General features: G+C 63.4%; 50 protein-coding genes and 2 pseudogenes. 36 read left to right on the top strand and 16 right to left on the bottom strand.

Features of this window, described 5'->3' with window-relative positions; translation table 11 throughout:
- Positions 1-100 precede the first annotated feature (100 nt).
- The 11 genes from ffh to IFT75_RS09805 all read left to right on the top strand — a co-directional run bounded on the left by ffh (position 101) and on the right by IFT75_RS09805 (position 12794).
- Positions 101-1483 (top strand): signal recognition particle protein, encoded by a 1383-nt coding sequence (gene ffh / locus IFT75_RS09855; RefSeq protein WP_185795055.1) that lies wholly within the window; start codon positions 101-103, stop codon positions 1481-1483.
- A 257-nt stretch (positions 1484-1740) separates the two neighbouring features.
- On the top strand, positions 1741-1992 hold the full coding sequence (rpsP, locus tag IFT75_RS09850; RefSeq protein WP_043193034.1) for a 30S ribosomal protein S16: 252 nt from the start codon (positions 1741-1743) through the stop codon (positions 1990-1992).
- A 5-nt stretch (positions 1993-1997) separates the two neighbouring features.
- Entirely contained in the window at positions 1998-2534 is a 537-nt protein-coding gene (gene rimM, locus IFT75_RS09845; RefSeq protein WP_122475093.1) for a ribosome maturation factor RimM, read from the top strand.
- Between the two features lie 3 nt (positions 2535-2537).
- On the top strand, positions 2538-3290 hold the full coding sequence (gene trmD / locus IFT75_RS09840) for a tRNA (guanosine(37)-N1)-methyltransferase TrmD (RefSeq protein ID WP_122475091.1): 753 nt from the start codon (positions 2538-2540) through the stop codon (positions 3288-3290).
- 42 nt (positions 3291-3332) lie between these two features.
- Positions 3333-3683 (top strand): 50S ribosomal protein L19, encoded by a 351-nt coding sequence (gene rplS / locus IFT75_RS09835; protein ID WP_043193039.1) that lies wholly within the window; start codon positions 3333-3335, stop codon positions 3681-3683.
- 197 nt (positions 3684-3880) lie between these two features.
- On the top strand, positions 3881-4777 hold the full coding sequence (gene xerD / locus IFT75_RS09830) for a site-specific tyrosine recombinase XerD (RefSeq protein ID WP_192054614.1): 897 nt from the start codon (positions 3881-3883) through the stop codon (positions 4775-4777).
- Between the two features lie 142 nt (positions 4778-4919).
- Positions 4920-5654: a DsbC family protein gene (locus tag IFT75_RS09825; RefSeq protein WP_122475087.1), complete on the top strand. Its 735-nt coding sequence runs from the start codon at positions 4920-4922 to the stop codon at positions 5652-5654.
- Between the two features lie 93 nt (positions 5655-5747).
- Positions 5748-7052 (top strand): homoserine dehydrogenase, encoded by a 1305-nt coding sequence (locus tag IFT75_RS09820; RefSeq protein WP_122475085.1) that lies wholly within the window; start codon positions 5748-5750, stop codon positions 7050-7052.
- Positions 7053-7077: 25 nt separating this feature from the next.
- Complete coding sequence (gene thrC / locus IFT75_RS09815) at positions 7078-8487, top strand: threonine synthase (RefSeq protein ID WP_192054612.1); 1410 nt, start codon at positions 7078-7080, stop codon at positions 8485-8487.
- 134 nt (positions 8488-8621) lie between these two features.
- Positions 8622-12221, top strand: a complete 3600-nt coding sequence (locus IFT75_RS09810; protein WP_244652741.1) for an ATP-binding protein — start codon at positions 8622-8624, stop codon at positions 12219-12221.
- A gap of 105 nt (positions 12222-12326) precedes the next feature.
- The gene (locus IFT75_RS09805; RefSeq protein ID WP_163007386.1) at positions 12327-12794 is read left to right on the top strand and encodes a response regulator; all 468 of its coding nucleotides are present in this window, start codon (positions 12327-12329) and stop codon (positions 12792-12794) included.
- A 40-nt stretch (positions 12795-12834) separates the two neighbouring features.
- Here the strand turns inward: IFT75_RS09805 and IFT75_RS09800 are convergent, their stop codons facing one another.
- Entirely contained in the window at positions 12835-13473 is a 639-nt protein-coding gene (locus IFT75_RS09800) for a response regulator (protein ID WP_244647082.1), read from the bottom strand.
- A gap of 275 nt (positions 13474-13748) precedes the next feature.
- Here IFT75_RS09800 and IFT75_RS09795 point away from each other — a divergent pair, with 275 nt between their 5' ends.
- A complete protein-coding gene (locus IFT75_RS09795) occupies positions 13749-14039 on the top strand; it encodes a DUF3509 domain-containing protein (RefSeq protein WP_122475077.1) in 291 nt (96 codons plus the stop codon).
- Between the two features lie 36 nt (positions 14040-14075).
- On the opposite strand, the gene IFT75_RS09790 is transcribed toward IFT75_RS09795, so the two are convergent.
- Positions 14076-14987: a TIGR02285 family protein gene (locus tag IFT75_RS09790; protein WP_244652740.1), complete on the bottom strand. Its 912-nt coding sequence runs from the start codon at positions 14985-14987 to the stop codon at positions 14076-14078.
- Between the two features lie 180 nt (positions 14988-15167).
- On the opposite strand from IFT75_RS09790, the gene IFT75_RS09785 reads away from it, so the two are divergent.
- The 3 genes from IFT75_RS09785 (at position 15168) to IFT75_RS09775 (ending at position 18721) form a co-directional block, all read left to right on the top strand.
- Complete coding sequence (locus IFT75_RS09785) at positions 15168-15707, top strand: YaeQ family protein (RefSeq protein ID WP_122475075.1); 540 nt, start codon at positions 15168-15170, stop codon at positions 15705-15707.
- Positions 15708-15764: 57 nt separating this feature from the next.
- Positions 15765-17474: a single-stranded-DNA-specific exonuclease RecJ gene (gene recJ / locus IFT75_RS09780; protein ID WP_192054610.1), complete on the top strand. Its 1710-nt coding sequence runs from the start codon at positions 15765-15767 to the stop codon at positions 17472-17474.
- 140 nt (positions 17475-17614) lie between these two features.
- Positions 17615-18721: an NADH:flavin oxidoreductase/NADH oxidase gene (locus tag IFT75_RS09775; RefSeq protein ID WP_192054608.1), complete on the top strand. Its 1107-nt coding sequence runs from the start codon at positions 17615-17617 to the stop codon at positions 18719-18721.
- 77 nt (positions 18722-18798) lie between these two features.
- On the opposite strand, the gene IFT75_RS09770 is transcribed toward IFT75_RS09775, so the two are convergent.
- Complete coding sequence (locus IFT75_RS09770) at positions 18799-20412, bottom strand: glucan biosynthesis protein D (RefSeq protein ID WP_122475070.1); 1614 nt, start codon at positions 20410-20412, stop codon at positions 18799-18801.
- Between the two features lie 303 nt (positions 20413-20715).
- Here IFT75_RS09770 and IFT75_RS09765 point away from each other — a divergent pair, with 303 nt between their 5' ends.
- The 13 genes from IFT75_RS09765 to IFT75_RS09705 all read left to right on the top strand — a co-directional run bounded on the left by IFT75_RS09765 (position 20716) and on the right by IFT75_RS09705 (position 36276).
- Positions 20716-21468, top strand: a complete 753-nt coding sequence (locus IFT75_RS09765) for a tellurite resistance TerB family protein (RefSeq protein ID WP_185795064.1) — start codon at positions 20716-20718, stop codon at positions 21466-21468.
- Positions 21469-21673: 205 nt separating this feature from the next.
- The gene (locus IFT75_RS09760) at positions 21674-23296 is read left to right on the top strand and encodes a methyl-accepting chemotaxis protein (protein WP_122475688.1); all 1623 of its coding nucleotides are present in this window, start codon (positions 21674-21676) and stop codon (positions 23294-23296) included.
- Positions 23296-23811 carry a chemotaxis protein CheW gene (locus IFT75_RS09755; protein ID WP_192054606.1) on the top strand — a complete coding sequence of 172 codons (516 nt, stop codon included), beginning with the start codon at positions 23296-23298 and terminating at the stop codon, positions 23809-23811. The genes IFT75_RS09760 and IFT75_RS09755 overlap by 1 nt, the downstream gene beginning before the upstream one ends.
- 16 nt (positions 23812-23827) lie before the next feature.
- On the top strand, positions 23828-25096 hold the full coding sequence (locus IFT75_RS09750) for a CheR family methyltransferase (protein WP_192054926.1): 1269 nt from the start codon (positions 23828-23830) through the stop codon (positions 25094-25096).
- Positions 25093-25770, top strand: a complete 678-nt coding sequence (locus IFT75_RS09745; RefSeq protein ID WP_122795255.1) for a chemotaxis protein CheW — start codon at positions 25093-25095, stop codon at positions 25768-25770. Before IFT75_RS09750 ends, IFT75_RS09745 begins: the two co-directional genes overlap by 4 nt.
- Complete coding sequence (locus IFT75_RS09740) at positions 25767-28091, top strand: hybrid sensor histidine kinase/response regulator (protein ID WP_192054604.1); 2325 nt, start codon at positions 25767-25769, stop codon at positions 28089-28091. The genes IFT75_RS09745 and IFT75_RS09740 overlap by 4 nt, the downstream gene beginning before the upstream one ends.
- Positions 28088-29098, top strand: coding sequence for a chemotaxis response regulator protein-glutamate methylesterase (gene cheB, locus IFT75_RS09735; protein WP_192054601.1), 1011 nt, complete (start codon positions 28088-28090; stop codon positions 29096-29098). The genes IFT75_RS09740 and cheB overlap by 4 nt, the downstream gene beginning before the upstream one ends.
- Positions 29099-29137: 39 nt before the next feature.
- Positions 29138-30151 (top strand): diguanylate cyclase, encoded by a 1014-nt coding sequence (locus IFT75_RS09730; protein ID WP_122475057.1) that lies wholly within the window; start codon positions 29138-29140, stop codon positions 30149-30151.
- A 113-nt stretch (positions 30152-30264) separates the two neighbouring features.
- A protein-coding gene (prfB, locus tag IFT75_RS09725) for a peptide chain release factor 2 (RefSeq protein WP_122475055.1) occupies positions 30265-31360 on the top strand; the annotation gives its coding sequence in 2 pieces (ribosomal slippage) (positions 30265-30336 and positions 30338-31360; 1095 coding nt in all).
- A 110-nt stretch (positions 31361-31470) separates the two neighbouring features.
- Positions 31471-32973, top strand: a complete 1503-nt coding sequence (gene lysS, locus IFT75_RS09720) for a lysine--tRNA ligase (RefSeq protein WP_192054599.1) — start codon at positions 31471-31473, stop codon at positions 32971-32973.
- A 198-nt stretch (positions 32974-33171) separates the two neighbouring features.
- On the top strand, positions 33172-33882 hold the full coding sequence (locus IFT75_RS09715; RefSeq protein WP_185795070.1) for a TetR/AcrR family transcriptional regulator: 711 nt from the start codon (positions 33172-33174) through the stop codon (positions 33880-33882).
- A gap of 58 nt (positions 33883-33940) precedes the next feature.
- Complete coding sequence (locus tag IFT75_RS09710) at positions 33941-35218, top strand: flavohemoglobin expression-modulating QEGLA motif protein (RefSeq protein WP_122475052.1); 1278 nt, start codon at positions 33941-33943, stop codon at positions 35216-35218.
- Between the two features lie 149 nt (positions 35219-35367).
- Complete coding sequence (locus IFT75_RS09705) at positions 35368-36276, top strand: alpha/beta hydrolase (protein WP_192054598.1); 909 nt, start codon at positions 35368-35370, stop codon at positions 36274-36276.
- 48 nt (positions 36277-36324) lie between these two features.
- Here IFT75_RS09705 and IFT75_RS09700 read toward each other — a convergent pair whose 3' ends face one another.
- The 7 genes and pseudogenes from IFT75_RS09700 to IFT75_RS09675 form a co-directional block, all read right to left on the bottom strand.
- Positions 36325-37107: an OmpA family protein gene (locus IFT75_RS09700; RefSeq protein WP_122475048.1), complete on the bottom strand. Its 783-nt coding sequence runs from the start codon at positions 37105-37107 to the stop codon at positions 36325-36327.
- 41 nt (positions 37108-37148) lie between these two features.
- Positions 37149-37562, bottom strand: coding sequence for a DUF4398 domain-containing protein (locus IFT75_RS09695; RefSeq protein ID WP_122714324.1), 414 nt, complete (start codon positions 37560-37562; stop codon positions 37149-37151).
- A gap of 246 nt (positions 37563-37808) precedes the next feature.
- Positions 37809-38252: pseudogene (locus IFT75_RS21645) on the bottom strand (methyl-accepting chemotaxis protein); the annotation flags it as partial.
- A 108-nt stretch (positions 38253-38360) separates the two neighbouring features.
- A pseudogene (locus IFT75_RS21640) lies at positions 38361-39077 on the bottom strand (PAS domain-containing protein); the annotation flags it as partial.
- Between the two features lie 214 nt (positions 39078-39291).
- Positions 39292-40104, bottom strand: a complete 813-nt coding sequence (locus tag IFT75_RS09685) for an OmpA family protein (RefSeq protein WP_192054596.1) — start codon at positions 40102-40104, stop codon at positions 39292-39294.
- A 42-nt stretch (positions 40105-40146) separates the two neighbouring features.
- Positions 40147-40500: a DUF4398 domain-containing protein gene (locus tag IFT75_RS09680; protein ID WP_199864097.1), complete on the bottom strand. Its 354-nt coding sequence runs from the start codon at positions 40498-40500 to the stop codon at positions 40147-40149.
- 291 nt (positions 40501-40791) lie between these two features.
- Positions 40792-41136: a pilin assembly protein gene (locus tag IFT75_RS09675; RefSeq protein WP_192054593.1), complete on the bottom strand. Its 345-nt coding sequence runs from the start codon at positions 41134-41136 to the stop codon at positions 40792-40794.
- A gap of 232 nt (positions 41137-41368) precedes the next feature.
- Between IFT75_RS09675 and ppc the strand changes: the two genes are divergently transcribed.
- From ppc to IFT75_RS09645, 6 genes are all read left to right on the top strand, one after another.
- Positions 41369-44014, top strand: coding sequence for a phosphoenolpyruvate carboxylase (ppc, locus tag IFT75_RS09670; protein WP_192054590.1), 2646 nt, complete (start codon positions 41369-41371; stop codon positions 44012-44014).
- Positions 44015-44279: 265 nt separating this feature from the next.
- A complete protein-coding gene (gene adk, locus IFT75_RS09665; RefSeq protein ID WP_122475034.1) occupies positions 44280-44927 on the top strand; it encodes an adenylate kinase in 648 nt (215 codons plus the stop codon).
- Positions 44928-45050: 123 nt separating this feature from the next.
- On the top strand, positions 45051-45731 hold the full coding sequence (gene tsaB / locus IFT75_RS09660) for a tRNA (adenosine(37)-N6)-threonylcarbamoyltransferase complex dimerization subunit type 1 TsaB (protein ID WP_192054589.1): 681 nt from the start codon (positions 45051-45053) through the stop codon (positions 45729-45731).
- Positions 45732-45880: 149 nt separating this feature from the next.
- On the top strand, positions 45881-46174 hold the full coding sequence (locus IFT75_RS09655) for a hypothetical protein (protein ID WP_122475684.1): 294 nt from the start codon (positions 45881-45883) through the stop codon (positions 46172-46174).
- Positions 46171-47040: a DUF72 domain-containing protein gene (locus IFT75_RS09650; protein ID WP_192054924.1), complete on the top strand. Its 870-nt coding sequence runs from the start codon at positions 46171-46173 to the stop codon at positions 47038-47040. Before IFT75_RS09655 ends, IFT75_RS09650 begins: the two co-directional genes overlap by 4 nt.
- Before the next feature lie 48 nt (positions 47041-47088).
- Positions 47089-47778 carry an extensin family protein gene (locus IFT75_RS09645; RefSeq protein ID WP_192054587.1) on the top strand — a complete coding sequence of 230 codons (690 nt, stop codon included), beginning with the start codon at positions 47089-47091 and terminating at the stop codon, positions 47776-47778.
- A 418-nt stretch (positions 47779-48196) separates the two neighbouring features.
- Here IFT75_RS09645 and IFT75_RS09640 read toward each other — a convergent pair whose 3' ends face one another.
- Positions 48197-48811: an energy transducer TonB gene (locus IFT75_RS09640; RefSeq protein ID WP_192054585.1), complete on the bottom strand. Its 615-nt coding sequence runs from the start codon at positions 48809-48811 to the stop codon at positions 48197-48199.
- A 95-nt stretch (positions 48812-48906) separates the two neighbouring features.
- Between IFT75_RS09640 and IFT75_RS09635 the strand changes: the two genes are divergently transcribed.
- Positions 48907-49689, top strand: coding sequence for a class I SAM-dependent methyltransferase (locus tag IFT75_RS09635; protein WP_240998651.1), 783 nt, complete (start codon positions 48907-48909; stop codon positions 49687-49689).
- A 137-nt stretch (positions 49690-49826) separates the two neighbouring features.
- A complete protein-coding gene (locus tag IFT75_RS09630) occupies positions 49827-52016 on the top strand; it encodes a TonB-dependent receptor (protein WP_192054584.1) in 2190 nt (729 codons plus the stop codon).
- 18 nt (positions 52017-52034) lie between these two features.
- On the opposite strand, the gene IFT75_RS09625 is transcribed toward IFT75_RS09630, so the two are convergent.
- From IFT75_RS09625 to dapE, 5 genes are all read right to left on the bottom strand, one after another.
- Positions 52035-52436 carry a YbaY family lipoprotein gene (locus IFT75_RS09625; RefSeq protein ID WP_192054582.1) on the bottom strand — a complete coding sequence of 134 codons (402 nt, stop codon included), beginning with the start codon at positions 52434-52436 and terminating at the stop codon, positions 52035-52037.
- A 60-nt stretch (positions 52437-52496) separates the two neighbouring features.
- A complete protein-coding gene (plsB, locus tag IFT75_RS09620) occupies positions 52497-54980 on the bottom strand; it encodes a glycerol-3-phosphate 1-O-acyltransferase PlsB (RefSeq protein WP_122475018.1) in 2484 nt (827 codons plus the stop codon).
- A 205-nt stretch (positions 54981-55185) separates the two neighbouring features.
- Complete coding sequence (locus IFT75_RS09615; protein ID WP_192054580.1) at positions 55186-55563, bottom strand: hypothetical protein; 378 nt, start codon at positions 55561-55563, stop codon at positions 55186-55188.
- A gap of 12 nt (positions 55564-55575) precedes the next feature.
- Positions 55576-56388, bottom strand: coding sequence for a putative RNA methyltransferase (locus IFT75_RS09610; protein WP_122475015.1), 813 nt, complete (start codon positions 56386-56388; stop codon positions 55576-55578).
- Positions 56388-57539 carry a succinyl-diaminopimelate desuccinylase gene (gene dapE / locus IFT75_RS09605; RefSeq protein ID WP_122475013.1) on the bottom strand — a complete coding sequence of 384 codons (1152 nt, stop codon included), beginning with the start codon at positions 57537-57539 and terminating at the stop codon, positions 56388-56390. The genes IFT75_RS09610 and dapE overlap by 1 nt, the downstream gene beginning before the upstream one ends.
- Positions 57540-57671 lie beyond the last annotated feature (132 nt).

Below are 57671 nucleotides of genomic sequence, written 5' to 3'. Positions count from 1 at the left end.
CATACCGCGCAGTGTCCGTGGCACCCACTCTTGGTTATAATCGCCGGCCTGCTCTTGCCGCCACAACCTCGGCTCAACCAGAGCCAGAAAGGATCGCGACATGTTTGAAAACCTTACAGACCGCCTCTCGCAGACGCTTCGCCACGTTACCGGCAAAGCCAAGCTGACCGAGGACAACATCAAAGACACCCTGCGCGAAGTGCGCATGGCGCTGCTCGAAGCCGACGTCGCCTTGCCGGTGGTGAAGGACTTCGTCAACAAGGTCAAGGAGCGTGCGGTCGGCACCGAGGTTTCGCGCAGCCTGACCCCAGGCCAGGCGTTCGTGAAGATCGTCCAGGCCGAGCTCGTCGAGATGATGGGCGCGGCCAACGAGGAACTGAGCCTGGCGGTGACCCCGCCGGCGGTCATCCTCATGGCCGGCCTGCAGGGTGCGGGCAAGACCACCACCGCCGGCAAGCTGGCGCGCTACCTCAAGGAGCGCAAGAAGAAGACGGTGATGGTGGTGTCGGCAGACGTCTACCGCCCGGCAGCCATCAAGCAGCTGGAAACCCTGGCCAACGATATCGGCGTGACCTTCTTCCCGTCGGACATCAGCCAGAAGCCCGTGGACATCGCCAACGCCGCGATCCGCGAGGCCAAGCTCAAGTTCATCGACGTGGTCATCCTCGACACCGCCGGGCGCCTGCACATCGACGCCGAGATGATGGGCGAGATCCAGCAGCTGCACGCGGCGGTCAAGCCTGCCGAAACCCTGTTCGTGGTCGACGCCATGACCGGCCAGGACGCAGCCAACACGGCCAAGGCCTTCGGTGATGCGCTGCCGCTCACCGGTGTGATCCTGACCAAGGTCGACGGCGACGCTCGCGGCGGTGCCGCACTGTCGGTGCGTGCCATCACCGGCAAGCCGATCAAGTTCATCGGCATGGGCGAGAAGAGCGAAGCGCTCGAGCCGTTCCACCCCGACCGCATCGCCTCGCGCATCCTGGGCATGGGCGACGTGCTCAGCCTGATCGAGCAGGCCGAGCAGTCGCTGGACAAGGACAAGGCCGACAAGCTGGCCAAGAAGCTGAAGAAGGGCAAGGGCTTCGACCTCGAAGACTTCCGCGACCAGCTTGTACAGATGAAGACCATGGGAGGCCTGGGCGGCCTGATGGACAAGCTGCCGAGCATCGGCGGTGTGAACCTCTCGCAGATGGGCAACGCCCAGAATGTCGCCGAGAAGCAGTTCAAGCAGATGGAAGCCATCATCAATTCCATGACCCCGGCCGAGCGCCGCGACCCTGACGTGATCAGCGGCTCGCGCAAGCGTCGCATCGCCATGGGCTCGGGTACCCAGGTGCAGGACATCGGTCGCTTGATCAAGCAGCACAAGCAGATGCAGAAGATGATGAAGAAGTTCTCGACCAAGGGCGGCATGGCCAAGATGATGCGCGGTATGGGCGGCATGCTGCCCGGCGGCGGTGGCGGCATGCCCAAGATGTAACCCATTGCGTCGGTACGAGAACCCTGTCGGAGCCTGCTCCCACAAGCGCATCCCTCGTGCCGATGAATACCCTGGCCATGTGGCCAAACTCCGTTGCTTGCAACGGCTCATAGGCAAATCCTCGCTGCAAGCCCCGACCTATCGGAAAAAGGCATTTGCAAATGTCCGTGTATTCCTTGAGAATATGCGGCCTTTCGGGCACCCGTGTGCCCGCTGTGCATTATGATTTGCAGCACCGACTACAGGAACGATGTTCAATGCTAACCATCCGTCTTGCCCGTGGCGGCTCCAAAAAGCGCCCGTTTTACCAACTGACCGTAACCGACTCGCGCAACCCGCGTGACGGTTCCCACAAAGAGCACGTGGGTTTCTTCAACCCTGTTGCCCGTGGTCAGGAAATCCGTCTGTCCGTGAACCAAGAGCGCGTCAACCACTGGTTGAGCGTTGGTGCACAGCCTTCTGAGCGCGTTGCTCAGTTGCTGAAGGAAAATGCCAAGGCCGCGGCCTGAGCAATATGAACGCGACGCCAGATTCCGCTGATGACTTGATCGTCGTCGGCAAGATTTTCTCGGTACACGGCGTTCGCGGCGAGGTGAAGGTTTTTTCCTTTACCGATCCGATTGAAAACCTGCTGCAGTACACCTCCTGGACGCTCCGGCGCGAAGGCGTGACCAAGCAGGTAGAGCTGGTCAGCGGCCGATCCACGCAAAAGGATCTGGTTGCCAAGTTGAAAGGCCTGGACGATCGCGACGAAGCACGTCTTCTGTCCGGTTACGAGATTTGCATCTCGCGCAGCCTTTTGCCCGACCTGGCCGAAGATGACTACTACTGGTATCAGCTTCAGGGCCTGAAAGTCATCGACCTGCAAGAGCAATTGCTCGGCACCGTCGATCACCTGTTGGAGACCGGCGCCAACGATGTAATGGTGGTGAAGCCCTGCGCGGGCAGCCTGGATGATCGTGAACGCCTGTTGCCCTATACGGCGCAATGCGTGTTGAAGGTCGACCTGGCCGCTGGCGAGATGAGGGTGGATTGGGACGCGGACTTCTAGGCGATGGCAACCCTTCGCGTGGAAGTGATCACCCTGTTCCCCGAGATGTTCTCGGCCATCAGCGAGTACGGCATTACCAGCCGCGCGGTGAAACAGGGGTTGTTGCAATTGACCTGCTGGAATCCGCGGGACTACACCACGGACCGTCACCACACAGTGGATGACCGGCCCTTCGGCGGTGGTCCGGGAATGGTGATGAAGATCAAGCCTCTGGAAGACGCTCTGGTTCAGGCCAAGGCTGCGGCAGGGGAAGCGGCGAAGGTGATCTACCTTTCGCCCCAGGGCCGGCCGCTGGTACAGGGTGCGGTGAAACAACTGGCGACGTCCGAATCGTTGATTCTGATCGCTGGGCGGTACGAAGGCATCGACGAGCGTTTCATTGAAGCTCATGTCGATGAAGAGTGGTCTGTTGGCGACTATGTGCTGTCGGGCGGTGAATTGCCTGCCATGGTCCTGATCGATGCGGTTACACGGCTGCTGCCCGGAGCTTTGGGGCATGCGGACTCCGCGGAGGAAGATTCCTTCACCGACGGTCTGCTGGATTGCCCGCACTACACCCGACCGGAGGTGTATGCGGATCAGCGTGTTCCCGACATATTGCTTAGCGGCAATCATGCACACATCCGGCGCTGGCGTTTGCAGCAGTCCCTTGGGCGGACCTACGAACGACGTGCCGATCTTCTGGAAAGACGCTCGCTTTCTGGAGAAGAGAACAAGCTGCTGGCGGAGTACCTCCGCGAGCGGGACGATAGTTAACGTATCGATGGTAAGTCAGACGATTTACCTTAGGAGCACAGCATGACCAACAAAATCATCCTTGCACTCGAAGCAGAGCAGATGACCAAAGAAATCCCTCCCTTTGCCCCGGGCGACACCATTGTCGTTCAGGTGAAAGTGAAGGAAGGCGATCGCTCGCGTCTGCAGGCGTTCGAAGGCGTTGTTATCGCCAAGCGCAACCGCGGCGTGAACAGTGCTTTCACCGTTCGTAAAATCTCCAACGGTGTAGGTGTAGAGCGTACTTTCCAGACCTACAGCCCGCAGATCGACAGCATGGCCGTGAAACGTCGTGGTGACGTGCGCAAAGCCAAGCTGTACTACCTGCGCGACCTGTCTGGTAAAGCAGCACGTATCAAGGAAAAACTGTCCTGAGTACAGTTTGTTTCTGATGCAGGAAAAGGCAGCCTTCGGGCTGCCTTTTTTGTGGGCGAAAGTGTGTAGGCGAGCGTGAACGGGTGGGTAAGGTTCATGTGGGAGCGGGGCGGGCGGCGAGCCCTCTGCCCGCGAAGGCGTCGCCCTGACGCTGCGCCCTGTTATCATCCCCGCACCCCCACAGCCCTGCGATTGCGATGCCTGCCCTCGACCACCCCCTGATCGACCAATTTCTCGATGCCTTGTGGCTGGAAAAAGGCCTATCGGAAAACAGCCGCAACAGTTACCGCAGCGACCTTGCATTGTTCAATGGTTGGTTGCACGAGCGCGGCATCGCGCTGGAGGCGGCGGGCCGCGATGTACTGCTCGATCACCTGGCCTGGCGGGTCAAGCAGGGTTACAAGGCGCGCTCCACGGCACGCCTGCTGTCGGGCGCGCGCGGCTTCTATCGCTACCTGCTGCGCGAAAAGCTGATCGGTGCCGACCCGACCCTGCAGATCGACATGCCGCAGTTGGGCAAGCCATTGCCGAAATCGTTGTCCGAAGCCGACGTCGAAGCGCTATTGCAGGCGCCCGATCTGAGCGAGCCTATCGGCCAGCGGGATCGCGCCATGCTCGAGGTGCTGTATGCCTGCGGCCTGCGCGTGACCGAGTTGATCAGCCTGACCCTGGACCAGGTCAATCTGCGCCAGGGTGTATTGCGCGTGGTGGGCAAGGGCAACAAGGAGCGTCTGGTGCCGATGGGTGAGGAAGCGGTGGTCTGGGTCGAGCGGTACCTGCGCGACGGACGTCACGAACTGCTCGGCGGCAGGCCCAGCGACGTGGTCTTCCCCAGCCAGCGCGGCGAGCAGATGACGCGACAGACCTTCTGGCATCGGATCAAGCATCAGGCCCAGGTCGCCGGCATCGCCAAGTCGCTGTCGCCGCACACGCTGCGCCACGCCTTTGCGACGCATCTGCTCAATCACGGTGCGGATCTGCGCGTGGTGCAGATGCTGCTCGGCCACAGCGACCTGTCGACCACGCAGATCTATACCCACGTGGCACGCGCGCGTCTGCAGGAGCTTCATGCCAGGCATCATCCGCGCGGATGAAACAACGTGCTCCAAGGCTGTGTCGAGGGTTGTCCAGAGTCGGTCTTGGCCAATGAATGTGGTAGGCTTGCCCGGTTTATGCAGCGGGCTGTGACGAGCTGATCGTCCACCGCCCCTCAAGTCCGTCGCTCCAGGAGTTCCCATGCGCGTGACCCGCCTTTTCGCCGCCGCAGCCCTTGCGCTGGCCAGCACCTTTGCCGTTGCCGACCCGGCTGCGGAACAAGCGATTCGCAAGACCCTGCAGACCCTGCAACTGGAAGTGCCGATCGAAAGCGTCGCCGCCAGCCCGCTCAACGGTTTGTACGAGGTCAAGCTCAAGGGCGGTCGCGTGCTGTACGCCAGCGCCGACGGTCAGTTCGTCATGCAGGGCTACCTGTTCCAGATCCAGGACGGCAAGCCGGTCAACCTCACCGAGAAAACCGAGCGGCTGGCCATTGCCAAGACCGTCAATGCGATCCCGGTAGCCGATACCGTTGTGTACCCCGCAGTGGGCGAAACCAAGTCGCACATCACGGTCTTCACCGATACCACCTGTCCGTACTGCCACAAGCTGCACGCCGAAGTCCCCGAGCTGAACCGCATGGGTGTCGAGGTCCGCTACGTGGCGTTCCCGCGCCAGGGCTTGAAGTCGGCCGGTGACGAGCAGCTGCAGGCTGTTTGGTGCTCCAAGGACCGCAAGGCAGCGATGGACAAGATGGTATCGGGCGACACCATCAAGGCGCCTTCATGCGCCAACCCGGTGGCCAGGCAGTTCGAGCTGGGCCAGTCGATCGGCGTCACCGGCACGCCAGCCATCGTGCTGGAGAACGGTCAGGTCATTCCGGGTTACCAGCCGGCCGCCAACGTCGCCAAGCTGGCCCTCGACGCGAAAGGCTGAGTGGCACTCGCACGTCATCAATAGCCGAAGGCTCACGGCCTGCGGCCAGTATCACGACCGTCATCGAGGCGGTCGTTTCATGGGGAGTTCAGAGTGAAACCGGTCAAAGTAGGCATCTGTGGGTTAGGTACCGTCGGTGGCGGCACCTTCAACGTACTTCAGCGCAACGCCGAGGAGATTGCCCGCCGTGCCGGGCGCGGTATTGAAGTGGCGCAGATTGCGATGCGCTCGCAGAACCCCAATTGCCAGATCGCCGGTACCCCCATTACCAACGATGTCTTCGCCGTGGCCTGCAACCCGGATATCGATGTCGTCATCGAGCTGATCGGTGGCTACGGCATCGCGCGCGAGCTGGTACTCAAGGCCATCGAAAACGGCAAGCACGTGGTCACCGCCAACAAGGCGCTGATTGCAGTGCACGGCAACGAGATTTTCGCCAAGGCACGCGAGAAGGGCGTGATCGTTGCGTTCGAAGCCGCCGTGGCGGGTGGCATCCCGGTGATCAAGGCCATTCGCGAAGGCCTTTCGGCCAACCGCATCAACTGGGTCGCGGGCATCATCAACGGTACTGGCAACTTCATCCTGACCGAAATGCGCGAGAAGGGCCGTACCTTCGAGGACGTCCTGGCCGAAGCGCAGGCCCTGGGTTATGCCGAGGCCGACCCCACCTTCGACGTCGAAGGTATCGACGCGGCGCACAAATTGACCATTCTGGCGTCCATCGCCTTCGGCATTCCGCTGCAGTTCGACAAGGCCTACACCGAAGGCATCACCCGCCTGACCACGGCCGACGTCAACTACGCCGAAGCCCTGGGCTACCGCATCAAACATCTGGGTGTGGCGCGCAGCACCGAGCGCGGTATCGAGCTGCGGGTGCACCCGACGCTGATCCCGGCCGACCGTCTGATCGCCAACGTCAATGGCGTGATGAACGCAGTGATGGTCAACGGCGACGCGGCCGGTTCAACCCTGTTCTACGGTGCCGGTGCGGGCATGGAGCCGACTGCCTCGAGCGTGGTCGCCGACCTGGTCGACGTGGTCCGCGCCATGACCTCGGACCCGGAGAATCGCGTGCCGCACCTGGCCTTCCAGCCGGATTCGCTTTCCGCTCACCCGATCCTGCCCATCGAGGCCTGCGAAAGCGCCTACTACCTGCGCATTCAGGCCAAGGATCATCCGGGCGTGCTGGCGCAGGTGGCGAGCATCCTCTCCGAGCGTGGCATCAACATCGAGTCGATCATGCAGAAAGAGGTCGAGGAACACGATGGCCTGGTGCCGATGATCCTGCTGACCCACCGCGTCGTCGAACAGCACATCAATGATGCCATCAAGGCGCTGGAAGCCTTGCAGGGCGTGGTCGGCCCGGTCGTGCGCATCCGTGTCGAGCACTTGAACTAAGCGGCAGCTGCCAGAGGAATTCGCAATGCGTTATATCAGTACTCGCGGTCAGGCCCCGGCCCTGAACTTCGAAGAGGTTCTGCTCGCCGGTCTGGCCAGTGACGGTGGCCTCTATGTCCCGGAAAACCTGCCGCGCTTCACCCAGGAAGAAATCGCCTCGTGGGCGGGGCTGCCTTATCACGAGCTGGCCTTCCGGGTCATGCGCCCGTTCGTCACCGGCAGCATTCCGGATGCCGATTTCAAGAAGATCCTCGAAGAAACCTACGCGGTATTTGCCCATGCTTCCGTCGCACCTTTGCGCCAGTTGGGCGGTAACGAGTGGGTGATGGAGCTGTTCCATGGGCCAACGCTGGCGTTCAAGGACTTTGCCCTGCAGCTGCTGGGGCGGCTGCTCGACTACGTACTGGCCAAACGCAACCAGCGCGTGGTGATCGTCGGCGCCACCAGTGGCGATACCGGTTCGGCCGCGATCGAAGGGTGCAAGCACTGCGAGAACGTCGATATTTTCATCCTGCATCCGCATGAGCGTGTGTCTGCGGTTCAGCGTCGGCAAATGACCACGATTACCGGCGACAACGTGCATAACATCGCCATCGAAGGCAATTTCGATGACTGCCAGGAAATGGTCAAGAACAGCTTCGCCGACCAGAGTTTCCTCAAGGGCACGCCGCTGGTTGCAGTGAATTCGATCAACTGGGCGCGGATCATGGCCCAGATCGTCTACTACTTCCACGCGGCCCTGCAGCTGGGCGGCCCGGCACGTTCGGTGGCGTTCTCGGTGCCCACCGGCAACTTTGGCGATATCTTCGCCGGCTATCTGGCGCGCAACATGGGCCTGCCGATCAACCAGTTGGTGGTGGCCACCAACCGCAACGACATCCTGCACCGCTTCATGAGCGGCAATCAGTACGTCAAGCAAACCCTGCACGCGACGTTGTCGCCGTCGATGGACATCATGGTTTCGTCGAACTTCGAACGCCTGCTGTTCGACCTGCACGGTCGCAACGGCGCGGCCATTGCAGGCCTGATGGACAACTTCCGCCAGGGCGGCGGTTTCAGCGTCGATGAGGAACGCTGGACCGAGGCGCGCAAGCTGTTCGACTCGCTGGCGGTCACCGACGAGCAAACCTGCGAGACCATCGCCCAGGTGTTCGCCGAGTGCGGCGAGGTCCTCGATCCACACACGGCCATTGGCGTACGCGCGGCGCGCGAGTGTCGTCGCAGCCTCGACACGCCCATGGTGGTGCTGGGAACGGCGCACCCGGTCAAGTTCCCCGAAGCCGTGCAAAAGGCCGGCGTAGGCAAGGCTCTGGAGTTGCCTGCGCACCTGGTCGATCTGTTCGAGCGCGAAGAGAAGTGCACCGTGTTGCCCAACGACCTGTCGGCCGTACAAGCCTTCGTCAGCCAACATGGTAATCGCGGCAAACCGCTGTGATGGCATGCAGCCTCGCGTCTGACGCGATCTGAAACACATAAAGCCCGCCCGATGCGGGCTTTATGCTTTTTACAGTGCCAAGCTTATGCAACTTTTTCCTGGGCCCCTTTGGCCCGCAGGCAAGGATGCATGGCATGAAACCCACACTGACCTCGTTTCTCACGCTCGCAGGGGTGACGGCGTGGATGGCGGGGTTGTTCATGGCGGTTGCCATCCTTTCGCCCGGCCTGGCGTTCGCTGCCCAAAGCCTGCCCTTCGCCTTGGTTGCACCGTTCGCGCAGCTTTCTCCACTGCCCCTTTCCAGCACCGAACAGCAGTGGCTGCAACGCCACGGCACGCTCAGAGTGGGTGTTTCCCTGGCCGATCACGAACCCATCGACATCACCAGCGATCGCAACCGCTATCAAGGTGTGAGTGCCGACTACCTGAGCCTGATCGGCAGCCGCCTGGGGGTCGATCTGCGGGTGTTGGGGTTTGCCCAGCGCAGCGAGGCGGTGCAGGCGCTCAAGGATGGCGAAATCGATCTGCTGACCAGCGCCAATGCCTTCGAACAGGCCATCGACGGCCTGGCCTTTTCCAAGGAGTACATGCCTGACCGCGGCGTCATCGTACGGCGCGCGGGCAGCAAGCACAGCAGCGGCCTGGCCGGGGAGAAGGTCGCGCTGGTGGATGGCTATGCCGACGATGCCACGGTGCAACGCGTGTATCCCGACAGCCGCATCGTGGTCGCACCCAGCCTGAGCAGTGGCCTGCAGGCGCTGCACCAGGGCGATGTCGACGCCATGATCAGCAACGAGGTGATCGTGCGCGCCTACAACGCACTGCGACCCTACCTGGCTCTGGATATCGTCGGCCCCAGCGGTCTGCCACCGGTGGGTTACACCATCGCCAGTCGCCACGCCGATCCGATATTGGGGCAAATGGTCGAGCGGGCCCTGGCCAGCCTCGACGATGGTTTGCGCCGCGAGATCCTGACCCGCTGGACCACCGGGCTGGGGTCGGAAATCGGCCACCATCGGGTACCGCTGGAGCCTGCCGAACAAGCCTGGATCGCCCGGCACCGCCAGGTGCGGGTGGTCGCGACGCAGTATCCTCCCTACCTGTACCGGGACCGCCAGGGAAACTGGGTAGGGCTCAACAGTGAAGTGCTGGCAACGCTGTCGCACATGACGGGACTGCAGTTCGTCTACCTGCCTTCCAACTCGATGGCCCAGAGCCTGGAAATGCTGAAGCTTGGCAAGGCCGATATGAATACCACTCTCTCGGAAACGCCGGACCGCAAGGCCTTCCTGAGTTTCAGCCATTCGTTCGGTGGCCAGGGCTGGGTGTTCATCGTGCGCGCCGAGGACCTGCCCATCGGTCATCTGGACGAGCTGGCCGGCAAGGTCCTGGCGATTCCGGCCGAGCACGCCCTGGAAAGCGCGATCCGCAGCCAGTACCCGCACATCAAGCTGCGCCTGGTCAGCACCTACGACAAGGCACGCGAGATGGTGGCGAGCGGCGAAGCGGATGCCACCATCGACAGTGAAGTCGGCGCCTATCGTGCGGTCGGCCGTTATCCGCCCGGCGTGCTCAAGGTCGGACGCAACGTCGACGGCGAATGGTCGCCCGACCGTTTTGCCATTCGTGCCTCGGAACCCGAGCTCACGTCCATCATCAACAAGGCGCTGGAGGCCTATCCGGTCGCGGAACTGCGTGCAGCGCGCCTGAAGTGGCTGGGGGCGGTAGTGCCTCCGGAGCCCATGTGGCAACGCATTGCCACATGGGTCTATTGGCTGCTGGCAGCAGCGCTGGTGCTGGGCGCGGTGTCGCTGTTGTGGAGTGGTCGACTCAAGGCGCAGATTCGTCAGCGGCTCAAGGCCGAGCAGGCACTCAATGATCAGCTGGCATTCCAGCACGCGCTGCTCGATGGCATTCCCGGGCCCATCTATGTCCGCGACCTGCAGGCGCGACTGTTGTCCTGCAACAAGAGTTACGAGCAGAGCTTTGCCACCCGTCTGCAGGACATCAAGGGTCGTACATTGCTGGAAGTCGCCGTGGTCAATGCCGACGAAGCGCAGCAGATGCACCGTGACTACCTCAGGCTGCTGGACGATCAGCAGCCGGTGTCGACCGATCGGCAGATCCAGATGCGCGGCCGCAAGGTTCACGCCTGGCAATGGATCGTGCCGTTCTATAACGCCGAGGGGCAGTTGCAGGGCCTGCTCGGTGGTTGGATCGACATTTCCGAACGCAAGCGCCTGGAAGACCAACTGGTCGAAGCGCGGCACATTGCCGAACAGGCCAACCAGGCCAAAAGCGCTTTTCTGGCGACCATGAGCCATGAGATCCGTACGCCCATGGCAGCCATCATCGGTCTGCTCGAGCTCGAGCGTGAACGCCGCAAGCGTGACGACCAGCCAGTGTCGCAGGCGCTGGAAGTGGCCTGGCGTTCGGCGCGGGACCTCATCGCCCTGATCGGCGACAGCCTGGACCTGGCGAAGATCGAATCGGGCAGCATGTTGCTGGCCGAGCAGGTAACCGAAGTGAGGCCGTTCTTCGAGGGCATGCTCAGCCTGTTCTCGGCCCAGGCCCAGCGTAAGGGCGTAGCGCTGCACCTCGATATTGCGCCGGGCGTGGCCAGCGCGTTCTGGTTCGATCCGCTGCGATTGCGGCAAGTGGTGCACAATTTGCTCGGCAACGCCTTGAAGTTCACCCGCCAGGGCAGCGTGAGCCTGGAGGTCGCGGCGCAGCCACTCAGTTCAGGCCAGTGGCACATGACCATTACCGTCAGCGACACAGGTGCGGGCATCACGCCCGCTCAACAGGCCAGGCTGTTCAGGCCGTTCGTCCAGGGTAACGTGGATGTGCAACAGGAATCGGTCGGCACCGGCCTGGGCCTGAGCATCTGCAAGCAGCTGGTCCAGCTGATGGGTGGCACGATCAGCCTGCACAGCACCGAAGGCGAGGGGACACGGGTGGAAGTGCAGATCGAGGTGCGGCATCAGGCTGAACAGGACGCGATGCCGACCGTGCACGCTCGGCCCGACAGCGCTGCACTGGACATACTGGTCGTGGACGATCTGTCGGCTAACCGGATGGTACTGACCCAGCAGTTGCAGTTCCTCGGGCACCGGGTGCAGGACGCCAGCGACGGTGTGAGTGCGCTGGCGGCCTGGCAGGCCGGGCATTTCGATCTGGTGCTGACCGACTGCAATATGCCGGGCATGAACGGCCATGCCTTGTGCAAAGCCATCCGCCTGCAGGAGGCCGCGTCCGCCGCGCCTCCGGTCAGGCTCATCGGTTGCACCGCCAATGCCATGCAGGACGAGCGGTTGCGCTGCGCCGAAGCGGGCATGGACGAACTGCTGGTCAAGCCGATAGCGTTGGACAAGCTGGCGCAGATCATCGCCGACATGCAGCAAGGCCCGGCATTCTCCATGCAGGCGCTGCATCACCTGACCCAGGCGGATAACGCGGTCATCAGGCGAATGCTCGATGAGCTCTCGCGCAACCTTGAGGCTGAAAGCCAGACGTTGGCAGAAAGCGTCGAGACGCTCGATCGTGTGCGGCTGCACGAAGTGCTTCATCGGCTCCACGGCATCGCTTGTTTGATCGATGCCGCACCTCTGGCACGCGTGCTGGCCAAGGTGAACGCATGCTGCCGGTCGGGCAGCGATGAACAGTTGACCGTTCACGCTGCTGAGCTGAATCGCGAGATCGCCAGGCTGGCAACGGCGATAGCACGCTGCTAGGAAAATTCTCGGAAACTTTCGGACTTGTCCTATCCCAAGTGCGCCGCTTGCCCTTTAGAGTGCCCGTCAATGCGCAGCTCGATGCGCTCACTCGAGGTTTCATTCATGCGTTCGCTCAGAGTTCTGGTGCTTGAAGACATTCCGTACCAGCTGATCGCCATGCATCAGGTGCTCAATGCGTGTGGCGTGTTCGATGTCCTGACCGCGCAAAGTTTCAACGCGGCATGCCTTTCGCTGGAGAAGCGCCAGGGCGTCGACATTGTCATCTGCGAAATGACCGTGGCCGGCCTGGACATGGGCGAGCTGATCGGCCATCTGGCCGCAACCGGGTTGGCACGGGCGCTGGTCATCTACAGCAATGGGTCACAGCCGGTGGAACCGTTCACGGCATTGGCGCGGCAGCATCGGCTACCGCTGCTGGGCGTACTGCACACACCGGTGTCGGCCGCAGCAGTGCATGGCCTGTTGCAGGATTACCAGCGAAGCATGAGCGCACGGGCCTTGTTGCCCCTGCCGGAAGTGCACGAAATCAGTCACTTCGAGGGCGCCTGGTCTTTGCCTTTGCGTCCTTAGAACGGCCCGCCTACCCTGCGCACATCTGCCGCGGCCAGGTTCATTTCAGCCCGTGAGCCTGCAGGTAGATATACAGCGCAGCATCGTTGCCGATGCCCAGCTTGCGCATGGCGCTCACTTTCTGTGCACTGATCGTCTGCTTGCTGCGGTTGAGCTGCGCGGCGATTTCGTTGACCGAGAGCCCCTGCGCCAGCAGTCGCGTTATCTCGAGCTCGCGAGGTGACAGGTCGACATGGCCGGTGATCCGTCTTGCGGGGGTATCGCTGGGCAGTGCCAGGATGCTCTTCACCGATTGCGCCACGTAGGGTTTGTTGCGCTTGAGGCTGGCAATCGCCGTAGGGAGTTCATTAACCAGGCTGGCCTTGCCCAGCAAACCAGCTACCCCCAGGTTGAGGATCGAACGCAACAGACCTGGGTTGGTCAGCATGGTCACCACCAGCACGGGCAGCTTTGGCCAATGCCGGCGAACGTAGGCGATCAGCCGCAGGCCATCGCCCTGTTCCGTGGAGGGCATCATGAAGTCGGTGATCAACAGGCCACATTCGGTTTCGCCCAGGCAGCGTGTCAGCTCCTCCGGCGAGGAAGCTTCGGCCACCACGCGCAAACCGGGGTCTCGTTCCAGTACGGCGCGCAGGCCAACGCGAAAGATCGGATGGTCATCGGCCAGCACGATCCGCAGCGGGGCGATCAGTGGGTCGGTCAAGGCAGGCTCCGGTGACGGGCAAATCAGGCGATGAATTCTGGCACACCTGTGGTCCATTCCTGATCTGTTTTGTAGTCCATTTCTAAGCATGCAGGCGCCAAATCTAATAATCAGAAATGTCCTACATTCGCGCTGTCATATTCTATCGGCAACCTCGGTAATAGTCTGACACGGCTTGCTCAGAACTTTTTTCGCAGGGCAGGGGTCAGTGTCATGCACCTTAAGAATTCGAACAGACGAGTGGTGATGCGATGAAGAATATCAGCCTGTTGCTCAATGAAGCCCTGACGCCGTATCGCGTGACGCTCGAAGGGCAGGATAGCCTTGGCAATTGCCAGGTCGTGGTGATGAGCGCGGCTGGGAGCGTGGTGACCAAGCGTTTGGTCAACCGCAGTCAGTTCGAGGATCTGCGTTCGTTTACCGACGTGGTCGATGGTCTGCACCGCGATCTTCTGGTGGCAGAAGGGCGGCTGGAGCCGTCGATGATCGCGGCGCTGCGCAATGTTTCGCAAAATGCCGCTTTCAGCCACGCGCTGGTCTGACATTCATCGATGGATGGCGGCCTGGGTAATCCTCACTCAGCGCTGACTGCTCATGGCCTCTTTGCGCTGGGCATCGAACAGCGCAGTGGTTTCCCGCAAGTACGCCTGCCGTTCGGCGGGCGTCAGCCATTGGGCGTAGAAATCTGCCAACTGACCGTTCCTGAGTTCCAGCAACACCGAATTCAGTGCTGTCAGTACGCGCCGGCTTGCAGGGCTGTCGGAGCAGCCGACATGAATGAACTGCGAGCGCGCTGAGCCCTCGATGGGGACTTGCACCAACTGTTCCGGATCCAGACCTTCCTGACGTGCCTGGTAGCGCGCTTCGTGCCAGTAGCCGAGCAGCGCCTTGATCCGGCCGAGTCTTTCCATGCGCAGCAGGCTGCCCATGGCGTCGTTGCCATGATGGGCCAGAAGCTGATAGCTGTCGGTGTCGGCGAGAATCCGGTCCACCACAGGGCCATAGCTGCGCTCGGCAATGATGCCCAGAGCCAGGGTTCTGCTGCGTAGAAGCGCGCCCAGGTCGACCTTGCCGTCTTGCATGAACTCGGCAATCAGCGGCAGGTCGCCGCGCTGCATGATCAGCACATTGCTCAGCACATTCATGCTGGGCACGGAATAAAGAATGCTGCGCGCCCGCTGTGCGGTCCAGAGCAGCGCAGGGTCGCAGTTGAGGCCGGGTTCGCCAAGCATCTGCGAGGCACGCGCCCGATTGACCCTGAGGACATTGTGGTCGTACTCGGGCAAGGCTGCGCGCAACAACGGCAGGGCCAGGTCGACGGCGCCCAGGTTGCGCGCCGGGCCGCTGGCGATGGTCAGCGGCGCCAGGTCGCGCAGCAGCCATGTAATGGTCTCGCGACCATGGGCGAGCGGTGAAGTGAGCAGGCACGAGCACACCGCCAGTGCCAGGAGAAGGCTGCTGGGCGGCAGAGTTCTGGAACACGAGTCCATGGCATTCCTTGCGCGGGGTGTGGGGCGTGGGTGTCCGTTTTTGAAACACTGCGCCATCTTTACCACACCCGGACCCATGATCAAAACGTGCCGCAGGGTCGCACTGCCCCGTGGTGGTCGTTGATCGGGCCCGCATCGGGTAGACTGTCGGCCTTTTCCTGTCCCCAAGAAGCCTGCCTAATGGCCCAGCCGTCGACCACCTACAAATTCGAACTCAACCTCACCGATCTTGACCGCAGCGTTTACCAGACCGTCAAGCAGACCATCGCGCGTCACCCCTCGGAAACCGAAGAGCGGATGACTGTGCGCTTGCTTGCCTACGCGCTGTGGTACAACGAGCAGGTGTCTTTCGGCCGTGGTCTGTCGGATGTCGACGAGGCTGCCTTGTGGGAAAAGAGCCTGGACGGCCGGATCCTGCATTGGATCGAAGTTGGCCTGCCCGATGCCGATCGCCTGACCTGGTGTTCGCGGCGTACCGAACGCACCAGCCTGTTGGCCTACGGCAGTTTGCGCGTATGGCAGACCAAGGTGGTCGATGCGGTGAAGAACCTGAAGAACGTCAACATCGCCGCGGTGCCTCAGGAGGTGCTCGAGACCCTGGCCAAGGACATGCCGCGGGTCATCAAGTGGGACGTCATGATCAGCGAGGGCACGGTGTTCGTCACCGATGACCGCGGTCAGCACGAAGTTCAGCTCGAGTGGCTGCTGGGCGAGCGCTAGGCCGCCCAGGTTTCAACCTTCTTCCTTTGTCTTGCAGTGAGAACCGCCCCAGGCCCCATGCGCATCGAACCCCGTCAGTTGCCCCCGACCCTGCCTTTCCTCGGCGACATGCCGCCCTTGCTGAATCGTCTTTATGCGGCACGTGGCGTGTCGAGCGCAGAGGAGCTGGACAAGAGCCTGGCGCGCCTGATTCCCTTTCAGCGGCTCAAGGGCATCGAGGCCGCCGTCGAGCTGCTGGTGACGGCGATCGACCAGCGCCAGCGCATCCTGATCGTCGGCGATTTCGATGCCGACGGTGCCACGGCAAGCGCGGTCGGTGTGCTCGGTCTGCGCCTGCTGGGCGCCGCTCACGTCGACTACCTGGTGCCCAACCGCTTCGAGTATGGCTATGGCCTGACCCCGGAAATCGTCGCAGTCGCCCTGCAGCGCGAGCCGCAATTGCTGGTTACGGTCGACAACGGCATTTCCAGCGTCGAAGGTGTGGCTGCGGCCAAGGCTGCCGGGCTGCAGGTGCTGGTCACCGATCACCACTTGCCGGGGCACGAGTTGCCGGCTGCAGATGCCATCGTCAACCCCAACCAGCCAGGCTGCGAGTTCCCCAGCAAGAATCTGGCGGGCGTCGGGGTGATTTTCTACGTGCTGATGGCACTGCGGGCGCGGCTGCGCCAGCTGGGCCGCTATGCACAGGTGCCGCAGCCCAATATCGGCGAGCTGCTGGACCTTGTGGCACTGGGCAGCGTGGCGGACGTCGTGCCGCTGGACGCCAACAACCGCATCTTGGTGCACCAGGGCCTGGAGCGCATTCGTGCGGGCCGTGCGCGACCAGGCATCACGGCAATCCTTGAAGTGGCACGCCGTGAGCATGCGCGTATCACCTCGACCGACCTGGGGTTCATTCTCGGGCCGCGACTCAACGCAGCTGGCCGCCTGGACGATATGAGTCTGGGCATCGAGTGCCTGCTGAGCACCGATCTGCCCAGCGCCCAGACCATCGCGGCGCAGCTCGATGGCTTGAATCAGGACCGCAAGTCGATCGAGCAAGGCATGCAGCGTGAGGCCCTGGCTCAGCTCAAGGACCTGGCGCTGGAGTCGATGCCGTTTGGCTTGTGCCTGTTCGATGCGCAATGGCATCAGGGTGTGATCGGCATCCTCGCTTCGCGTCTCAAGGAGCGCTACCACCGTCCAACGATTGCCTTCGCCGACGCCGGTGACGGGCTGCTCAAAGGCTCGGCACGCTCGGTCCAGGGCTTCCATATCCGTGACGCGCTGGACGCGGTGGCGGCCAGGCATCCGCAATTGATCAGCAAGTTCGGTGGGCATGCGATGGCCGCCGGGCTGACCCTGCCGCAGGAGAATTTCCCGGCGTTCTGCGAGGCATTCGACGCGCAGGTGCGCACCCAGCTGTGCGAGGAAGACCTGACCGGACGCCTGCTGTCGGACGGTACCCTGGGCGTCGAGGAATTCCATCTGGAGCTGGCGCGCGCCCTGCGCAATGCCGGCCCGTGGGGGCAACATTTCCCGGAGCCGATGTTCCATGGGGTGTTCCAGTTGGTGGAGCAGCGGGTGGTTGGCGAGCGACACCTGAAGGTGACGCTCAAGACCGAGTGCGGCAGCGTCAGCCTGGACGGCATCGCTTTCGGCGTCGACCGCGAGGTGTGGCCCGATCCATCGGTACGCTGGGTGCAGTTGGCCTACAAGCTGGATCTCAACGAGTTCCGCGGGCGGGAAACGGTGCAGTTGCTGATTACCCACATCGAGCCGCGCTGAGCCGTACGACCCTGCTCGGCCGCGGAACCACGCTCGCGGCTCGGTTGTCGACTAGTCTTCGAGAACGAGACAGGCACGTCCGCAGCCGTGTTCGAGCGGACGCTTCTCGTCCCATCTGAAACTGCCAACCGAGGTGCCCGATGAGCATGTTGCTCGAACCCTATACCCTGCGCCAGTTGACCCTGCGCAACCGCATCGCCGTATCGCCGATGTGCCAGTACTCCAGTGTCGATGGCCTGGCCAACGACTGGCACCTGGTGCACCTGGGCAGTCGCGCCAGTGGCGGTGCCGGTCTGGTCTTCACCGAGGCCACCGCAGTGACGGCAGAGGGTCGCATCACGCCTGAAGACCTGGGCCTGTGGAACGACGAGCAGATCGAACCGCTGCAGCGCATCACCCGCTTCATTACCTCGCAAGGCGCGGTGCCGGCCATCCAACTGGCCCACGCCGGGCGCAAGGCCAGCACTTGGCGGCCTTGGCTGGGCAAGCATGGCAGCGTGCCTGTCAATGAGGGCGGCTGGGTGCCGGTGGGCCCGTCGCGTATCGCCTTCGACCCGCAGCACACCGCGCCGACCGCACTGGATGAAGCAGCCATCAAGGACATCATCCAGGCGTTCGTCGACGCGACCCGTCGCGCGCTGACCGCCAATTTCAAGGTGGTCGAGGTGCATGCGGCGCACGGCTATCTGCTGCACCAGTTCCTGTCGCCGATCAGTAACCAGCGCCAGGACAGTTACGGCGGCAGCTTTGAAAATCGCATCCGTCTGACTCTGGAAGTCACCCAGGCGATTCGCGATATCTGGCCTGAAGAATTGCCCGTGTTCGTGCGTGTGTCGGCCACCGACTGGGTCGAAGACGGCTGGAACCCGGACGAGACCGTCGAGCTGGCCAAGCGCCTGAAAGCGCTGGGTGTGGATCTGATCGACGTGTCGTCGGGCGGTACCTCGGCCAATGCCGAGATCCCGACCGGGCCTGGTTATCAGACGCGCTTTGCCGAGCGAGTCCGCAAAGAGGCGGATCTTGCCACGGGCACCGTCGGGATGATCACCGACCCGGCGCAGGCCGAACACATCCTGCGCACTGGCCAGGCCGACGTCATCCTGCTGGCGCGTGAGCTGTTGCGTGATCCGTACTGGCCGCTGCACGCCGACGAAGACCTGGGTGGTCGTCTGGCCACATGGCCCGCCCAGTACCAGCGCGCCACCCATCGCGACCAGCCGATTGTGGAATCGGACCTTCGCGACTGAGTGGCGCTGCGGCGTTTCGGTGATGTCATCCTCGCCCGCAAAAAGGGCGGGCGAGGATGCTGGCTGAGGTCAGCGCATCACACGTACTTGCGTTTCTCCGCCGCGGGCGGCAGGTACTGATAGAGCCAGGTTTCGCTGAGGGTGCGCCCCTGGGTCTTGATGAACAGGCGCATGTCCACCGGATCGACGCTGTCGCTGGTCGGGTACCAGTCGAACAGCACGCGGAAGCCCTTGATGTCGGGCAGCTCGAGTACCTGAACGTCCTGCACCTTGCCGCCCGAAGCCGTGATGATGGGCTCGATCGGCGTTTTCAGCGATTCAAGCCCGCCGCCGGCGAAGTCCACGGCAAAACGCCGCGCCCAGACATTCGGATAGTGTTCACCCGGTGCCCAGCCTTCAGTGAAACCGCCCATCCCAGAGCGCGTCGCCGCGACGCGGGCCAGCGGTGTACCGATCGGCGCCAAGGCGCTCCAGTACAGTTTGTAACCGAAATTAAGGGCATCGCCGGCCTTGACCGGTGACTTGGGTGTCCAGAAGGCAACTATGTTGTCCATGGTTTCACCGGTGGTCGGCAGTTCCACCAGGTCGATGGAGCCTTCGCCCCAGGCGGTGGTGGGCTCGACCCACAGGCTGGGGCGCTTGTGGTACCAATCGACCGTGTCCTGGTAGTTGCTGAAGTCGTGGTCGGTCTGGATCAGGCCGAATCCTTTTGGATCGACATCGGCGAAGGCGTTGAAGCGCACCCGGTCCGGGTTGTTCAACGGCCGGCAGATCCATTCGCCGTTGCCGCGCCACATGGCCAGCCGGTCGGAGTCGTGGATTTGCGGGTGAATGGTGTCGCACATGCGCCGCTCGTGGTTGCCGCAGCTGAACATGCTGGTCATCGGCGCCACGCCCAGTTGCTCGATGTCCTGGCGCGCATGGATGTGCGCGTCGATGTCCATCACCACGCGCTCGGCCTGGCAGTCAATGTCGAAACGGTAGGCGCCGGTGGCACTGGGCGAGTCGAGCAGGGCGTAGACCACGAAGCGGGTACTGTCCTTGCCAGGCGTCTCGAACCAGAACTTGGTGAAATCGGGGAATTCTTCCTGCTTCTTGGCATAGGTGTCGATCGCCAGGCCGCGCGCGGACAGACCGTACTGCCCGGTGGCATCGACGGCGCGGAAGTAGCTGGCGCCGAGGAAGGACACCACGTCATGGCGGTCGAGCTTGGGTGCCTTGAACAGCTTGAAGCCGGCAAAGCCCAGGTCGCCCTTGAGCTGCGAGGTATCCACCGTGGTGTTCTTGTAGTCGAACAGCGGCGGATGGAAATGCACTTCACGCGCTTGTTTGCGCCCGGCGTCGACGCTGTACATGCGCACCGGCGTGCGGAACCCCATGCCCACATGGAAGAACTGCACGTCCAGTTGGCCCTTGAGGTCATTCCACAGCGAATGATTGGCGTCGTAGGCAATTGCATTGAATTGCTGGGGGGTCATGTTTGCCAGGGTCGGCGGCAAGGTCTGCTTGTTGCTGACATAAGCCTGCGCGGCGAGACTCTTGGCCTGGGCCTTGAGCATGTCGAAAGTGAACGGTTCGGCTTCGCCGTCGGCGGTGGCGGCCAGGGCCTGGGCAGCGAACAATCCGGTGCCGGACAGTCCGGTATAGGCCGCGAGGGCCATCGACGCTTTCAGAAGGTGCCTGCGGTGCATAGATAACCTGTTCTGAATCAACCTCGGTCGCTCCAAGCGACCGGCGAGGCTCAAGTAGGAAGGTTTGGGCCTGCCTTGTCCAAACGCAGAGAACTGTACACAGATACCGTAATGACCGATGTGTTCGCAAACTCCTGTAAAAATTTTTTCCCGTGCACTTTGTATCGACAGCGAGATCGGTGGTCGAGGCGCAGTGTTGAGAGCAAACATTTGCGCAACATCCCGAAGCAAATCACCGTTCGAGCCAGGCAACGGAATGCCCTTACTCTCGTCAAACGTATCTCCCATTGACGAGACCAAAAAATGAACACGCGTGGCTTGCTCGACCAGTTGTTCAAATCCGGCCAGGAACTGCTCAAGAACAAGGGCGGCGGTTCTTCCCCCCTGGGTGGTGCCGGTAGCACCGGTGGTGTTGCCGGCGCGCTCGGCGGCCTGCTCTCGGGCAAGGGCGGTGCTGGCGGCGCGCTGGGTGGCCTGCTGTCCGGCGGCAAGGGCGCACTGACCGGCGGCGCCATGGGCTTGCTGCTCGGCAACAAGAGCGCGCGCAAGTACGGTGGCAAGGCCTTGGCCTACGGCGGGTTGGCGGCACTGGGCGTGATTGCCTACAAGGCCTACGGCAATTGGCAGGCCCAGCAGCAGAACGCCCCTCGAGGCGAACCGCAGACGGTCGACCGAGTGCCACCCCAGCAGGTAGAGGAACACAGCCAGGCTATCCTCAAGGCGCTGGTGGCAGCAGCCAAGTCCGATGGCCACGTGGATGATCGCGAGCGCGAGCTCATCGAAGGCGAATTCACCCGCCTGGATTCGGACAACGAACTGCAGCAGTGGCTGCACGCCGAACTGAACAAGCCGCTGGACCCGGCAGACGTGGCGCGGGCAGCCAAGACTCCGGAGATCGCTGCCGAAATGTACATTGCCAGCGTCATGATGGTGGATCAGGAACACTTCATGGAGCGCGCCTATCTGGACGAGCTGGCCAAGCAGTTGGCCCTCGACCCTGCGCTCAAGCTCGAACTGGAGAAGCAGGTGCGTCAGGCCGAAGTCGAAGCCGTCTGACCCCGGAGGTCAGGTCCGAAGGCTGACGCCGCCACTCATCTGCCGGAACTTACGTTGGTCGGCAATAGTGGCGCATTGATCTGCCAGTAACTGGCAATACCCTCGCGGATGAAGGAAAGTCAGGTACCAGCGCGAAATCGTCTGAGGTAGGGCTATACTCAGGCGATTTTTCGTTTGTAGCTGCAGGAATTTTCGAGGGTTGACTGTGAAGAACTGGTCCTTGCGCCACCGCATTCTGGCGAGTTTCGCCGTTGTCATTGCAATCATGCTGTTGATGGTCGTGGTCTCCTATTCACGTCTGCAGACCATCGAGACGAACGAAACCAAGGTACGCACCGACAGCGTTCCGGGCGTGGTCTTCAGTTCCATGATCCGCAGCGCCTGGGTAGACAGCTACGTGTACACCCAACAACTGGTGGGCTTGAGCTATCAGCGCGAGTTGCTCACGGCCGACGTGGACCAGTACAAGAGCTTCGCCGAGCGCCTGACCCAGCAGATGGCCAATTACCGCAGCACCGTCCAGGACAGCGACGACCAGGCGGCCTTCGAAGAATTCGCGCGGATGCGCGTGACCTATGAAAAGACCTTGGCCGATGTGCTGGAGGCCTATCGACTGCGCAAGTTCAGTGAAGCCCAGCAGATGGCCATCGATGACCTCACGCCCGCCTGGGTGGCAGGTCGCAAGCAACTCAATACTCTGATCGACCGCAATCGTGAAGCGGCCGAGAAGGCCACCAGCGCCATTGACGCTTCGGTCGCGGCGGCCAAGGTCAGCCTGGTGATTTCCCTGCTGGTGGCAATCATTGTTGCCGGTATCTGCGGGCTCTGGCTGCTGCGCACCATCATGGCGCCCATGCAGAAGATCGTGCGGATTCTCGAAGTGATGCGCACCGGTGACCTGAGCACGCGCCTGAGCCTGGCGCGCAAGGACGAGTTCAACGAGGTCGAACTGGGCTTCAACGACATGATGACCGAGCTCACCGCGCTGGTCGCCCAGGCGCAACGCTCCTCGGTGCAGGTCACCACCTCGGTGACCGAAATCGCGGCCACCTCCAAGCAGCAACAGGCCACGGCGACCGAGACTGCCGCGACCACCACCGAGATCGGCGCGACCTCCCGGGAAATCGCTGCCACGTCCCGTGATCTGGTGCGAACCATGGGTGAAGTCACCTCGGCGGCCGATCAGGCTTCCTCCCTGGCCGGCTCCGGCCAGCAGGGTCTGGCGCGCATGGAAGAAACCATGCACCAGGTGATGGGTGCCGCCGAATTGGTCAACGCCAAGCTGGCAATCCTCAACGAGAAGGCCGGCAACATCAATCAGGTAGTCGTGACCATCGTCAAGGTCGCCGACCAGACCAACCTGCTGTCGCTCAACGCGGCCATCGAAGCCGAGAAGGCCGGTGAATATGGTCGCGGTTTCGCCGTGGTCGCCACCGAAGTGCGCCGCCTCGCCGACCAGACCGCCGTGGCCACCTACGACATCGAGCAGATGGTACGAGAGATCCAGTCGGCAGTGTCGGCCGGCGTCATGGGCATGGACAAGTTTTCCGAAGAAGTGCGCCGCGGCATGTTCGAGGTACAACAGGTCGGCGATCAGCTGTCGCAGATCATTGGCCAGGTCCAGGCCTTGGCGCCGCGCGTGCTCATGGTCAACGAAGGCATGCAGGCCCAGGCGACCGGTGCCGAACAGATCAACCACGCCCTGTCGCAGTTGGGCGATGCCAGCAGCCAGACGGTCGAATCCTTGCGTCAGGCCAGCTTTGCCATCGACGAGCTCAGCCAGGTCGCTACCGGCCTGCGCGGCGGCGTCTCGCGCTTCAAAGTCTGATGAACGCATTGCCGGGCACATCGCGCAGCAAGTTGTTCCTGTTGTTTCGCATTGCGCAGGAACGCTTCGCCCTGGATGCGCTGGAAGTCGCAGAGGTGCTGCCGCTGCTGCCGCTCAAGCCGGTCGCGCATGCCCCGGCCTGGGTGGCCGGTGTGTTCGCCCATCGTGGCCGGGTGGTGCCGGTGCTGGACGTCAGCGCGCTGAGCTTCGGCGTGGCTGCCGTGCGGCGCACCAGCACGCGTCTGGTGCTGGTGCACTATCCGCACGAGCAGGCCGGCCCCGAGGCGCGCCTGGGGCTGATCGTCGAACACGCCAGCGAAACCCTTCGCTGTGACCCCAACGGTTTCAAACCCATGGGAGTGCATAACCGTGCCACGCCCTATCTGGGGCCGGTGCTCGAAGACAGCCAGGGGCTGTTGCAGTGGTTGCGGGTACAGGATCTGCTCGAACCGTCGGTGCGCGACTTGCTTTTCGCACCGCAGTTGGCGGCCTCCGTATTGGGTGAAACAGGGTGATGGGTGATGCATCGTGATGGGTGAAGAGCAGCGCTTCGTACGTTTTCTGCGTGAGCGCATCGGTTTGGACGTGGCCTCGGTAGGCCCGGCGCTGATCGAGCGCGCGGTCGCGCAGCGCAGCCAGGCTGCGCATGTCCGCGACCTGGATGCCTACTGGAAGCTGCTGCAGGGTTCGGCGGCCGAACAGCAGGCGCTGATCGAGGCGGTGATCGTCCCGGAAACCTGGTTCATGCGTTATCCCGAGTCCTTTGCCGCGCTGTGCAAGGTCGCCAAGGCGCGGCTCGCCGAACGGCCTGGCGTGGCGTTGCGCATCCTCAGCCTGCCGTGTTCCACTGGCGAGGAGCCGTACTCGATCGCCATGGCCTTGCTCGACGCCGGGCTGGCGCCGCAGCAATTCAGTGTGGACGGCGTGGACATCAGCCCCCTTTCGGTGGCCCGGGCAACGCGAGGGATCTATGGCCGCAATTCGTTTCGCGGCGCACCACTGACCTTTCGCGACCGCCATTTCGTGCCTGCGGACGAGGGGTATCTGCTCGACGCTCAGGTTCGGGCCCAGGTTCGCTTGCAGGTCGGTAACATTCTCGATCCGTTGCTGCTGGGCGGTGAATCGCCCTATGACTTCGTGTTCTGCCGCAACCTGCTCATCTATTTCGACCTGCCGACCCAGCAGCAGGTGTTCGAAGTGCTGAAGAAATTCACCCGTGAAGACGGCGCGTTGTTCATCGGTCCTGCCGAAGGCAGCCTGCTGGCACGGTTGGGCATGCGTCCGATCGGTATTGCCCAGTCCTTCGCGTTCGTCCGCGATCGCCACGTCGCACCAACGCTCACGCCGCTGCCCCCGGCAACGGCGCGCCTGCAGATGCCGATCAAGTTGTTGCCCGAGCCGGGCAGGTTGCCCGTGCGAACGCGAACCCGTGCGCTGCCGGTGGCGAATGCCGCCGAGGCAGTGGCAAGCGATGGCGCCGGTCTGCTCGCGCAGATCGCCCGCTTGGCCAACGAAGGCAAGAGTGCCGAGGCGCAGGCCGCGTGCGACGCGTTCCTGCGCAGCCACGGTCCCGACCCCCAGGTGTTCTACTGGCTGGGCTTGCTCAGTGATGTCGGCGGCCAGGTGCTGCAGGCGCAGGGTTATTACCGCAAGGCGCTGTACCTCGACCCGCAGCACGCCGAGGCCCTGGCCCACCTGGCCATGCTGCTCACCGCCCAGGGCGACATTGCCGGGGCGCGGCGACTGCAGGAGCGCGCCGCACGCAACGACCGCCCGCATGTCCAGGAGCATAAGCGATGACCGCCCTGGACCTGATCGACAGCGACGCCCAGCAGATCGACGACTGCTGGAACCGTATTGGCATTCATGGCGACAAATCCTGCCCGTTGCTCGCCGAGCATATCCACTGCCGCAATTGCGCGGTGTACGCCTCGGCGGCCGTGCGCCTGCTGGACCGCTACGCGCTGGACCGCCAGCACGCGCCGATGCACTACAGCGAAACCCTGGGCCGGGTCGAAAGCAGGTCGCTGGTGCTGTTTCGCCTGGGCGATGAGTGGCTGGCGCTGGCCACCCGCTGCCTGGTCGAAGTGGCGCCGGTGCAGGCAGTGCATTCGCTGCCGCACCAGCGTTCGCGCGCCTTGCGCGGGGTCGCCAACGTGCGCGGCGCACTGGTGCCATGCCTGGCGTTGGAGGAACTGCTGGGCATCGACACCCAGCACGTCGCACCGGCCGCTTCGGCGCGCGTCATGCCACGCATGCTGATCATCGCCATAGACGGCGGCTCGGTGGTGGTACCGGTGGAAGAGGTGGATGGCATTCATCGGATCGACCTGGTCGAGCTCGAACAGGCGTCTACCGCCACCACCCAGGCGGGCGCCCGTTTCACTCAAGGAGTTCTGCCGTTTCGCCAGCGCAGTGTGCGCCTGCTCGATGACAAGGCGCTGCTGATCGCCATGAACCGGAGCCTGACATGACCCCGGAACAGATGCGCGACGCCTCGTTGCTGGAGCTGTTCAGCCTGGAAGCCGAGGCCCAGACCCAGGTGCTCAATGCCGGGCTGCTGGCCCTGGAACGCAATCCGACCCAGGCCGATCAACTGGAAGCGTGCATGCGCGCGGCCCACTCGCTCAAGGGTGCGGCACGCATCGTCGGCCTGGATGCCGGGGTGCGTGTGGCTCACGTGATGGAAGACTGCCTGGTCGCGGCGCAGGAGCGGCGTGTCTACCTGATGCCCGAACACATCGATGCGCTGCTGTTGGGCACCGACCTGCTGATGCGCGTCGGCACGCCCGGCCCTGGCGCACCGGGTACCCTCGATATCGATGCCTACGAGGCGCAGATGGCCGCAGTGATGGACCCGTTGGCGGCCGCGGCGGCGCAGGTACAGGTCAGCGTGCCCGTATCGGCCGTCCTGCTCGCGCCTGCCGAGCCGCCCATGGAGGTCGCGCCCGAGCCGCCTCGGGACATCGATCCGTCGCAAGCGATGCCGGGCCAGGACGACTCGGCCGCCGAACTACCTGCCAGCCGGGCGCGCCGGGTCAGCGATACCGGCGAGCGCGTGCTGCGGGTCACGGCGGAACGCCTGAACAGCCTGCTGGACCTGTCGAGCAAGTCGCTGGTCGAAACCCAGCGCCTCAAGCCCTATCTGCTGACCATGCAGCGCCTCAAGCGCATGCAGGCGCAAAGCATCCGCGCGCTTGGCGGGCTTGGCGAACAATTGCAGCTCGAGGGCCACAGCGCAGAGGTACGCGACGCCCTGGCGCAGGCGCAGTCGCTGCTGGATCAGACCCAGCAGATGCTGCTGCAGCAGACCGCCGAACTGGACGATTTCGGCTGGCAGGCCAGCCAGCGCGCGCAGTTGCTGTACGACACGGCGCTGGCCTGCCGCATGCGCCCATTCGCCGACATGCTCGGTGGTCAGGAACGCATGGTCCGCGACCTCGGTCGTTCATTGGGCAAGCAGGTGCGCCTGGATATCGAAGGCGAGAAGACCCAAGTCGATCGCGACGTGCTGGAAAAGCTCGAAGCGCCCCTGACCCACCTGCTGCGCAACGCCGTCGACCACGGCATCGAAACCGCCGAGCAGCGATTGCTGGCCGGCAAGCCCGCCGAAGGTCGCGTGGTGCTGCGCGCTTCGCACCAGGCGGGCTTGCTGGTGGTGGAGCTGAGCGACGACGGGGCGGGTGTCGACCTTGCCGCGCTGCGCCGCAGTATCGTCCAGCGCGGTTTGTCGGCCGCCGATACGGTGGAGCAGCTCAGTGAAGAAGAGCTGCTGAGCTTTCTGTTCCTGCCCGGCTTCAGCATGCGCGACACGGTAACCGAGGTCTCGGGCCGCGGCGTTGGCCTGGATGCGGTATTGCACCTGATTCGCCAGCTGCGCGGCTCGGTCGAACTGATTCAAGTGCCAGGGCAGGGCAGTCGCTTCCATATCGAGGTGCCGCTGACCCTGTCGGTGGTGCGCAGCCTGGCAGTGGAAGTGGGGGGCGAGGCCTATGCGTTTCCGCTGGCCCACATCGAACACACCATGGACCTGCCGGCCGAAGACATCATCCAGCTCGAGGGGCGCCAGCACTTCTGGTTCCAGAACCGCCATGTGGGGCTGGTTGCCGCCAGCCAGCTGCTGCAGAGGCCGGCCAGCCAGGGCGACGAAGCGAGCCTCAAGGTGGTGGTGATTCGCGACCGTGAAGCGATCTACGGCGTGGCCGTGGAACGCTTCATCGGCGAGCGTACGCTGGTGGTGCTGCCGCTGGACGCCCGCTTGGGCAAGGTCCAGGATATTTCCGCCGGTGCCTTGCTCGACAATGGTTCGGTGGTGCTGATCATCGACGTTGAAGACATGTTCCGCTCGGTGGAAAAGCTGCTCAATACCGGCCGCCTGGAGCGTATCGACAAGCGCAGCCAACAGGCCGAATCGGCTCGCAAGCGGGTACTGGTGGTGGATGATTCGCTCACCGTCCGCGAGCTGCAGCGCAAGCTGCTCAGCCATCGTGGCTATGACGTTGCGGTGGCCGTCGACGGCATGGATGGCTGGAACGCGTTGCGCAGCGAGGACTTCGACCTGCTGATCACCGACATCGACATGCCGCGCATGGACGGTATCGAATTGGTGACCCTGCTGCGCCGCGACACCCGCCTGCAATCGCTGCCGGTCATGGTGGTGTCCTACAAGGACCGGGAAGAGGACCGCCGCCGCGGCCTCGACGCCGGGGCCGATTATTATCTGGCCAAGGCCAGTTTCCACGACGATGCCTTGCTCGATGCGGTGGTTGAGTTGATCGGAGGAGCGCGGGGATGAGGATCGCCATCGTCAATGACATGCCCATGGCCGTGGAGGCGCTGCGTCGCGCGATCGCCTTCGAACCGTCCCATGACGTGGTATGGGTGGCCGCCAACGGTCGTGAGGCGGTCGAGCGCTGTCAGGCCGTGACTCCGGACCTGATCCTCATGGACCTGATCATGCCGGTCATGGACGGCGTGGAAGCCACCCGGCAGATCATGGCCAATACGCCCTGCGCCATCGTCATCGTCACCGTCGACCGCCAGCAGAACGTCCACCGCGTATTCGAGGCCATGGGCCATGGCGCCCTGGATGTGGTCGACACCCCTACACTGGGGGTGGGCGACGCTCGCGAAGCCGCAGCGCCGCTGTTGCGCAAGATCTTCAATATCGGCTGGCTGGTGGGCCAGCGCAGCCCGGCGGTGCGCAGCGAGTTGCCGCTGCCGCGCTCGGCCGGCGTGCGGCAGAAACTGGTGGCCATCGGTTCGTCGGCCGGCGGCCCGGCCGCGCTGGAAATCCTGCTCAAGGGGCTGCCACGCGATTACCCGGCGGCGATCGTGCTGGTCCAGCACGTGGACCAGGTGTTCGCCGCCGGAATGGCCGAGTGGCTGAGCAGCGCAGCCGGCTTGCCGGTGCGTCTGGCCCGCGACGGAGAAATGCCGTTGGCTGGCACTGTGCTACTGGCAGGCACCAATCATCATATTCGTCTGCTGAAAAATGGTACCTTAACCTACACGGCAGAACCGGTGGACGAGATCTACCGGCCCTCCATAGATGTTTTTTTCCGAAGCGTGGCGCAATTCTGGAATGGCGATGCAGTGGGCGTACTGCTCACCGGCATGGGCCGCGACGGCGCACAGGGCTTGAAGTCGATGCGTCAACGCGGCTTCCTGACCATCGCGCAGGACCAGCAGAGCAGCGCTGTCTACGGAATGCCCAAAGCGGCGGCGGCCATTGACGCAGCTGTTGAAATTCGTCCGCTGGAGCGGATCGCACCCCGACTGATGGACGTATTTTCACGATGAACTCGAGCCACCGCGTAGGCAGTATCCAGGTGACAACGCATGATTGATCTACAGATCGAAGCCTTCAGGTCCAACGACAACAACAAGTCGATGGTACTTCTGGTGGACGACCAGGCCATGATCGGTGAAGCCATCCGTCGCAGTCTCAGCGACGAGGCCAACATCGACTTCCACTTTTGCGCCGATCCGCAGCAGGCCATCAACCAGGCCATGCGAATCAAGCCGACGGTGATCCTCCAGGACTTGATCATGCCGGGGCTCGACGGCCTGTCGCTGGTGCGTGACTATCGCAACCATCCGGCCACCCAGGACATCCCGATCATCGTGCTGTCGACCAAGGAAGACCCGCTGATCAAGAGCGCTGCCTTCGCCGCCGGTGCCAACGATTACCTGGTCAAGCTGCCCGACACCATCGAGCTGGTGGCGCGCATACGCTACCACTCCAAGTCGTACCTGACGCTGCTGCAGCGCGACGAAGCCTACCGTGCGCTGCGCGTGAGCCAGCAGCAACTGCTCGACACCAACCTGGTGCTGCAGCGGCTGATGAACTCCGATGGCCTGACCGCGCTGTCCAATCGTCGTCATTTCGACGAGTACCTGGAACTGGAATGGCGTCGCGCGATGCGTGACAAGACCCAGCTGTCGCTGTTGATGATCGACGTCGACTATTTCAAGTCCTATAACGACAACTTCGGCCATCTGGCAGGCGACGAAGCCCTGCGCCGCGTCGCCGATGCCATTCGCCATTCCAGCAACCGCTCCAGCGACCTCCCGGCGCGCTATGGCGGCGAAGAGTTCGCCCTGGTGCTGCCGGGCACCTCGCCTGGCGGCGCGCGGCTGGTTGCCGAGAAGCTGCGGCAGACCATTGCCGCCCTGAACATCCCCCACATCGCGCCCCAGGCCGATGCCTGCCTGACGGTGAGCATCGGCCTGTCGACCATGACTCCGCAGCAGGGCAGCCATTGCCGCGAGCTGATCCTGGCCGCCGACAAGGGCCTGTATACGGCCAAGCATGCCGGGCGCAATCAGGTAGTGGTCGGGGATCAGGGCTAGGCCGCCCGATCTTCCAAAAAAAAAGCCCGTCCCCTGCTCGGCGGGCTGCTGTCATTGGCCGGCTGCGGTATACTCTCCGGCTTTTGACACGTTACGCACGAGAGCTGCCCGCCATGGAAATCAACCCGATCCTTAACAGCATCAAGGACCTGTCCGAGCGCTCCGAAACCATTCGGGGGTATCTTTGACTACGATCAAAAGCATGAGCGTCTGACCGAAGTCAATCGCGAGCTTGAAGATCCCGCTGTCTGGAACAACCCTGCCTACGCCCAGGAACTGGGCCGCGAGCGTTCGCTGCTGGCGCAGATCGTCGACACCCTCGATGAAATGAACGCCGGCCTCGGCGATGCCCGCGACCTGCTGCAAATGGCGGCCGAAGAAGAAGACCAGAGCGCCGTCGACGACGTCTCCGCCGAAGTCGAGCGCCTGCGTGCCCAGCTCGAGAAGCTGGAATTCCGCCGCATGTTCAGCGGCGAGATGGACGCCAACAACGCCTACCTGGACATCCAGGCCGGCTCCGGCGGCACCGAAGCCCAGGACTGGGCCAACATCCTGCTGCGCATGTACCTGCGCTGGGCCGACAAGCGCGGTTTCGACACCACCATCATGGAGCTGTCGGCCGGTGAAGTCGCCGGTATCAAGGGCGCCACCCTGCACATCAAGGGCGAGTACGCCTTTGGCTGGCTGCGCACCGAAATCGGTGTCCACCGCCTGGTGCGCAAAAGCCCGTTCGACTCCGGCAACCGTCGCCACACCTCGTTCTCGGCCGTGTTCGTCTCGCCGGAAATCGATGACAACATCGAAATCGACATCAACCCGGCCGACCTGCGCATCGACACCTACCGCTCCTCCGGTGCCGGCGGCCAGCACGTCAACACCACCGACTCGGCGGTGCGTATCACCCACGTGCCGACCAACACCGTGGTCAGCTGCCAGAACGAACGTTCGCAGCATGCCAACAAAGACACGGCGATGAAGATGTTGCGTGCGCGTCTGTACGAACAGGAAGTACAGAAGCGCAATGCCGCCTCGCAGGCGATGGAAGACAGCAAGTCGGACATCGGCTGGGGTCACCAGATTCGCTCTTATGTGCTCGACGCTTCGCGGATCAAGGATCTGCGTACCAACATCGAACGCAGCGACTGCGACAAGGTGCTCGACGGCGACATCGACGAATACCTCGAAGCCAGCTTGAAACAAGGGCTGTAACACCGCCTGGCAGGCTGGCGCAGCCATTGCGTCGGCCTGCCACGGCTGGCCTGCCCGCGATCCCGGCGCCGTAGTCGGGAGCAACGAACCCGTGATGGAAAATCCAAGACATGAGCGACCAACAACCCGACCCGCAAGACCTGCAACAGGAAGAGAACAGCCTGATCGCCCTGCGCAAGGAAAAGCTTGCTGCCGTGCGTGCCCAGGGCCAGGCCTTCCCCAACGATTTTCGTCGCGACAACTATGCAGGCGACTTGCAGAAGCAGTACGCCGACAAGACCAAGGAAGCGCTCGCCGAAGCGGCGATTCCGGTCAAGGTCGCCGGTCGCATCATGCTCAACCGTGGCTCGTTCATGGTGATCCAGGACATGACCGGGCGCATTCAGGTCTACGTCAATCGCAAGACCCTGCCCGAAGAAACCCTGGCTCAGGTGAAAACCTGGGACATGGGCGACATCATCGCGGCTGAAGGCATCCTGGCCCGTTCCGGCAAGGGCGACCTGTACGTCGAAATGACCAGCGTACGCCTGCTGACCAAGTCGCTGCGCCCGCTGCCCGACAAGCACCATGGCCTGGTCGATACCGAGCAGCGCTACCGTCAGCGCTATGTCGACCTGATCGTCAACGAGGAGGTGCGCGACACCTTCCGTGTGCGCTCCCAGGTCATCGCCCACATTCGCAGCTTCCTGGCCAAGCGCGACTTCCTCGAAGTCGAAACGCCGATGCTGCAGACCATTCCCGGCGGCGCTGCGGCCAAGCCGTTCGAAACCCACCACAATGCCCTGGACATGGAAATGTTCCTGCGCATCGCCCCGGAGCTGTACCTCAAGCGCCTGGTGGTCGGTGGCTTCGAAAAGGTCTTCGAGATCAACCGCAACTTCCGTAACGAAGGCGTTTCGACCCGGCACAACCCCGAGTTCACCATGCTCGAGTTCTACCAGGCCTACGCCGACTACGAAGACAACATGGACCTCACCGAAGAGCTGTTCCGTGAGCTGGCCCAGTTGGTACTGGGCAGCACCGACGTGCCCTACGGCGACAAGGTGTTCCATTTCGGCGAGCCGTTCGTACGCCTGTCGGTGTTCGACTCGATCCTCAAGTACAACCCCGAGCTGACGGCAGACGACCTCAACGATGTCGACAAGGCGCGTGCCATTGCCAAGAAGGCCGGCGCCAAGGTGCTGGGGTTCGAAGGCCTGGGCAAGCTGCAGGTGATGATTTTCGAAGAACTGGTCGAGCACAAGCTCGAGCAGCCGCACTTCATCACCCAGTATCCGTTCGAGGTGTCGCCACTGGCGCGCCGCAACGACGACAACCCCAACGTCACCGATCGCTTCGAGTTGTTCATCGGTGGCCGCGAGATCGCCAACGCCTATTCCGAGCTCAATGACGCCGAGGACCAGGCCGCACGCTTCATGGCCCAGGTGGCGGACAAGGATGCCGGCGACGACGAAGCCATGCACTACGACGCCGATTTCGTTCGGGCGCTCGAATACGGCATGCCGCCGACGGCCGGCGAGGGTATCGGTATCGATCGCCTGGTCATGCTGCTGACCGATTCGCCTTCGATCCGCGATGTAATCCTGTTCCCGCACATGCGACCACAAGCCTGACGGTCGTTGATCAGCCGCCCCATGGGGCGGCTTTTTTATGAGCGCAGATCAGCGGTGTCATTGCCGGCCCCGACGCGGCTTGCGCCGCTGCTACAGGGATTGCGATCTCACGCCGTCGTTACAGGCGATTACGCTATCGTGTAGCAGCGGCGCAAGCCGCGTCGGCACCCACTCCCACTCACTCAAAGGATACGAGCAGTGATCCCAGCCACACCCAGACAGGGAGCCGCCAGCGTTGCCTCGACGCTCGCCCGCAACGTCCAGTATCAAGGCCGCAAGGCCAGCCGACAGGGCAGCGAACTGCGCCGCCAGGAAATCCTCGACGCAGCCATGCGCATCGTCGTGCGCGATGGGGTGCGGGGTGTGCGCCATCGCGCCGTGGCCACCGAAGCCGGGGTGCCGCTGTCGGCTACTACCTACTACTTCAAGGACATCGATGACCTGCTCAACGATGCCTTCGCCCAGTACGTCGAGCGCAGCGCCGTGTTCATGGCCAAGCTGTGGAGCAACACCGAAGAGCTGCTGCGCGCCCTGATCGCCCGCGGCGACGGCAGCCCCCAGGCCCGCGCTGCCCTGGCCGACGAAATCGCCCGCCTGACCGCCGACTACGTCATGCATCAGCTGCAGACCCGTCGCGACCAATTGATTGCCGAGCAGGCTTTCCGCCAGGAAGCGTTGCTCAACCCGCGCCTGGCCGAACTGGTGCTGGCGCATCAGGACATTCTGCTGCAGGGCGGGCGGCAGATGCTCGAGGTGCTTGGCTCGCGCGAACCGTCGCAGGACGCACAGGTGTTGACGGCGATTATCGGCCGGATGGAATATCAGGGTCTGCTGGCCAGTGCCCCTGCCGATGCCGACCGTGAAATGCTCGGCATCCTTACCCGTTTCATGCAGTGGGTACTGAGCTGAGCCCCATGCAGTGAGAGGTCCGCTGCCGGCGGGCCGAGCCAGAACGAGGAGCAGTACGGTGGACGAGTATCAGCAGACGATTCGAGACCTGTCCGACCGCATCGTGCACGCGCAGACGCCGATCCGCGTGCTCGATGCGGTGAAATGGGACGACTCCATTCGTCACGGCTTTCTGCAGGCGGGCGGCAAGCAGATGCCTGCGGTCGACCGCGACTACTACCAGAACCGCGCGCTGGGCTTCGACTCCAGTGCGGTCAAACTGGAATTCCAGAACATCGAGCGCGACATCACCCGTCAGCTCGGCCAGTTCAACCCGGTCGGGCAGATCATGCGGCGCATGTGCAAGGAGTACCGCATGGTGGTGCGCATGCTCGAGGCGCGTGGCACCGAGGACTTCGGCTTGATCTCGCAGGAGCTGTACGGCGCCGCGTCGGATGCGTTTCATGCCGGCGATCCGACCCTGGCCGACCTCGGCCTGATGCTCTCCGATTACCTGAACAACATTGCCGGGCGTGGCGATCTCAAGGACGAAGCCAAGACCCTGACCGCCAAGGATGCAGTGAACATGCTGCAAGGGCGCCTGAACCGTGTGTTCGGCGAAACCGAGGGCACCATCCGCGTGTTCGAATCCGATGGCATCGTCGCCGACGCTGCCGCAGGGGCGGACTACATCAAGATCCGCAGCGATGCCATGTTCAACGAGCGCGATGTGCGCGCCCTCGAGGTGCACGAGGGCCTGGTCCATGTTGCCACCACCCTCAATGGCCAGAACCAGCCGATCTGCACCTTCCTGTCCAAGGGCCCGCCGTCGTCCACGGTGACCCAGGAAGGCTTGGCGATCCTGATGGAAGTGATCGCCTTCGCTTCCTACCCCAGCCGCCTGCGCAAGCTGACCAATCGCACGCGCGCGATCCACATGGTCGAGGAGGGCGCCGACTTCCTGCAGGTGTTTGAATTCTTTCGCGAAGAAGGCTTCGAGATGCCCGAGGCCTACGGCAACGCCAGCCGCGTGTTCCGCGGCTCGACCCCGACCGGGCTGCCGTTCACCAAGGACCTGTCGTACCTCAAAGGCTTCATCATGGTCTACAACTACATTCAGCTGGCCGTGCGCAAGGGCAAGCTGGAACAGGTGCCGCTGCTGTTCTGTGGCAAGACCACCCTGGAGGACATGCGCACGCTGCGCCAGCTGGTCGATGAAGGGTTGGTGACGCCGCCCAAGTACCTGCCCGAACAGTTCCGCGACATGAATGCACTGTCCGCCTGGATGTGCTTCTCGAACTTCCTCAATCACCTGAGCCTGGACCGAATTGAAGCCGACTACTCGAACATCCTCTGACCTGCCGACGCGGCTGCATCGCCCCCCTGTAGCAGCGGCGCGAGCCGCGTCCGGGCGTTGCACATGAAGGCCTGCCTGTCGCGACGCTCGCCGACATTGCTGCATCGCCCCCCTGTAGCAGCGGCGCGAGCCGCGTCCGGACGTTGCACATGAAGGCCTGCCTATCGCGACGCCTGCCAGCGCTGCTGCTACTGACCGCACTACTGACTGGCTGTAGCTCATTATTGTTCTACCCCGAGCGGGGGTTGCCGTTCACCCCGGAAAAAGCCGGGCTGGGCTTCGAGGACGTCAACCTCACGGCCGCCGACGGTACCCGATTGCACGGTTGGTGGCTGCTTGCCAAGCCCGGTGTCGAGGTCAAGGGCACGGTGCTGCACCTACACGGCAACGGCGGCAACCTCGCCTGGCACCTGGGCGGCAGCTGGTGGTTGCCCGGGCAGGGCTATCAGGTGCTGATGCTCGACTACCGTGGCTACGGCATTTCCGAGGGGTCGCCCAGCCTGCCGGCGATCTACCAGGACATCGACGCCGTATTCGCCTGGCTGGCGAGCAAGCCGGAGGTGCAGGGCAAGCCGTTGGTCCTGCTGGGGCAAAGCCTGGGCGGCGCAATGGCCGTGCACTACCTGGCCGAACACCCCAGGCAACGCCAGCGCCTGCAGGCGCTGGTGCTCGATGGCGTCCCTGCCAGTTACCGCGCCGTTGGCCAGTACGCACTGAGCACGTCGTGGCTGACCTGGCCACTGCAGGTGCCGCTGTCCTGGCTGGTGCCCGACAGCGACAGCGCGATCCGCTCCATCGCCCAGCTCGAGGGCACACCGGCGCTGCTCTTCCAGAGCATGGACGACTCTATCGTGCCGTTGGCCAACGGTATCGCGCTGTACCAGCAGGCACCGCTGCCGCGAGTCCTGCAGCTGACCCGCGGGGGACACGTGCAGACGTTCGCCGACCCCACCTGGCGCCAGGTCATGCTGCGCTACCTGGATGACCCGCAGCATTTCAATGGCCTGCGCCGTCTGGGCGAGATTCCCAACTACCCAGCGCCCGCTGCGGACAAATGAACACGCCCCGGTGATCACTCACCGGGGCGTTTGATTACAGCGCGAGGATCAACGCATCGACGAGCGTGGAGCCACTGGCTGGTTGTCGTTGGAAATGGTCACTTCCACGCGACGGTTCTGGGCGCGGCCCGAGTTGCTGGTGTTGTCGGCAACCGGGTATTCCTTGCCATAGCCCTGGGCGACGACGCGCGAAGGCTCGACGCCAGCGCGGACCAGTGCGGCCATTACCGAAGTGGCGCGACGCTCGGACAGGCTCTGGTTGTAGGCAGCCGAACCGGTGCTGTCGGTGTAGCCTTCGACGATGACCTTGCGATCAGGGTTTTCCTGAAGGAACTGGGCCAGCTTGGCCACGTTGACGAACGCGGACGATTTCAGCTCGGCCTTGTTCAGGTCGAACAGCACGTCACCAAAGGTCACCAGGGTGCCGCGGTCAGTCTGCTTGGCGTTCAGGCTTTCCTGAAGCTTCTTGATCTGAGCGTCGCGGGCATCCAGGCGAGCCTGAGCGCGCTGGGCAGCTGCGCCTTTGAGGTTTTCCTCGGCGCTGCGCAGGGCGATGGTCTGCTTGGCCACTTCAACGCGCTGGTTGGTCAGGTAGGCCAGTTGGTCGACTTTCTTCGCGTCGGCGTCGTCGCGGAAGGCTTTGTCAGCCTTGTCCAGCCACTCCGACGCGTCCTTGGTTTCCAGGGCCGCCAGTTGTACCGACTTGGGGTTGGTCTGCAGGGACGAGAAATTGGTCCGCGCCTGTTCCAGGTTAGGGTTCGGCGGAGTGGAGCAAGCTGCCAGGCCAACGCTGAGAGCCAACAGAGCAGGAACCATCAATTGTTTACGCATAATCTTCATCCTTTATTCGAGTTCAAGTCGCGGTGGGCAGCTTACTGAGCGCTGCGCTCGGCTTCTTCGCGCAGGTCCTGTACACCCTGCTTGGAGTCTTGCACGGCCTTGGCGGCTTTGCCGGCCTGGGCCTTGCGCTCGGCCAGACGTGCGTCCCACTCGGCCTGTTCGGCCAGCATCTTGGCTTTCTCGTAGTTCTTGTCATGCATGGCGATTTCCGCCTGCTTGAACTTGTCCTGCGCCGCTTTCATTTCGACGGCAGCGTATTCGGTACCGCCAGCGCTAACGGCGCTGTTCACGGCCGACTGGGTCACAGCGTACTGTTCGGTCGGTGGCTTGCCAGCGCAGCCAGCCAGAACGAAGGTAGTGCCCAGCGCCAGGGCAGCCAGCTTCAGCCCGCGCAGAGGGGTGGACGAGGTTTTGGCAGTACGGGTATTCATGGCTTTCAACTCCATTGGATAGCTCCTGAAAAACATCAAAATCCATGACAGTCGAACGTTTCGCGCGCCTGGGTCAAGCCCGGCGACTCACTGACGCCGCTGGCTGTAATGGTTAAACGTTGGGACACAAGAGAATTTTGAATAGTTCAGAAATTTGTCCGAATGGGTGGTTTTTTTCTGACGCCGCGGGTTTGGCGCCATGAAAAAAGCCGTGATACGGAGGTCGACCACATACCGTGTCGACAGCTGCCTGGAACTCGACTAGGACTCGGCGCTCAGTTGGGTAGCAAAGCTCTCGACCGCGCCCAGCACGCGCTTCGCACCGTCCTGAATTTCGGTAATCACCGTGCCTGCCTGGTTCGCCAGTTGCAGGCCAGACTCGGCTTTGTGTTTGCCGGCGCCGATGGTGGCTACTGCACCGGTGGCCAGTTTCTGGTTCTGCTGCACCACGCTCTCGATCTCTGCAGTGGCTTGGGTCGTACGCGATGCCAGCTGCCGGACTTCATCGGCGACGACTGCAAAACCGCGACCCTGTTCACCGGCTCGCGCAGCTTCGATAGCGGCATTCAACGCCAGCAGATTGGTTTGCGCGGCGATTCCGCTGATCGTCTTGATGATGTTGGAAATGACCTGGCTCTGCTCGTCCAGCGCTTCGATGCCTTCGGCGGCGCTTTGCATGTGATGAGCCAGATCTTTCATCACTTCGACCGTCTCACGCACGACTTGCGCCCCGCGCAGTGCAGTTTCATCCGTGCGCACCGACGTGTCGTACGCCACCGTGGCGGCTTCGGCGATGGCTATTTCACGCTCTACCATCTCGGTAATGACGGTAGCGACCTTCACCACCTTGTAGACTTTGGCATTGCCATCGCGGACCGGGTTGTAGGACGCTTCGAGCCACACATCCCGGCCCTTGCTGTCGATGCGTTTGAAGCGCTGGGCAACGAACTCCCCCCGGCGCAGCCGATCCCAGAACGCCTGGTACTCGCTGGAGTCGGCGATGTCGCTGCTGCAGAACAGCCGGTGGTGCTTGCCCTTTACCTGCTCCAGGCGATAGCCCATCGCCTGCAGAAACAGGTCGTTGGCGGTGAGCACGTGCCCGCTGAGGTCGAACTCGATCACCGCAGTAGAGCGCAACAGTGCCTGGATGAAGTTCTCGTGGGCGCGAGAGGTTTCGATGGTATTGGTCAGGTCGCTTGCGTAGCAGGAGAATTTGAGCAACGTGCCGTCGGTGGCGCGTACAGGGTGCATGATGACGCGCAGCCAGGTTTCGCCGCCGTCCTTGCGCAATAGCCGCCAGGCGCCACAGAAATGTTCGCCCTGCCGGATCGCGGTCCGCACCCGCGCATAGTGCGGGTCGCTGCGCACCTGTTCGGCAACGAGGCTTTCCAGCGGTTTGCCCGCCAGCTCGTCATTGCGGTATTGCAGCACTTCCTCGAAGTTGGCGTTCACGCCGAGAATGCACCCGCGAGGGTCGAGCCTCAGGTGGATGGTTTCTTCGTCCAGGCCCTGACGGATCTGCCTGACCATTGCCACTTCCTCACGCAAGGCGGCCATTTCGTTTTTCATGCGTTTGAAAGAGAACATGTCGCAGGCCTCGGGTAGGGGAAGGGCACCTAGATTATCGACCGCGCAGAACCATACTTAAGGCCAAGGCTCGCGAGCCTACCGCGCGTTCGTCGCTATGAAACGCCCGGGCATGAAAAACCCGGCGCGCAGGCCGGGCTTTCCGAGGCATCGTGGATCAATGCAGCGAAGCGCGGCTCCTGACCGGCTGGTTGTCGTTGGAAATGGTCACCTCTACCCGGCGATTCTGTGTCCGACCCGAAGCGTCGCCGTTGCTGGCAACCGGGTAGGCCATACCCAGCCCCTGAGCCACGATACGTTCGGCACCCACGCCCGTACGCACCAGCTGCACCATGACGGCATTGGCGCGTCGCTGTGAAAGGGCCTGGTTGAAGGAAGCCGAACCCGTGCTGTCGGTATGCCCTTCGACGATGACCTTGCGGTCCGGGTTGTCGCGCAGGAACTGCGCCAGGCGGCCTATGTTGTCGTAGGCATTGGCGCGCAGCTCGGCTTGGCCCACTTCGAACAGTACGTCGCCGAAGGTCACCAGGCTGCCGCGCTCGGTCTGTGCCACGGCCATCACTTCGGCTGCGGGCTGCTTGGCATTGAGGCTTTCCTGCAGTTTCTTGATCTGCGCATCGCGAGCTTCCAGGCGGGCTTGGGCACGCAGCGCGGCGACGCCCAGGATCGCCTGCTCGGCCGTGCGCAGCTCGATGGTGTGCCTGGCGACTTCGACACGCTGATTGCTCAGGTAGGCCAGATGACCCACGTGCTCATCGGCCTCGTTGGCGCGAGCGGCCGCTTCGGCGCGCTCCAGCCAGTCGGCGGCGTCCTTGGTCTCCAGGGCGGCCAACTGTACCGACCTGGGGTTGCCCTGCAGGCCGGCGAAGTTGGCCTGGGCCTGCACCAGTTGCGGGTTGGGGGTCTTGGAGCAGGCAGCCAGCAGTACGACCAGCGCCGACAGGGCGGGGAACTTGAATGTGTTGTTCACGGTATTTTCCTGAATCTTGAAAGAAGAACGCGAAGGCCAGGCTCAAGAAGCAGCGCGCAGGCCTTCCTCGCGCAGGTCCTGAACGCCCTGGCGGGCATCGTCGACGGCGCGGCGAGCCTTGGCGGCCTGAGCCTTGCGCTCGGCCACACGGGCATCCCACTCAGCCTGCTCGGCGAGGCGCCGGGCTTCATCGTGGTGCTTGCGGTGCAGGGCGATTTCAGCGTTCTTGAGTTTGTCCTGGGCGGACTTCATTTCGATGGCGGCGAACTCGGTACCACCGGCGCTCACCGCCGCATTGACGGCCGACCGGCTCAGCGCATATTGCTCGACCGGTGCGTTGCTGGCACAGCCTGTCAGCACGACACCGGCAGCAAGGCACACAAGGGCTGTTTTCAGAGGGCCGAAAGACGACCGGACGCTGGATGTATTCACGCGATAGTGCTCCGTTGGACAGCGATTGATTGCTTCGTCCGCTATCCGCGGCACGCCGAATCGGGCTTGCCGCCGCGATGCGCAGCGGACGGATCGATGGCCATTTCCTGGCTCTTTTTTCCGAGTCTACAATCGCTATGGAACACTATTCTATTGATTTATATGGTTTTATGCGTAGGGGCTGGCTTTTTTTTCTGGCTATTTGACCAAGCGTTTTATAGGTGTAGGAATCTTCCTGAAGTTGCCAGTCCATGTTCAGTTCGCGGTGTCGTCCGCATCGTTTTTCAAGCGCCTAAGGTGTTCGCGCGACAGCGCCAGGAAACGCGGTGTTGCGCCGATGTCTTCGTACATGGGGTCGCCTTCTTCATCGGTAGCGATGACCTTGGTCCCCTTGACGTAGGGAAAGCTGCCTTCGAGCTCTTCGAGTGCCGCACCGATCAGCTCGCCCAACAGTTCCTGAGCGTGATGCTTGGGGTACATCTGGGTCAGCGCCGCCAGGCGTGCGGCCGACTCCATGTCCAGATGTATGTTGATGCCCGTGTCGGTCAGTCGACCCTTGGCGTTCTGTTCCCAATGCTCGGCCAGTTGATGAATCTTCATAGATACCTCATGCGCTGGTTATTCACGCCCCTGTCCACCATGCTTGTCAGCCTCGGCTCGGCTGGGGCACTCTTTGCTGTAGAGCCGTTGTGGTCTGGCAGCCGTTGCTGCTTGCCAATAGTTTGTAGAGCCATTTTTCCCGTGCTTGTTCAGTGGCCATGGCAATCGGATCACACGCCGCGCCGCGCGGGCTGCAAGGGCACACCGTTTCCAAGCAATGGAGAAAATGCCGATGTCCGATATCGATCTGCGCCTGCGCGAAGACGTGCACCTGCTTGGCGAATTGCTGGGCAATACCATCCGCGAGCAGTACGGCGAGGCCTTTCTGGAAAAGATCGAGCGCATACGGCGTGGCGCCAAGGCGGACCGTCGGGCTGATCCGGCCGGTGACGCGGTCAGCGCCGAACTGCGCTCCAGCCTGGACGACCTCGGTGAGCAAGAGCTGCTACCCGTGGCCCGCGCCTTCAATCAATTCCTCAACCTGGCCAACATCTGCGAGCAATACCAACTGATCCGCCGTCGCGACGAGGGCCAGCCCGAACCTTTCGAAAACCTTGCTCTGGGTGAGCTGCTGGGGCGGTTGAAAAGCGCCGGGCACAGCCCTGAAGCCTTGGCGCAGCAGTTGCTGGCGCTGGATATCGAGCTGGTGTTGACCGCGCACCCCACCGAAGTGGCTCGCCGCACGCTGATCCAGAAATACGACGCCATCGCTGCGCAGTTGGCCTTGCATGACCACCGCGATCTCACCACCGCCGAGCGCAACGCGGTGCGCGAGCGCCTGCAGCGGTTGATCGCCGAGGCCTGGCACACCGAGGAAATCCGTCGTACCCGACCCACGCCTGTGGATGAGGCCAAATGGGGCTTCGCGGTCATAGAAAATTCGCTGTGGCAAGCGGTGCCCAACCACCTGCGCAAGGTCGACGCGGCATTGCAGGCCGCCACCGGCCAACGCCTGCCGTTGGGCGCTGCACCCATACGCTTCGCTTCGTGGATGGGCGGCGACCGCGACGGCAATCCGAACGTGACAGCCAAGGTTACTCGCGAAGTGCTGCTGCTGGCGCGCTGGATGGCGGCGGATCTGTTTCTGCGCGATGTCGACCAATTGGCCGCCGATCTGTCCATGCAGCAGGCCAGTGCGCCGCTCATGGCCCAAGCGCCCGACAGCCGCGAACCCTATCGCGCCGTGCTCAAGCAACTGCGCGAACGCCTGCGGGCCACGCGCAACTGGGCCCATGCCTCGCTGCCGGGCGATCAGCCCGGCGATGACCAGGTGCTGCAGGACAATCGCGAGCTGATCGAGCCGTTGCAGTTGTGCTTCGATTCACTGCACGCCTGCGGCATGGGCGTGATCGCCGATGGACCGCTGCTGGACTGCCTGCGCCGCGCCGTGACCTTCGGCCTGTTCCTGGTGCGCCTCGACGTGCGTCAGGATTCGACCCGCCATCGCGCAGCGTTGAGCGAGATCACCGGGTACCTGGGGTTGGGTCGCTATGCCGACTGGGACGAAGAGGCGCGGGTCGAATTCCTCGTGCGCGAGCTCGCCAATCGCCGGCCGTTGCTGCCGACCTGCTTCGAACCCAGCGAAGACACCGCCGAAGTGCTGGCTACCTGCCGCGAGGTAGCGGCCGCGCCGGCTGCGTCGCTGGGCTCCTACGTGATCTCCATGGCGGGCGCCGCCTCTGACGTGCTGGCGGTGCAGCTTCTGCTCAAGGAGTCCGGGCTGCGTCGATCGATGCGCGTGGTGCCGCTGTTCGAAACCCTGGCCGACCTCGACAATGCCGGCCCGGTGCTCGAGCGCCTGCTGCAGCTGCCCGACTACCGCCGCTCGCTGCAGGGTCCGCAGGAGGTGATGATCGGCTACTCCGATTCGGCCAAGGATGCCGGGACCACCGCCGCCGCGTGGGCGCAGTACCGGGCCCAGGAAACCCTGGTGAACATTTGCCAGGCGCACGGCGTCGAGCTGTTGCTGTTCCATGGTCGCGGCGGCACCGTCGGCCGCGGCGGCGGTCCGGCCCATGCGGCCATTCTGTCGCAGCCACCAGGCTCGGTGGCGGGGCGCTTCCGCACCACCGAGCAGGGCGAAATGATCCGCTTCAAGTTCGGCCTGCCGGACATCGCCGAGCAAAATCTCAACCTGTATGTCGCCGCCGTGCTGGAAGCCACCGTGCTGCCGCCGCCGCTGCCCGAGCCTGCCTGGCGCACCGTGATGGACGAGTTGGCGGAGCAGGGCGTCAAGGCCTATCGGCAGGTGGTGCGCGAGAACCCGCACTTCGTCGAGTACTTCCGCCAGGCCACGCCCGAACAGGAGCTCGGTCGTTTGCCACTGGGCAGCCGTCCGGCCAAGCGCCGGCAGGGCGGCATCGAAAGCCTGCGCGCCATTCCGTGGATATTCGGCTGGACCCAGACGCGGCTGATGCTGCCCGCCTGGCTGGGCTGGGAGGCGGCCCTGGGCGCAGCGCTGGCGCGTGGCCAGGCTGCACAACTGGCTTCGATGCGCGCCCACTGGCCGTTCTTCCGCACGCGCATCGACATGCTCGAGATGGTGCTGGCCAAGGCCGATGCCGAGATTGCGGCGCTGTATGACGTGCGGCTGGTCGAACCCGAGCTGCAGCCATTGGGCGCGCAACTGCGCGACCTATTGTCGCAGTGTTGCGCGGCCGTGCTGGGCCTGACCGGGCAGACTCACCTGCTTGCGCACAGCCCGACGACCCTGGAGTTCTTCAGCCTGCGCAACACCTACCTGGATCCGTTGCATCAGTTGCAGGCCGAACTGCTGAAACGCTCGCGCGCCCGCGAAGCGGCGCTGGACAGCCCTCTGGAACAGGCCCTGCTGGTCACCGTGGCAGGCATCGCCGCCGGGTTGCGCAATACTGGTTGAGACTGGTGGTCGATCGGTGCAGCCGGGCAGCTGTCAGCTCGGGTGCAACCGATTGGCGGTGATACCCGGTACAACCCCTGCAGGATGCCGTCCTCGGGGGCAGGTGCCTGCGACTTTCGGTGGCTTGTGTGCCCCGTGCCCGCTGTGTATCTTGATCAGCCTTTGGCCATCTTGCGGCCATCATTTTTCTTGGGAAGGGCTTCTGCCGTCAGCGCGGCGGAAGCAGATTCGACGACTATCTATAAAAATCGAGAGGAGCACATCGATGCGCGTGATTCTGCTGGGAGCTCCCGGGGCCGGTAAAGGTACTCAGGCAAAATTCATCACCGAAAAATTCGGTATCCCGCAAATTTCCACGGGCGACATGCTCCGTGCTGCCGTCAAGGCCGGTAGCGAACTGGGCGTGCTGGCCAAGAGCGTCATGGACAGCGGTGGCCTGGTGTCCGACGACCTGATCATTGCCCTGGTCAAGGAGCGCATTGCCCAGCCCGACTGTGCCAACGGCTTCCTCTTCGATGGCTTCCCGCGCACCATTCCGCAGGCCGAAGCGCTGGTCACCAATGGTGTGGAGCTCGATCACGTTCTGGAAATCGCCGTCGACGACGAAGAGATCGTTCAGCGTATCGCCGGCCGTCGGGTCCATGAGGCATCGGGCCGGGTCTATCACACCGTCTACAATCCACCGCGCGAAGCGGGCAAGGATGACGTGACCGGTGAGGCGTTGGTGCAGCGCAAGGACGACACCGAGGAAACCGTGCGTCATCGCCTCTCGGTCTACCACTCGCAGACCAAGCCCTTGGTGGCCTTCTACAACGAACTGGCGGCTGCCCATGGCAAGCCCAAGTGCAGCCACGTCGAAGGCGTCGGTTCGGTCGCCGACATCACCGCCAAGGTGCTTGCCGCACTGAGCTGAGTGCTGGCATCCAGACGCCTGGCATCCACACACTGGGTGTCGGCCACTGCCTTGCCATGAACGGCCCGCTTGCGGGCCGTAGTTGTCTATAATCGCCTATTCCCCCTTGCCTGGACCCTTTCGATGACCACCCTGCTGGCCCTGGACACTGCCACTGAAGCCTGTTCCGTTGCGTTGCTGCACGATGGCAAGGTGTCGAGCCACTATGAAGTGATCCCGCGCCTTCACGCGCAGAAGCTGCTGCCCATGATCAAGACCTTGCTGGCCGAAGCGGGGGTAGCGCTGACGGCCGTCGATGCGATCGCTTTCGGGCGCGGCCCGGGCGCTTTCACCGGGGTGCGCATCGCGGTGGGGGTGGTCCAGGGCCTGGCGTTCGGTCTGGATCGTCCCGTGTTGCCAGTGTCCAACCTGGCCCTGCTGGCGCAGCGCGCCTGGCGCGAGCATGGCGTCGGCCAGGTAGCGGCCGCGATCGACGCGCGCATGGACGAGGTGTACTGGGGTTGTTATCGGGAGCACGCGGGAGAAATGCGCCTGCAGGGTAAGGAGGGGGTATTCGCTCCCGAACGTGCCCTGCTGCCGGCCCAGGCCTCTGGCGAATGGTTCGGCGCAGGCACCGGCTGGACCTATGCCGAGCGGATCGCCGTGCCCATCGTAGGGCGTGATGCCGATCTGCTGCCTCATGCGCAAGACCTGCTCGAGCTTGCACGGTTTGCCTGGGCACGTGGCGAAGGCTTGCCCGCCGATGGCGCCCAGCCGGTCTATCTGCGTGACAACGTTGCCACACCGAAGAAGTCGCCGTTGTAGTACGCTTCGTCGGCGTTCAACCCTGTAGTGCGCATTTCATCGGCATAATCTGCCATGAAGATAAAACTTTGCCGCAATTTGTGGTCTAGTGGTTACTTGGGTCACTGCAGGATACTGTGGCGGCTTGTCTCGACGATCGAGTGAATCTGATGCGTATCGATGGTGTTTCCTCCCAGCCTTATCCAATCAAGCGCAAGCCGCTTGCGGACAAGGCGCGGGTGCAGGAAACCGCCGACGATATCGAAGGCGAGTTCGAGGTTCCTGCGCAACCTACGCCCCAGCGCTCCCGCGCGCGTGGCACCAGCGTGCCGGCCCGCCAGCAGGATATGATCTTTCCCCGCTCGATGAGCCGGCGTGCGGCCGACGCGCTGGGCATGTACCTGAGCACCCAGGGTTTCGTCGAATGGGACAATGAAGTCCTGGGCCTGGATGTGCATATCTGACTGTGCCCAGCCTGCCCTATTTCATCGGCTGTCCGTCGTGGAGCGAAAACGCCTGGCGCGGGGATTTCTATCCGCAAGACGCGCGTCCGCCGGATTTCCTGGCTCTCTATGCCCAGCAGTTCAACGCTGTGGAAGGCAACACCACGTTCTACGCACGGCCGGCGCCCAATACCGTGGAACGCTGGGCTGCAAGCATGCCGTCCGATTTTCGCTTCACGGCCAAACTGCCGCGCGACATCAGCCATGGTGGCGATCTGCGCGAGCAACTGGGAGTGGCTGAGGATTTTTGTCGGCTGCTCGCGCCGCTGGGCGATCGGGTGGCGCCCCTGTGGTTGCAGTTGCCAGCGTCTTTCACGCCTTGGCGTCTACCGGAGTTGATCGGTTTCATCGACGTCCTGCAGCGGCCCATCGCCGTGGAGGTACGTCATGGCGCGTTCTTCGCCCGCGGTGACGAGGAGCGGTTGCTCAACAATTTGCTGCGCGAACGCAATGTCGAGCGTATCTGCCTGGATCCGCGGGCGCTGTTCAGCTGCGTTTCGAGCGCGCCCGCCGTGCTTCACGCTCAGTCCAAGAAGCCGCGAGTGCCACCGCGCCCAGCGGCGTTCAGCCATAGCCCGCAGGTACGCTTCATTGGCCATCCGGAGTTGCAGGCGAACGAGCCTTTTCTGGCCCCTTGGGTAGAGAAGATTGCCGGTTGGATCGAAGAAGGGCGTACCCCTTACATTTTTCTGCACACCGCCGACAACCTGCTCGCGCCCGCCCTGGCCCGGCGTTTCCACGAGCGTTTGATGGAACGTTTGCCAGGCCTGCCGGCCTTAATGGAACTGCCTCGGGAGCCACAGACGGCGCAACTCGGCCTGCTCTGACGCGGTTTTCCCGCAAGTACCGTTCAGCCACGCCAAGCAGGAGCCTGTGTGCCGAAATTGCTGATCATTCTGCTGCTTCTGGCCGCCGCGCCCGTTGCCGTGTGGCGAGGCTGGGTCGACGTGCCCGATCGCTGGAATCCCTGGGCCCCGCTGGATATCGCCGAGCCGGTGAATTTCCTTACCCGCTACAAGCTCGGCAAGTTACAGAATGATCCACAGCTGTGTGTGCAGGCTCTGGCAACTTCCACCGTGCGCTATAGCGTTCAGGCCGACAGCCCGGCCGATGCCAAGTGCCCGTTGGTGAACGTGTTGCGCGTGCAGGGCAGCGAGGTCAGGTTAAGCAGCAGTTTCCTCGCCACCTGCCCGGTGGTGGTGGCGTTCGCCATGTTCGAGCGCCAAGCCCTGCAGCCGGCAGCGCAGGCGACGTTCGGTCAGGCAGTAACGCAAGTGGATCACCTGGGCAGTTTTGCCTGCCGCAATGTCTATGGTCGCAGTGAAGGACGTCTGAGCCAGCACGCCAGCGCCAACGCGCTGGACATCGCCGGGTTTCGTCTGGCCGACGGACGTCGTATCAACGTGCTCAAGGATTGGCCTGGCGACAGCGCCAACGCGCGCTTCCTGCGCCAGGTACGCGACGGCGCCTGCAAGCATTTCAATACCGTGCTGGGCCCCGAGTACAACGCCGCCCACCGCAACCATTTTCACCTCGACATGGGCCGCTGGAGCGTGTGTCGCTGATTCATTTCCGGCCACCGCGGTGAACCCGGACGCGGCTTGCGCCGCTGCTACAGGGCCTGGGTTGGCTGAACGCCGGACGCGGCTTGCGCCGCTGCTACAGGGCCTAGGTTGGCTGAACGCCGGACGCGGCTTGCGCCGCTGCTACAGGGCCTGTGTTGGCTGAACGCCGGACGCGGCTTGCGCCGCTGCTACAGGGCATGGGCTGGCTGAACGCCGGACGCGGCTTGCGCCGCTGCTACAGGGCCTGTGTTGGCTGAACGCCGGACGCGGCTTGCGCCGCTGCTACAGGGCATGGGCTGGCTGAACGCCGGACGCGGCTTGCGCCGCTGCCATATGGCTGCCGGTGCGGGCCTCTGTAGCAGCGGCGCGAGCCGCGTCGGCGGTGCACGCGAGGTATCTGGATGGATGCGATCGGCGCTCAGGCAGCCAGACGGATGTTGTTCAACACGGCGGGGCGCCTCCAGCTCAGGTCCAGATCCAACGCATGGCATTGCTCACTGATGGTTTCCTGCGCCAGCGGTACCGGCGTCTGTGCCAACTGCCAGTCGAGCTCGGCAATCGGCAGGCGCAGTGCCCGAGGCAGAGGCGCGGGGGCAGGTTGCGTGCTCTGGCCACCCTGGTTCAGCACCAGTGGACGAACCCAGCGGCTGTCGAACGCCAACTGCGCCTGTTGGGCCAGCACGTCCTGCTCGGGCAGCGGCGCCGAGGGTTTGTCCAGCAACGTCAGCTCCAGTTCGGCCTTTGGCAGAAACAGCGGCTCGGGAGGCTTCACTTCGGTGTCGCGAACATCGCACAGGCGCTGCAGAAGAATGTGCGCCAGGATCTCGCTGCCGGCGCTGGGCTCGGCCGCCGCTGCATTGTCCGCCGCTGCATGAGCCTGCCCTGGCAGCTGTCCATCGCAGTGCTCGGTCAATGCCTGGGCAAAGAAGTCCTGCCACAGCGCACTTGCAGCACCCAGGGTCTGGATGTTGTGCTGGCTGAAGTCGCCGATGGGCGAAATGTAACCTGGCGCTGTGGAATTGATGACGGACATGGCACTCGGCACGCTTGGGCTCTGGCAAAATGCCTGGCAAAGTTCTTATCGGCGGCGTGCGCCGATCTTTTAGCCTTTCGATACAGGAATCTTCAGTGGAGCAGCAAGCCGGTGGTCGCATCCAGGTTCAGGCACAGAACGACGCCTGCGAACCGCAAGCCGAACGATGGGCGCAACGCCTGCATCTGCCTCGCCAGTTGCCCGACGCCGATTTCGTGCTGCAGGTCGGCGAAACCGGCCTGCAGTTGCAACAACTGGGCGCGGACGCGCCGGGGCCCGTGCGTGTGGATTTCGTCGAGGGCGCCGTCGCTCACCGACGACTGTACGGCGGTGGCAGCGGTCAGATGATCGCCAAGGCCGTAGGCGTGCAGCCGGGCGTGCGCCCGCGGGTACTGGATGCCACGGCCGGCCTGGGCAAGGACGCGTTCGTGCTGGCCAGCCTGGGCTGCGAAATGAGCCTGGTGGAGCGACAGCCGATCATCGCCGCGCTGCTCGAGGACGGACTGGCCCGTGCCCAGGGTGACCTGGAGGTAGGCGCCATCGTTGCACGCATGCATTTGCTTCAGGGCAACTCGATCGAGGTCATGCAGCAGTGGCAGGGCGAAGCGCCCCAGGTGATCTACCTGGATCCGATGTTTCCCCATCGCGAAAAAAGTGCGTTGGTGAAGAAGGAAATGCGCCTGTTCCGGCCGCTGGTGGGCGATGACATGGACGCGCCGGCCCTGCTGGCCGCCGCTCTGGCCCTGGCCAGCCATCGCGTAGTGGTCAAGCGACCGCGCAAGGCGCCGTGCATTGAGGGCTGCAAACCGAGCCATGCGCTGGAAGGCAAGTCCAGCCGCTACGATATCTATCCGAAGAAAGCGCTGAAGCCGACGTGATGAATGGACGCAGGTTGTAGGCCAGGACGACCCCCGGCGCCCGGGGGTACGTAGGATCGGTCCTGATTTTTTCCCAGCCGGTTTTAGCCCGATGCGCTCAAATAGAATCAAGTCTCATTTGTAGTGAGGCTGTATACATGTACCGTTCTACAGGAGTTTGCACATTGCCCCGCCGTTCGGCGCTGGGCCTGGCGTTGATCGGTTGCGCCGCAGGTGCCAATGCCCACGAAGGGCCCGAATCGCTGGTGCTCGACAAGCTGAGCGTGACCGGCAAGCAGGCCGCGCCACCCTACCAGGTCGAGCGTTCGGCTTCCGCCAAGTACGCCGTGCCACTGCTCGACGTGCCGCAAACGGTTACCGTTGTCCCGCGCCAGATCATGCGCGAGCAGAATGCCCTGAGCCTGCGCCGGGCACTGTCCAACGTCTCCGGCATCTCCTTCAATGCGGGCGAGGGCGGCGGCGGGTCGGGTGACAGCATCAACATCCGCGGTTTCAGCGCCAATGCCAACCTGCAGATCGACGGCCTGCGCGACTCTGCGCAGACCAGCCGCAGCGACCTGTTCAACCTGGAGCAGGTGGAGGTCATCAAGGGGCCCAGTTCGGTGTTCGGTGGCGCGAGCGCCACCGGTGGCTCCATCAACCTGATCACCAAGCTGCCGGTTGCCGACAGCTTCACCGAGCTGGGCGCCGGCGTTGGTACCGATCGCTATCGGCGCCTGACCCTGGACACCAATCAGCAGCTGCACGACCTGGGCGACGGTACCCTGTTTCGTCTCAATCTGATGGCTCACGAGAACCACGTGCCGGGGCGCGATCGCATCGAACAGCAGCGCTGGGGCCTGGCGCCGTCGCTGATGTTCGGGCACGGCAGCGACACGCGCCTGACCCTCAGCTATTTCCACCAGAGCGATGACAACCTGCCTGACTACGGCGTGCCTGCACGCGATGGCAAGCGCTTGCCGGGCGTCAAGACCAGTCACTATTATGGCTGGCGGAACCTGGACCAGGACCGCACCGACACCGACAGCCTGACGGTCAAGTACGAGCACGACCTGAACCCGGACTGGAGCGTGCAGAACCTTGCCCGGCTCAGCCAGGTTGACCGCGATGCCACCGTGTCCGCTTCCCATGTCAGGCTGGCCAAGCTTCCGGCGCTACGCTACCTGCCGGCAGGGCCCCAAGCCTATCGGCGCGACGTGCAGACCCGCCTGGCGATGAACCAGACCAGCCTGACCGGTCACTTCGATACCTTCGGCCTGGGCCATACCCTGGTGGTCGGCGCGGAACTGTCGCGCGAAACCTACGATCGCAAGGCCTCGGGCTATGCCGTGGAGTCCTTCTACCCAGCCAACGGCTACGATCTGGCCAACCCGCCAGGTTACTGGAGCGGGCCGAAGGTCAAGTCGCCTACCAGCGTGGCGCACAACAGCATGGAAGATCGGGCCCTGTACGTGTTCGATACCCTGGCCCTGGACGAGCAGTGGGACGTCAGCCTGGGCCTGCGCTACGACCACATGCGGGCCCAGGCCAGCAATCGCTCGGCCAGCGGCGTTCGGACCCAGGCCGGCTCAACCGACGGCGTGTTCAGCCAACGCGCCGGCCTGGTCTACAAGCCCACCGAGCACGGTCGCTTCTACGTCGCCTACGGCACCTCGTTCAACCCTTCGGCCGAGAACCTGCTGACCTACGGCGGTGGTCTTTCCGACAGCACCCAGAGCCTGGAACCCGAGAAGGGCAAGACCTGGGAACTGGGTACCAAGTGGCAATTGCTCGATGAGCGGCTGCAGCTGGAAGGCGCGCTGTTCCGGGTGGTCAAGGACAACGTGCGCGAGCGCTTGAGCGACGGCAGCAACTTGCTTGCCGGCAAGCAGCGCGTGCAGGGGTTGGAATTGGCGGCCACGGGCGCATTGAGCGAGAAGTGGCACGTGTTCGCCAACTACACCCTGCAAAGCAGCGAGACACTGAAGTCGGTGGCCAATCCCGAACGCATAGGTCAGGCACTGAAAAACACGGCGCCCCGATCTTTCAATCTATGGACCGCCTACCAGCTTCCCAGCGACATTACCCTGGCCTACGGCATCCGCCACGTCGGCAAACGCAACCTGACGTCCCAGGATCAAATCAAGCTCGATGCCTACTGGGTACACGACGCGATGCTGGGCTACCGGGCTTCCGACAACCTCGAGCTGCAGCTGAACCTGAGCAACCTGACCGACACGAAGTACGTCGAGCGGGTGCGCACGGTCATCGGCAGCGATACCCGTTCCTCGGCCGTGGAATTCGGTGATGGTCGTGCGGCGGTATTGAGCAGCGTCTATCGGTTCTGAACACCGCCGCAGCCCTGCCTACCGCAAAGCGGCATCCATGCGGATACGCAGCGGCTGCTCATCCTTGCCATCCAGCGTCACGCCGTGATGCTGGGTGCTGACGAACAGCAGGTGCCCGTCGGCTTCAACGCGGGCACTCACCGAATAGCGATGCCCCGGCTTGACCTGGGCCGGGTCGTATTCAAGTTTGAACGGCAGCGGCACCTGGCCAGTGATCGGGCCGCTCTGCCGGGCCAGGGCCACCGCAGGTGCGTCAGCCAGGGATACGTCCTGCAGGCTCACGGTCAATACGGCCGAAGGCGGCAAGGCGATGCGCTGCAGATAGAACGCCTCCCCCTCGAGCGTGGCCTTGGGTGCGGGCTGCATGCTGCTACAGGCGCCGATGAGGGCGCTGAATACGATCAGTGAAAGGCGCTTCATGGTTATCTCCATTTACAAATTCGGCCGTCAGGCAAAAGCATAGGCAAAGACCGTCGTCGATCACAGCCCATCGGCGGCCTCATCGCTGCGGTGCAGCGCAACCTGGCGGATCGACAGGCGTATTTCAGCGGGCAATACCCGTTTGGCAGCGCCTTCGGCCAGCTCATCGAGCATGGGGTGGTGGCTCAACTTGCCTTGGGCATCGCGGCGCAGTACCCCTTGATCGAGCAGGGTCTGAATGAAGTGACGGAACAGGCTCTTGTCGAAGAACTCCGGGGCGTTCAGGCCATGCAGGATCGACAGGCGCTGGGCCATGGTGGTGCACAGGTTTTCCAGTTCTTCGGCGCTGAGGGTGTTCTGCCCGGCATTGAGCAACAGGGCGATGGCCATGTAGAAACGCTGCAGGGTCTGCGCGATGGCACGCGACAGCAAGGTCAGCAGCACGAATTGCCGCGAGCTCGGTGCGGGGCGCAGGTACACACCGTTTTCCAGGCGCAGCAGGCCTTGTTCGACCAGCGCTTGCAGCCACTGGTCAATCACCTCGTCGAGCTGCCCGGCGTTCCAGCGGATGAACAGTTCGGCCTGCAGATAGGGGTACAGCGCGTGGGCGTAGCGCAGGATCTGCTCGCGGGTCATGCGCGAAGTGCTCTGGAAGAAGCTGGCAAGTAGCGCGGGCAGGGCGAAGATGTGCAACACGTTATTGCGGTAATAGGTCATCAGCACCGCGTGCTGTTCGTCCAGATACAGGATTTTGCCCAGGGCATCACTCTGTTCGGACAGCAGCTGCATGCCCTGGACATGAGCGATCAGGCTACGAGCATCGCCAGTGGGAACGGTGGTATGAGGCGAGTAGGGCACCTGGCGCAGCAGGGTCAGGTACAGGTCGAGGACCCGCTCCATTGCCCGTTCGTCCAGGGCCAGCTTGCTGGTCGACAGCAGTGCCAGTGCCACCAGGTTTACCGGGTTGATAGCTGCGGCCTCGTTCATGTGGCGAGCCACGCGGATACTCAGGCGGTGCGTGGTTTCGTTCAGCCAGTCGGGCTTGAACTGCGGCGCCAGGTCTTGCTCGCGCCAGCCAGGCTGCTGTTCATCGAGAAAAGCCTGCAGCTTGATCGGCTCGCCGAAGTTGACCGCCACTTGGCCAAAGCGCTGCTTGAGTGCGCCGATGACCTTGAAGACGTCCAGAATCGACTCTTTCTTCTTCGCCGCGCCGCGCAGCTCGCCTAGGTAGGTACGGCCTTCCAGCACGCGTTCGTAGCCGATGTACACCGGTACGAAGACGATGGGCGTACGCGAGGAGCGCAGATAGCTACGCAGGGTGATGGCCAGCATGCCTGTCTTGGGTTGCAGCATGCGTCCGGTGCGCGAGCGCCCGCCTTCGACGAAGTACTCCACCGGAAAACCCTTGGTGAACAGGGTGTGCAGGTATTCGTTGAACACGGCGCTGTACAGCGGATTGCCCTTGAAAGTGCGGCGCATGAAAAACGCCCCGCCTCGGCGCAGCAGGCTGCCGATCACAGGCATATTGAGGTTGATGCCGGCAGCAACATGGGGTGGCGTCAGGCCGTTCTTGAACAGCAGGTAAGACAGCAGCAGGTAGTCGATGTGGCTGCGATGGCATGGCACATAGATGATCTCGTTGCCGCGGGCAACGTCCTTCACACCGTCGATGTTGTTGACCTTGATGCCGTCGTAGATCTTGTTCCAGAACCAGCTGAGCACCACTTCCATGAAGCGGATGGCGGTGTAGGTGTAGTCCGAGGCAATTTCGTTGCCGTAGTGCAACGCTCGGGCCTCGGCCTTTTCCAGGGTGATGTGCTCGCGTTCGGCTTCTTCGGCAATGGCCTGGCGCACCAGTGGGTCGCGCACCAGACCCTTGACCAGATGGCGGCGATGGGAAATGTCGGGGCCGATGACTGCCGTCTTCAGGTTGCGAAAATGCACACGCAGGATGCGCTGAGCCATGCGCACCGTTCGCTCGTGACCCTTGTTCTGCTGCACCAGTTCGGCCAGGTGGATTGGCTCGGAAAACTGTACGCGGGTCTTGCGTCCCAGGATCAAAATGCTGACCAGCTTGCGCAAGCGCCCGGTAACCGCCCAGCTGTCGGCGAACAGCAGCTTCCAGGGGCTGGATTCGCTCGCTGGCGACTGGCCCCAGAACACGCTTACCGGAATGATCTGCGCATCTTCGCCGGCGTTCTGTGCCAGTGCCGTGACCAGCCGCGCCAGGGTGGGCGGGGCGCCGCGCTTGTCTTGCCGGCCCAGCCAGTCAGGGTCCGGGGTCAGGTAGAACACTGCCGTGGGCTCCATGAGATCGCCGATGGCCACGGGCAGCACCGGGCGTGGCAGGCCGGCTTTGCTGCATTCGCGGTCGACCACGGCAAGGTCGGCCAGCGAAGGCGATTGCAAGGCGTACAGCACGGGCCTGCTGCGATCCAGGTTCAAGGTGAACGAGGACTGGTTGATGGTTTCAGACCGAACCCACAGGTACAACAAGCGGCGCAAGGTGCCGAACACGAGGCGGTGCAGAGGTGAGCGGGTCATAGGCCAGGGCTTGGGGGGAAAACGCTATTTTACCGGCTTTTGCCGACGTAAGGGATGCGGGGTGTCGGCGAATATCTTCGCGCGGCTACGGGCTCTTTCGCGGCCACTGGCCGCTCCTGCAGGGGTTTTGCATGGCCTGCCCGCAGCGGTCCCGAATGGTTCCGCAGGAGCGGCCACTGGCCGCGAACCGTCGCGCTGCGGTGTATCAACTGGTACGCCAGGTGATTTCCTCTTCGCCATCGTCGCTGATACGGATCCAGCGGTCGGCATTCTCTTCGCCTTCTTCTTCCACCCAGCTCCCAGGCGCACAGCGCACCTCCACATTCAGGGCCTTGAAAGCTGCACGGGCGCAGGCCACGTCGTCGTCCCACGGCGTGGCGTCGCTCTCCAGGTACAGGCTGTTCCACTTGCCGACCGCCTTGGGCAGCCAGGTGACCGGCACGTCGCCGGCCTGGCACTTCCAGGTCTGGCCTTTCTGCTGCCAGTCGCTGCAGGGGCCCAGGGCCTGGGCGAGCCATGCGGCGATGGCCTTGTGATCGACGTCGGCGTCCTTGAGGTAAATCTCGATATCGGGTTGGCGCATGGGTAGGCTCGCTCAGTCTTGACGCACAAAGTAATCGTAGCGCATGGATACCGTGACCACGAACGGCCGCGGCTGTTCGATCACCGCGGTCCGTCGCTCGGCGCTGGCGCGCCAGCCATGCGGCGTCATCGCCAGCAGGTTGGCGCGCGATTGCGCGTCGATCAGCTTGAGCTTGAAGGTCAGGGTTTCATGGTGGGCATGCTGCATGCCCTCGGGCACCTGCAACAGGTGTTTGTCGTCGACGTAGTCGCGCACCTCGTCATACAGCTGTTCGCGCAGCTCCATCAGGTGGCCGCTGGTGGGTCCCACACGCATCAGGCCACCCCCCGGCGCCAGCAGGCGCTTGGCTTCGTCCCAGTCCAGCGGGCTGAAGACGCTGGTCAGGAACTGGCAGCTGGCATCGGCAAGCGGCACACGCGCCATGCTGGCAACCAGCCAATGCACCGACGGCGCTCGCTTGCAGGCGCGTTTGACCGCCTCGCGGGAGATATCCAGGGCATACCCGTCGGCGCGCGGCAGCGCCTGGGCGATCTGTTCGGTGTAGTACCCCTCGCCACAGCCGATGTCCAGCCAGCGCCGAGGCCAGCGCTCGGCTGCAAGCTCGGCCAGGCGCTGGGCCACCGGCGCATAGTGGCCTTCGTTGAGGAAGTCCCGGCGAGCCTCGACCATGGCCTGGTTGTCGCCGGGGTCGCGGCTGTTCTTGTGCTGCACCGGCAGCAGATTCAGGTAGCCCTGGCGCGCGCGGTCGAAACGGTGACCGCTGGGGCAGACCATGCCGTTGTCGGCGTTGGCCAGCATGGCAGTGCAGAGGGGGCAGGTGAGCATCAGGCGAGTAACTCGACGAGGGTCTGGTAGTAGATTTCGGTCAGCACATCGAGGTCGCTGGCCAGGATTCGTTCGTTGACCTGGTGGATCGTGGCGTTGACCGGGCCCAACTCGACCACCTGGGTGCCGAGGGTGGCGATGAAGCGCCCGTCGGAGGTGCCGCCGCTGGTGGAGGCCTGGGTGTCGCGCCCAGTGACGTTCTTGATGCTCGCGGCCACCGCGTCCAGCAGCGCACCGGGCTCGGTCAGGAACGGCAGGCCGGACAGCGCCCAGTCCACGTGCCAGTCCAGGCCATGCTTGTCGAGAATCGCGGCCACGCGCTGCTGCAGGCCTTCGACCGTGGACTCGGTGGAGAAACGGAAGTTGAACACTGCCGTCAGTTCACCGGGAATGACGTTGGTGGCGCCCGTGCCGCTGTTGAGGTTGGACACCTGGAAACTGGTTGGCGGGAAGAAGGCGTTGCCGTCGTCCCAGTGCTCGGCGGCGAGCTCGGCCAGGGCTGGGGCGACCAGGTGGATCGGGTTGCGGGCCAGGTGCGGATACGCCACATGGCCCTGCACGCCGCGCACGGTCAGAGTCGCACCGAGCGAGCCGCGTCGGCCGTTCTTGACTACGTCGCCGACCAGGGTGGTGCTCGACGGCTCGCCGACGATGCACCAGTCCAGGCGCTCGTTGCGTGCAGCCAGGCGCTCGACCACCGCTTTGGTGCCGTGATGGGCCGGGCCTTCTTCGTCGCTGGTGATCAGGAAGGCCACCGAGCCCCTGTGGTTCGGATGGTCGCCGACGAAGCGCTCGGCGGCCACCAGCATGGCCGCCAGGCTGCCCTTCATGTCGGCCGCGCCGCGCCCGTGGAGCATGCCCTGCTCGTCGATCACCGCCTCGAATGGGGCGATCTGCCAGGCCTGGGTGGGGCCGGTGGGCACCACGTCGGTATGCCCGGCGAAGCACAGCACCGGACCGTCCTGGGTACCGTGGGTGGCCCAGAAGTTATCCACCTCTTCGATGCGCATCGGCTCCAGCGCGAAGCCAGCCTGCCCCAGGCGTTGCATCATCAGCTTTTGGCAATCGGCGTCCAGAGGCGTGACCGAAGGGCGGCGGATCAGGTCGCAGGCAAGCTGCAGCGTGGGCGAAAGGTCGGCGGCGGCCGTCATGAAAACTCCAGAAGCAGGGGCGGCAAAGGGGCGATATGGTAAAGCAAAAACGCATGGGCCAACACCGCACCCCTGCTGGCGGCGCTTTCGCGTCCCAGGACCTACACCGCTGCGCGCACCTTCGTCGGGTGC

The organism is Pseudomonas sp. CFBP 8758 (assembly GCF_014841725.1).
GTDB classification, from domain to species: Bacteria; Pseudomonadota; Gammaproteobacteria; order Pseudomonadales; family Pseudomonadaceae; genus Aquipseudomonas; species Aquipseudomonas baltica.
The sequence above is the reverse complement of the archived record's forward strand: the minus strand, read 5'-3'. Positions and strand labels throughout refer to the sequence as shown.

Coding starts and splice junctions, on each gene's coding strand:
- IFT75_RS09630 (WP_192054584.1), top strand. CDS start 49,827: ATGTACCGTTCTACAGGAGTTTGCACATTGCCCCGCCGTTCGGCGCTG.
- cheB (WP_192054601.1), top strand. CDS start 28,088: ATGAGGATCGCCATCGTCAATGACATGCCCATGGCCGTGGAGGCGCTG.
- IFT75_RS09755 (WP_192054606.1), top strand. CDS start 23,296: ATGAACGCATTGCCGGGCACATCGCGCAGCAAGTTGTTCCTGTTGTTT.
- plsB (WP_122475018.1), bottom strand. CDS start 54,980: ATGACCCGCTCACCTCTGCACCGCCTCGTGTTCGGCACCTTGCGCCGC.
- rimM (WP_122475093.1), top strand. CDS start 1,998: ATGAACGCGACGCCAGATTCCGCTGATGACTTGATCGTCGTCGGCAAG.
- xerD (WP_192054614.1), top strand. CDS start 3,881: ATGCCTGCCCTCGACCACCCCCTGATCGACCAATTTCTCGATGCCTTG.
- IFT75_RS09615 (WP_192054580.1), bottom strand. CDS start 55,563: ATGCGCCAACCCGATATCGAGATTTACCTCAAGGACGCCGACGTCGAT.
- IFT75_RS09655 (WP_122475684.1), top strand. CDS start 45,881: ATGCGTATCGATGGTGTTTCCTCCCAGCCTTATCCAATCAAGCGCAAG.
- IFT75_RS09740 (WP_192054604.1), top strand. CDS start 25,767: ATGACCCCGGAACAGATGCGCGACGCCTCGTTGCTGGAGCTGTTCAGC.
- IFT75_RS09775 (WP_192054608.1), top strand. CDS start 17,615: ATGAGCATGTTGCTCGAACCCTATACCCTGCGCCAGTTGACCCTGCGC.
- IFT75_RS09610 (WP_122475015.1), bottom strand. CDS start 56,388: ATGCTCACCTGCCCCCTCTGCACTGCCATGCTGGCCAACGCCGACAAC.
- IFT75_RS09730 (WP_122475057.1), top strand. CDS start 29,138: ATGATTGATCTACAGATCGAAGCCTTCAGGTCCAACGACAACAACAAG.
- IFT75_RS09745 (WP_122795255.1), top strand. CDS start 25,093: ATGACCGCCCTGGACCTGATCGACAGCGACGCCCAGCAGATCGACGAC.
- IFT75_RS09795 (WP_122475077.1), top strand. CDS start 13,749: ATGAAGAATATCAGCCTGTTGCTCAATGAAGCCCTGACGCCGTATCGC.
- IFT75_RS09790 (WP_244652740.1), bottom strand. CDS start 14,987: ATGGACTCGTGTTCCAGAACTCTGCCGCCCAGCAGCCTTCTCCTGGCA.
- IFT75_RS09705 (WP_192054598.1), top strand. CDS start 35,368: ATGAAGGCCTGCCTATCGCGACGCCTGCCAGCGCTGCTGCTACTGACC.
- IFT75_RS09640 (WP_192054585.1), bottom strand. CDS start 48,811: ATGTCCGTCATCAATTCCACAGCGCCAGGTTACATTTCGCCCATCGGC.
- thrC (WP_192054612.1), top strand. CDS start 7,078: ATGCGTTATATCAGTACTCGCGGTCAGGCCCCGGCCCTGAACTTCGAA.
- IFT75_RS09825 (WP_122475087.1), top strand. CDS start 4,920: ATGCGCGTGACCCGCCTTTTCGCCGCCGCAGCCCTTGCGCTGGCCAGC.
- rpsP (WP_043193034.1), top strand. CDS start 1,741: ATGCTAACCATCCGTCTTGCCCGTGGCGGCTCCAAAAAGCGCCCGTTT.
- IFT75_RS09785 (WP_122475075.1), top strand. CDS start 15,168: ATGGCCCAGCCGTCGACCACCTACAAATTCGAACTCAACCTCACCGAT.
- IFT75_RS09625 (WP_192054582.1), bottom strand. CDS start 52,436: ATGAAGCGCCTTTCACTGATCGTATTCAGCGCCCTCATCGGCGCCTGT.
- IFT75_RS09700 (WP_122475048.1), bottom strand. CDS start 37,107: ATGCGTAAACAATTGATGGTTCCTGCTCTGTTGGCTCTCAGCGTTGGC.
- ffh (WP_185795055.1), top strand. CDS start 101: ATGTTTGAAAACCTTACAGACCGCCTCTCGCAGACGCTTCGCCACGTT.
- recJ (WP_192054610.1), top strand. CDS start 15,765: ATGCGCATCGAACCCCGTCAGTTGCCCCCGACCCTGCCTTTCCTCGGC.
- IFT75_RS09750 (WP_192054926.1), top strand. CDS start 23,828: ATGGGTGAAGAGCAGCGCTTCGTACGTTTTCTGCGTGAGCGCATCGGT.
- IFT75_RS09805 (WP_163007386.1), top strand. CDS start 12,327: ATGCGTTCGCTCAGAGTTCTGGTGCTTGAAGACATTCCGTACCAGCTG.
- IFT75_RS09810 (WP_244652741.1), top strand. CDS start 8,622: ATGAAACCCACACTGACCTCGTTTCTCACGCTCGCAGGGGTGACGGCG.
- rplS (WP_043193039.1), top strand. CDS start 3,333: ATGACCAACAAAATCATCCTTGCACTCGAAGCAGAGCAGATGACCAAA.
- IFT75_RS09765 (WP_185795064.1), top strand. CDS start 20,716: ATGAACACGCGTGGCTTGCTCGACCAGTTGTTCAAATCCGGCCAGGAA.
- adk (WP_122475034.1), top strand. CDS start 44,280: ATGCGCGTGATTCTGCTGGGAGCTCCCGGGGCCGGTAAAGGTACTCAG.
- dapE (WP_122475013.1), bottom strand. CDS start 57,539: ATGACGGCCGCCGCCGACCTTTCGCCCACGCTGCAGCTTGCCTGCGAC.
- IFT75_RS09770 (WP_122475070.1), bottom strand. CDS start 20,412: ATGCACCGCAGGCACCTTCTGAAAGCGTCGATGGCCCTCGCGGCCTAT.
- lysS (WP_192054599.1), top strand. CDS start 31,471: ATGAGCGACCAACAACCCGACCCGCAAGACCTGCAACAGGAAGAGAAC.
- IFT75_RS09675 (WP_192054593.1), bottom strand. CDS start 41,136: ATGAAGATTCATCAACTGGCCGAGCATTGGGAACAGAACGCCAAGGGT.
- ppc (WP_192054590.1), top strand. CDS start 41,369: ATGTCCGATATCGATCTGCGCCTGCGCGAAGACGTGCACCTGCTTGGC.
- tsaB (WP_192054589.1), top strand. CDS start 45,051: ATGACCACCCTGCTGGCCCTGGACACTGCCACTGAAGCCTGTTCCGTT.
- trmD (WP_122475091.1), top strand. CDS start 2,538: ATGGCAACCCTTCGCGTGGAAGTGATCACCCTGTTCCCCGAGATGTTC.
- IFT75_RS09695 (WP_122714324.1), bottom strand. CDS start 37,562: ATGGAGTTGAAAGCCATGAATACCCGTACTGCCAAAACCTCGTCCACC.